Here is a 50392-nt window from a genome sequence, read left to right on the forward strand (position 1 = left end):
TCACTTTGTTCGGTCGAGATGGTAATGTGTAAATATAGTTTTAAGCTAAAGTTTGAATTTTTAGATTAGCTATCTTAAATATTTAAACTCAATAATTGAATTTAGAACTAGAAATTACAAGTGAAAAACAAATAAAAATATCCTTCAACAATAAGCCTCTCCCAATTTACCCATCTCGAGCAGATAAATATGCCTTGATTTGGCATATTTATCCCTAAAATTAGTGCGAGAGCACGGAAGAATTTACGTAGTAAATGAGTTTTCATAAGCACGGAGGAATTTGCATAGAAAATGAATTTTAGTAGTCGAGAGATCTCATAGGTTAATTAATGCGAATAATTCAAAAATTCATTGGAATTACTAAGGAAATCAAAAATTAAAATATAAACCAAACAAAAGAGATCTCTCCACTCACTTCGTTCGGTCGAGATGGGTAATATTTAGAAATAATTTTAAGCTAAAGTTTGAATTATTTGATTCATTATTATTTAATATTTAGTCTAAAAATAGAATAAAAAATAAAATTATAATTTGGCAAAAATTCAAAAATATTCTTCAGTAAAAAATTAAAGTCAATAATCAACCATCTCGAGTGAAATCGAGAGATCTCTTTTATTAGATACAGCTAATAATTAAATAAATTATTCGATTACAAATATATCAAAACCTCCTTTAGTAATAAAGCCAATCTCAAAACTACCCATCTCGAGCTTGTCGAGAGATCTCTTAATTAAATAAGGCTAAAATTTCAAAAATTATTTGAATTAAAAATTTAATTATTATTTAACCAATTAATAGCACATGTCACAAATAATCCTACACCTATTGGCATAGCGTCTTCTGAAAAATCTACTTTTGGATTGTGGTGGGAATAATTATTTCCTGGAATTTTTGAATTTAATAAGAAATAAACTGTAGGGACTTTTCTTGAAACAAAAGCCATATCCTCACTTGCCATTAGTCTTTCTCCAGAAATCATTTCAATATCAGAAGCCTCTTCCACATAAGCTACAAGCTCTTTTGTAAGAGATGGATCAGAATAAAGAGAAGGAACTGATGCAGAATATTCTAAATTAATTTCACATTCTGTAGCTTTAGAAACTCCTTCAACAATTTCATCCATTCTTTTTTTTAATTTTTCCCTAATTTCTGGATCGTAAGTTCTCATTGTTCCTTGTAAAGTAGCCGTGTCGGGAATAATATTTGAATTTGAACCTGATGCAAATTGTCCAAATGTTAAAGTTGTATGTTTTGAAGGATTTGCATCACGGCTTATTAATTGATTAAATTGTTGGTAAATCATAACCCCTGCATTAATAGGATCTTTTGTTGTGTGAGGATAACCACCATGTCCTCCTTGACCCTTAATTGTAACTTTAAAATTATCACAACTTGTTGCCATGTAACCCTCATAATAAGAAATAGATCCTGCCTCATGACTTAAGTTTGTGTGGAGAGCAAGTGCTACATCAACTCCTTCAAGAACTCCATTTTCAATCATCATCTTTGATCCCTTAAAAATTTCTTCAGCAGGTTGAAACATAAATCTTACCTAGCCCTTAAAATCTTTTTTGTGTTTTGCTAGTAATTTTGCACTAATAAGACCAATAGATGTGTGAAGGTCGTGTCCACAAGTGTGAGCTACCCCCTTATTTTTTGATGAAAAATCTAGGCCGCTTTCCTCATCCATTGGAAGAGCATCCATATCCGCCCTAATTAAAATTTTTTTACCAGGGCCCTTTTCTCCTTTGATAGTAGCTTGAACCCCACTTTCTCCAACTTCCTTTATTTCAGCCCCAATTTCTTTCAATTTTTTTATTACAAATTCCTTAGTTTGAGGTAATTGTAAACCCAATTCTGGATTTTCATGTATATGTCTACGATTTTTAACTAATTCATTTTTTAATTCTTCTGCTTCTTTAAAATAATTTGTCATAAATATCATCCTTTCTTTTAAAAAACAAAAAGCTTTATTAAAAAACTTTTTGCTAACAATAAAAAAGACATAATAATGAGATTTTTATTTCTTAATATTTATACCCTATTTTTATCTTTAAATAAAAAACTATTAGCTTAATTTTTCCGATTATTTTAATATGCTTTGCCTACATAATAGTTTGATAAAATACAAATTATCTAAATATTTATAAAAAAATAAACAAATTTCACGAATATTTACAAATTTTTATTTATAATATAAAATTATATTTAAAGAATTTTAGGAGGGAAAAATGAAAAATTTTTTAAAAAGAAAAGGAATAAGCCTTTCACCAAAAGTTTATTTTATTGATGCCTTAGGATCAATGGCCTTTGGACTTTTTGCAACACTTTTAGTAGGAACAATTTTAAATACAATTGGTAAATCTTTTGATATAAAATTTTTATCAGAAACAATTTGGCCCCTTGCCCAAGAAGCCACAGGCCCTGCAATCGCCGTTTCAATCGCCTACGCTCTTAATGCAGACAGATTAATTTTATTTTCATCAACAATAGTAGGGCTTGCCGCAAACAAATTGGGTGGACCCATGGGAGTTTTTATAGCAACACTTTTTTGTGTAGAAATTGCAAAAATAATTTCAAAAGAAACTAAAATCGATATAGTTTTGACCCCAGTTGTAACAGTTTTAGTCGGAGTAATGATTGCAAATTTAGTTGGACCTTTTATCCAAACACTAATGACAAAAATCGGAATTATAATAATGGATGCAACCAAACAAAAACCATTTATCATGGGAATAATTGTTTCAGTAATTGTAGGAATAGTTTTAACTCTTCCAATTTCATCAGCTGCACTTTGTATGACAATAAGTCTATCAGGACTTGCAGCAGGAGCTGCGACAATTGGATGTTGTTGTCAAATGATTGGCTTTGCAGTAATTTCATTTAAAGAAAACAAAACCCAAGGCCTAATCGCCCAAGGACTTGGAACAAGTATGTTACAAATGCCAAATATAATGAGAAATCCAAAAATTTTAATCCCACCAACCCTCGCATCAGCAATACTTGGACCATTTTCAACAATAATTTTCAAACTAGAAAATTCCCCAATAGGAGCTGGCATGGGAACATGCGGTTTGGTAGGACAAATTTCAACCTTTACAGCAATGAGCACCGTCCCATTTTTTAAATTATTATCAACAATAATAATCATGCACATAATCCTTCCAGCCATAGTTTCATTAATAATTTATTATTTCGTTAAAAAAATCGGCTGGATAAAAGATGGGGATATGAAGTTAGATTTTTCTAAATAAAAATTCAAATACTTTATCAAATTTAAAAATGGACTATGCATATAATACACATAGTCCATTTTTTTATTTGTCATTTTCTTATTTAGTTTAGTCTGAGGGGAAATATTAAAAACGTCCACACGGGGACGTTTTTAAGCTATTTATCTACTCCTGATCACTGTATTGTTTTAGTTTTCCTAGGGCTTGGTTTTCTATTTGTCTTATTCTTTCTCTTGATAGGGAATAAATTGTTCCTATTTCTTCTAGGGTTTTTGGTTTTTCGTTATCTAGGCCGTATCTGTAGATTATTATTTGTTTTTCTCTATCTGATAATTGATCTAGGGCTTTCATTAGGAAATCTTCCATATCTTTTTTTAGGATTTGATCGTCTACTGGGATTGAATCGTCTCCTACCATATCCATTAACTCATCGCCTGTTGAATCTTCTGAATCAAGATTTATGTTTAAGCTTGTTGAATTTACTTGATTTCTGTTTATCAAAAATAAATCGTCAGCTTGTTTTTTATCGATTCCTTCTTGTTTTAAAATCTTGTATAATTCTTCTTCGCTAGCTTCTGGATTTGCTTTTAATATTTGTTTTAATTTATTTAATTTCAAATATTTTCCTGCTGGTATTCTTATTGTGTGACCTTCTTTGTTGATCGCTTTTCTTATTGCTTTGTCAATCCACTTGTAGGCGTAGGTTGTAAATTTGTATCCCAAAGTTAGGTCAAATTTTTCTGCAGCTCTAATCATTCCAAGCATTCCTGATTGAACTAAGTCTTCAAGCTCAAGATCGTTTCCATGTGAGCGATAAAAATATGAGGCTCTGCTTCTTACTAGTCCTTGGTTTTTATCTACCAAGGCGCCAAGGGCATTTTGATTTCCCTCTTGAAATTGTTCTACAATTTGCTCGTTTGTTAAATCTGAAAGCCTGATTATATCAGACCTTTGCCTTGCAACTAGGGAATTTTTTATTTTTTTCCTATTTTCTTCCTCTTCATCTTCTTCCAGCTCTTCGTCTTCCAAAAACTGGTCAAATTCTTCTTTTTCTTCTTCTGTTAATCCCTTATAAATTTTTTGGGCTTCTTTTTGATCAATTTCATCTTCATCAAAGAAATCTTTAAATTTTTCAAAGATTTCTTCGTCATTAAAATTTATTTTATCCATATAACCACCATAAATTTGATCTGCCTAAGCAGCCAAGTTCTTATAAAAATGATTTGAATTTTTATAAATTGAATTTATCTACCTTTACCATTATTTATTTTTCCAAGTCTTTTTTTATATCATCAAGTTTTTTTATTACATCTTCTGATAAGGGAAATTGCTTGAAATTATTTGAAAAATCTTTTTTTTGACTTCTCTTAATTTTTACCCTTTTATTTAAAAGATCATTCCTAAGCTCAAGACCAGTCATCCTACTTGCTCCTCTCTCAAAGGCAAGTGATTGGACTTGCCCATCGTCGGTTACAACTTTTACATTGTGGCGACGGGCGTACTTGTTAGTCATTTTTTCGATGTAGGTGTCAGCTGTTTGAAATTTTTTGGTATAGACTATTTCTATGCCTAGTTTTTCAAATATATTTTCTTTTTCACCGTCTGAATTGTAGGCATCAAAGACTACGACAAGATTTTCGTTTGAAAGGGATGCGTATTCTGCCATCTCATCTATTAATTTTTCACGAGCAAGCTCTAAGGAATTTTCTTTTATATGAATTAATTCAGGCCAAGAATTTATTATGTTATAGCCATCAACATAGGTTATATTTTTTTTAGTTAAAGCCATTTTGTCTTAGACTTTCATAGATTGCGATTGCACTTGCTACCGATGCGTTTAATGAATTTATTTTGCCAAGCATGGGTATTTTTATTAGTCCATCGCAATTTTCTCTTACAAGTCTTGAAAGTCCCTTTCCTTCATTGCCAACAACTAGGGCAATTTTTCCTGTAAGATCTGTTTGAGTAATATCACCATCAGCTTCTCCAGCAAGTCCATAAACCCAAAAATTTTCTTTTTTTATTTCTTTTATGGCCCTATTTATATTTTTAACCATGGCTATGTCAATATTGTTGATTGCTCCTGCACTTGTTTTATAAACTGTTGAGTTTACTTTTGCAGATCTTCTTTCTGAAATAATTATTCCATCAAATCCAAAGGCTTCTGCACTTCTAATTATTGCACCAAGATTGTGGGGATCTTCTATTTGATCTAAAATCATTAGCCTTTTTTTATCTTTTAAATCATCAAGGTCCTTGTATTTGTAATCTTCTACTTCGATTTCAACACCTTGGTGGTTGCCAGAAATTTTTGAAAAATAATCCTTGTCCTCATAAAATATTGGCACATTTTCTTCTTCTAATTTATTTATAATTTTATCAATCAGTCTGTGATTTTTGCCCTTGTTGTCCAAAATATGAGCTTTTTTTATATTTTCACCTGCATCAATGGTTTCAAGTACAGATTTTCTTCCATATATACTTGCCATTACTTAAGCTCCCACTTGGTTCCTTCTCTGGTATCTTTGATTAAAATTCCCATTTCAGAAAGTTTGTCGCGAATTTCATCTGCTTTAGCAAAATCTTTTGCTTTTTTCGCTTCTTTTCTTTCTTCTATTAATTTATTTATTAAATCTTCATCAATTGAATCATCTGTTTTTTTTCTATTTTCTATACCAAGAACATCTTCAAGTTTTATAAATAAATCTCTAGTTTTTTCTACAAATTCTTTTGAAGAATTTTCATCAAGCTTGGTATTAGCAAATTTTGAAATTTCAAATAAAACTGTAAGAGCATCTGCTGTGTTTAGGTCATCATCCATAACTTTTCTAAAATTACTTTCAAAATTATCAAGCTCTTTTACCAAATCTTTTTCTTCATCTTTTAAATTTCCACTCGCTTTTTCTAAAAGATCATCCATCCTAAATTTGGCATTGTTTAATCTTTCTAGGGAATTTTTGGCTTGTTCTATTATTTCTCTTGTGAAATTTATTGGAAGTCTATAACCTGCAGACAATAGCCAAAATCTCACAACCATAAGGTCGTATTCTTTTTTAATATCGTGTAGGGTAAAGAAATTTCCCAAAGACTTGCTCATTTTGGTTCCATCAACTTGGATCATGCCGTTGTGCATCCAATAATTTGCAAATTTTTTGCCTGATCTTGTTTCTGATTGGGCGATTTCATTTTCGTGGTGAGGAAATTGTAAATCTTCTCCACCAGCATGAAGGTCGATTGTCTCTCCCAATAATTTTTTGCTCATGGTTGAACATTCTATATGCCAGCCCGGTCTACCCTTGCCCCAAGGAGAATCCCAAGAGATTTCTCCTTCTTTTTTTGTAGCTTTCCAAAGGGTAAAATCCATAGGATTTCTTTTTTTGCCCTTGTCCTTATCATCTAGTCTGTTTGATGCGCCTTCTCTTAAATCTTCAATATTTTTTCCTGAAAGATGTCCATAATCTTTTGCTTTTGAAATATCAAAATAAACATCTCCATCAGATTCGTAGGCACAATCCTTATCCACCAATTCTTTTACAAATTCTATAATATCATCCATAGTTTCTGTAGCTTTTGGGTGGATTGTGTCTTCTTCATCAAGATTTAAATCTTTTGCATCTTCCATATAAGCTTTTATATACTTATCTGTAACTTCCTTAGTTGATATATTATCTTTAATGGCCTTATTTATAATTTTATCGTCTACATCTGTAAAATTTACAACATATTTTACGTCGTTTCCAAGATATTTTAAATATCTTCTCATTGTATCAAAAATTACCAAAGGACGGGCGTTTCCTATGTGCATATAATCATAAACTGTTGGGCCGCATACATACATTCTTACCTTGTTTTCATCAATTGTCTTGAAATCTTCTTTTTGTCTTGTGAATGTATTATATATTTTCATATTAAAAATTTTCCTTAACGTAATTTAATCTATCGATCATTTTTTCCTTGCCCATAATTACAAAGGCATTTACAAGTTCTGGTCCGTGAACATTTCCTGTAAGTCCTGCCCTAACTGGGAACCATAAATTCTTTCCTTTTATTCCTGTTTCTTTTTGGATAGATTTCATTATGGTTTTTGCAAAGTCTAGGTCAACTTCATCAACTTCTCCAAGCTTTCCAATAAAGGCATCAAATAAAGTTTTAGCCTCATCAGTTTTTATGGCTTCAACCGCTTCATCGGTCCATTTCATATCTTTATCATCTACATAATAAACATAAGCTTCGTCTTTAATATCTATGAATTTATCAATTGCTGATTGCCAGGTTGCAGCAAGAAGATTTAATTTTTCTTCTGGATAATCTTCGCCGAAAAATCCTGCTTCAATACAATATGGTTTTATAGCTTTTGCTAAATCTTCAACGCTCATTTCTCTTACATAATGACCGTTAACCCAATCAAGTTTTCTTACATCAAAAACTGCTCCGGTTTTATTTACCCTATCAAAAGTAAATTGGTCAGCAAGTTCTTTCATTGTAAAAATTTCTTCTTCACTATCAGGAGACCAACCCAAAAGAGCTAAATAATTTATTAATCCTTCTGGTAAATATCCTCTTTCGATGAAATCTTCAACCATTCCATCTCCATTTCTCTTAGAATATTTTTTGTGATCTTTATTTAAAACTGTAGGAAGGTGGATATATTCTGGAGCTTCCCATCCAAAAGCTTGGTATAAAAATACGTGTTTTGGAGTTGAAGAAATCCATTCATCCCCTCTTACAACGTGAGTGATTCCCATTTCGTGATCGTCAACAATAACTGCAAAATGATAAGTTGGATATCCGTCTTCTTTTATCAAAACTTGGTCGTCCATATCATTTGTATTAAAGGTTATTTTTCCCTTAATCCTATCTTCAAAAGAAATATCTGTATCTTTTGGAAGTTTTAATCTTACAGTATATTTTTCACCGTTAGCAATTTTTTCTTTTGCCTCTTCCAAAGTAAGTGAACGACAAAGTCCATCATATTTTGGTGTAAGACCATCAGCTTTTTGTCTTGCTCTTAAATTGTCGAGTCTTTCCTTTGAGCAAAAGCAATAATAAGCCTTGCCTTCTTCGATTAATTTTTCAATATATTTATCATAAATTCCAGCTTTAACCCTATCAGATTGGATATAAGGACCAAAGTCTCCTTTTTCAGTAACTTGACCATTTTCGTCAAGCATAACGCCTTCATCAATTTCAATTCCTGACCATTTTAAAGTCTTCAATAAATTTTCCAAGGCTCCTTCAACAAATCTGGTTCTGTCTGTATCTTCAATTCTTAAAAGCATTTTTCCACCAGTATGTCTTGCATAAAGGTAATTAAAAAGTGCTGTTCTAAGTCCACCGATGTGGAGGTAACCTGTTGGTGATGGTGCAAATCTAACTCTTGTTTCTGTCATAAATCCTCCTTAAAAATATTACTTTTATTATATAATATCTTGACTAATTTATAAAATCATATTTTTTCAATTTTTTCGTAAATTTATAAAAAAATAACGAAAAGGAAAGGGAGTGCAAAACTCACTCCCTCCTAAATACTGCTTTTATTTTAGCATAAAATATGTTTTTTTTCAAGATATATTATCAATTACAAAGATTTATATTTTAAAATTATATTTTTGAATTTTATATCAATTTTTTCCTCTAATATATTTATGTTATAATATGAGAAAGTGTTTCTGCTTATTCAAAAATAATTATAAGGAAAATATTATGTTAAAATCGCTAATAAAATTCAACTTCAAAATAATTTTTAAAGACAAAATTTCTATATTTTGGTCAATAATTCTTCCCCTAGTTTTTTTGCTTATTAATTCTCACAAAAAAATTGATATCAATGAAGCTTTAATCTATTGTGCCTATATAATAGTAACTTCCTATATTTATGGAGTGGGATTAAGGGCCCTAAGACAAAGAGAAAGTGGTATGTGTAAATTTATTTTCGGTTTAAATTATCAAAAAACAAAATATTTTGAAGCTCTTCTCATATCACAAATAATTTATGCAAGTCTTTGCAGCCTAATATTTTGTATCGGCGCAAGCTTTGTTCTTAAAATAAGTTTTTTAAAACTTTTTTCCTACGATATGGTATTAGTTTTCCTTTTGATAAATATAGGATTTTTATCTTATAACCTAACTCTTTTAAAAGATGTACATGTAAATTCTATATCAACTATAACCGATATTTGCGTATTTGTCGGAGTTTTTCTTTTAAATAGCCCTTCAAAAATAAATCTTATAAATCCTTTTTATCAAATATTTTTATTGATAAATGCCCTAATAGATAAAAATTTTTCCTATATAGGAACTTATATTTTAATATTTCTCCTAACTAGTGTTTTATCCCTATATTCAATAAAAAATTTCAGTCCATTTTCAAAGGAGCGTAGATGATGTTTAGTGTTTTTAATATAGAAACTTTGATTTTCAAAATAAATAGAATAGATTTTTCAGATAAAATAAATTATATTTGTGACAAAAACGGTTCAGGAAAGACTCTTTTTTTGGATAGCCTTTATTTTGATAATAAGGTTAAGATAGAACCTCATATAGACAAAAAAGACATAATCTATCTAAGCCAACATTTTTCTTTCTATGAAAGAATAAAGGTAAAAGATTTTATAGAATTTTTTGACCAAATAAATAATGAAAATCTTCTAGAAAAAATAAGAAAAAATTCTTACATAAATAATTTTATAAATGAAAATTTCGATAAAACCCTCTACCACCTATCTGGTGGAGAATTTAAATTTTTATACTTAATTTTACTCTTATTTACTGATAAAAAATTATACCTATTAGATGAACCCTTTAACGAACTTGATAAAGAAAAAGCAAAATACATAGCGAATTTAATCAAAGATTTAAACAAAAATGGCAAAAAAATAATAATAACCAACCACTATGATTTGGGATTATTTGAAGAAAAAGATATAAAAAAAATAAGGCTATTAGACCATACAGTCTAAATAGCCCTGCCCTTATTTTTTGAATCTAGGATTTTTTCGTCTAGATTTTCTAGTGCTTCTTCTAATTTTTTTATCATTTTTTCTTTGTTTCTCATGTGAGATGTTACTTTTACGAGATTTACTATATGGCCTGATGAGTAGAGGACATTTCCTGGAACTTCTAGATTTTTTAATAATTCTATTTGTTCTTCTAGGTTTTCTCTGTTACTTGTTTCTTTAAAATCTCCTTCTTCTCTCATTTTATATAATTTTGATCCTCTTTGAACGTCTGTACTCATTATAAAAATTCCTATTGGTGGATAGAGGTTTAAAAATTTTGCTGTTTCTCTTGCATTTTCCTTTGAATTTCCATTTCCTGCAACTCCTTGCATTACTATGGCGTTGTAGGTCATGTTTGCATATTTCATTTTCTCTATCCCTTTTTTATAATCATCAAGATCAGCTCCCTTATCAAGCCAGTCTAGGACTTTTTGATTTCCTGTTTCTACTCCAAACCAAAGTTCATTGTAGCCTTTTTCTCTTAAGAGTTTTAAATCTTCTTTGGTTTTATTTTTTAAATTATAAAAACTTGCGTAGGAAGTTATGGTTTTTACTTCTGGGATATATTTGTGGATTAAATCGGCAATTTCTACTAATTTTTCTATTGATAGTACAAAGGGATCTCCGTTTAATAGATAAATTCTTTCAATTGGCCTCGGATAGGTCATGGAAATTTCCAAAATATCGCTTTCTACATCTTTTAAAGGAGAAATACCAAAATTTGTCATATGATACATGGTACAAAAGGCGCACTTATTGTGGGAACAGCCGTAAGTTACTTCCAAAAGTGGTGTGTAGGCTTCAAGTGGTGGTCTATAAACTTGTCCTGTGTAATGCATAATACTAAATCCTTTCTAAAAATTCTTCGATTTCTTTTTCTTTGCTCTTGTAGGTTGTTACAAATCTTGCTACGAATTTGTCTTCTCTTTTTTCTCCTACTTCAAAATAAGCAAATTCTTCCCATTTTTTTATATCTTCTTTTGAAATTTCTACAAAAACTTGGTTTGATTCAAATTCATAGGCAAGTTTGTAGGCTTTTTCTTCAAAGCCTTTTGCCAATTTTTCTGCCATTTTGTAGGCTTTTTTTGCTCCTTTTATATACAAATCATCTTGGAAGAGTCTTTCAAACATAATTCCTGTAACAAATCCTTTGGCAAGCATGGCTCCTTTTTGTTTTTGCAAATTTCTGAAATTTTTCTTTAAATCATCATTTACAATTACAAGAGCTTCGCCGAACATAAGTCCGTTTTTTGTTCCTCCAAAATAAAATATATCGCAAAGTTTGGTCAAATCTTTAAATTTTAAATCTGATTTTTCATTTGCCATGGCGTGTGCTAGTCTTGCCCCGTCCATAAATAAATATAAGTCGTGTTTTTTACAAAAATCGTAAATCTCTTCCAAATCTTTTTTACTGTAAAGAGTTCCAACTTCTGTTGTGTTTGATATATAAACTTTTCTTGGAACTGTGTGGTGTTCGTTGGTAAAAGATTTATATTTTTCTTCCAATAATTTTTTTGTAATCTTTCCGTTATTTGTTGGAATTGTTTCAATTTTTATTCCACAAGCCTCGATTGCTCCTGCTTCTTGGTCTTCTATATGTCCACTTGTTGCAGAAATTATTGATTCTTGTGGCAACATTCCCACACTTGCCCCAAGAATATTTGCTCCTGTTCCCCCGTGGATAAAATATATATCAACATTTTCATCTTCTAATTTTTCTTTAATCAATTTTTCAGCATTTTTGCTGTGATCATCAACCCCATATCCTGGATTTATTTGGTCAAGATTTTCTTTTATAGCATCTAAAATTTCTGGATAACAAATATCTGAATAGTCATTTCTAAAATTAATCATAAATTCTCCTTATAAAAAACGATTTTCTTATTCCTATCATACATTTTTCATAAGTTTTTTCCATTTTAAAATTTACAACCATCACTTTATTAGTCGAATTTAATTCCTAGGATTTCTTTACTTTTAATATTTTTAAAATTTTATTTACTAATTAATTAATTTTTCCCAAAGAAAAAACCAAAGCTTTAAACTTTGGTTTTAAAATTTGTATTTTTTCATATTATTGCTTGCTATTGCAACTGTAGATATATTGTGCAAGAGGGCTGATTGGGTATTTGTTATAAATGAACCCAAGCCTAGTCCGATTAATAGGGTATTGAAAGCTATTATTCTTTCATAATCCTTTCTAACTCTTCTATCTACACTTTTTGAAAGTTTTACAAGGTCAACTAATTCTTTTAATGAATCAGTTTTTATGGAAACATCAGAAATTTCTTTTGCAAGGTCTGCTCCTTTTGACATAGAAATTCCTACATCAGCTTGGGATAGGGCAATTGAATCATTAACTCCATCTCCTATCATAATTACTTTTCTTCCCATATCTTTCATTTTTTTGATATATTCTTCCTTATCTTCTGGAAGAACTTGAGATTTATAAAAATCTAGGTCAAGTTTTTTGCTTACTGCTTTTGCAGAATTTTCATTATCTCCTGTTAACATTGCAATATGAGTAAATCCTAATTTTCTAAGATTTGAAACAGTTTCTTTAGCATCTTTTCTAATTGGATCATCTATGCACAAAACTGCCAACAATTTATTATCGTATGCCATAAATAAAAGCGAATATTCTTCTTTTAAAGAATTGATCAAATCCCCTTGTTCTGAACTTATTTTAATTTTCTCATCTTCCAAAATAAAATGTTCGCTACCAATTAAAGCTGGCTTTCCATCAATTGTAGATTTTATTCCATGAGCCATTACATATTCTGGCTTTGAATGCATTTCTTCATGGTTAAGATTTTTTTCTTTTGCTTTTTTTACAACCGCTCTTGCTATAGAATGTGGGAAATGTTCTTCAAGGCAAGCTGCAATTCTTAGCGCCTCATCTTCATCAATATCAAAAGAAATTACTCTTTTAACTTCAGGTTCTGACTTTGTCAAAGTTCCTGTTTTGTCAAAAATAATTGTATCTGCTTTAGCTATACTTTCAAAATATTTTCCACCCTTTACAAGGATATTTTCATCCCCTGCTTGGCTAATTGCTTTCATATATGCTATTGGAATTGTAAGTTTTAATGCACAAGAATAATCAACCATCAAAAATGATTTTGCTTTAATGAAATTACGAGTTAATAAATATGTTAAACCTGCCCCAATAAAGGAATATTTTACTAAAGAATCTGCCATAGATTCCGCCTTTATTTGAGCCAAAGATTTATTTTTCTCGCTATCTTCAATCAATTTTATAATATGGTTTAACCTAGAATCATCATATTTTTTCTTAGATTTTACAAGAAGGTCTCCCTCTTCAAGGACAGTTCCTGCAAAAACTGAAGATTTTTCATTTTTTTCTACAGCCTTAGCTTCTCCAGTAAATGAAGATTCATTCACCATTCCAAAGCCTTCAACAACTTCTCCATCAACAGGAATTGTTGTTCCCATAGAAACATAAATCAAATCACCAACTTCAACTTCTTTAAGATGTTTAAAAACTTTTTTGTCCCCATCTTTTACTAAAACTTGGTCTACATTAAGAGCAAGGGAAGATTTCAAATTCAATCTTGATTTTTTCAAAGTATAATCTTCAAGCTCTTCTCCCAAGGATAATAAAGCCATAATACTTGCAGCATCTGCAAATTGACCAGTAACAATTGAAACTGAAATTGCACTTGCATCCAAAAGAGCTACATCCATTTTTCTATTTTTTAAAGATTTTAACCCTTCTTTTACAAAAGGATAAGCCCTTAAAATTGTAAAAAATGGCCTAAGTGGCATGGGCATAATTTTTCCAAAAATTATTCTCTTGTATGCCGCATTTCTTAGGATATGGAAAATTGATTTATCAACTTGTGGAATAAAATCTGCATCATCAATTTCAAAATTATCCAAAGATTTAAGATCAAAGTCAAGGATAAATCTTGCAATATTTCCTATATAATCTTCATCATAATTTACAATTATAGATTTTGAAATAGGAGAAATTTCGCAAGTTTTTACTCCTTTTAACTTTTCGATTTTGTACTTTAATTTGTTAACGTTAGATTCTTTAAGATAATCTTCAAATAAAAATCTAGACCTACCTAAGGTTCTAGCCTTTATAGACGCTCTCATCCTAATCCTCTTTAGCTTCTTCTTTTAAATCTTCCTTTATTTCTTCTTTTATTTTTTCTTCAGCTTCTTTTTTAGCTACATTTTCAATATCAAGATTTGCTTTTGCTTCAGCTTCAAGTCTTTCTTCGATTTCGTTTTTTACTTTAGCCTCTGCAACTATATCATCAGTTGTAACCTTGATATTTTCTACAGTTTTATCAACTGCACTTTTTGCTTTTAGTCCTTGTTGAACTGTAGCTACTGCAGCTTTTTTTGCAAATTTTGATGTAAGTACTTTCCCACCAATAGCACCTGCTATTACACCTACACCTGCACTAATAATTTTCTTGTTTACCTTAATCATCTCTTCCTCCTATGATTTTAAAATAATTATATCAGTTCTATTCTAGCAAATTTTTTTATATTTTAAAAGCTAAAATTTTGATAATTACAAGTAGCTAAAAATATAAAAAATCTTGAGAATTTTATATTCTAAAAGGAAGACTCTCGCAAATATAAATACTTTGCAAAAGTCCTCCTTTTAAAAAACAATCAGTCACAATATGGGCATGATTTCTTTTTTGTTTTTTCTTTTTTGCTATGGCAAGTATTTGATGAACAAGAATCTTTTTGTGCACAATCCTTGCATCCAAAATTTGATCCTTCTTTTATAAATCTTGTGTAGATTATATAAGAGCAAATACCCAATATTACTAGCAAAAATATCCATGATTGTAAGTTCATAAAATCATCCCTTTCTATTTTTTACTATTTTCTAGCTAAATTTAATTTATAAGTTCTCTTTTCTTCTTTATATTTAACAGGTCTAAATATTAAGTATAAGATTGCTGCTAAAACAATTAAAGAAAGTATTGTCATAATTGAAAATTCTTTATAAACAAAGAAGTTTGCTAAATGATAGAAAACAAAGGCAATAGCATAGGCAAATGTCATTTGATATCCTATTGCAATTAAAGTCCATCTATTGTTGTTCATTTCTGTTTTTATAGCTCCAACTGCTGCAAAACATGGCATACAAAGCATATTGAAAAGTAAGAATGAATATCCAGCAACTGGTGTTCCTATAGCTTGGTTGAAAGCTGTAATTAATTGTCTATTTGTTTCATCAAGATCTGCTCCTATTCCAAGAACAACACCCATTGTTGAAACTACGTTTTCTTTTGCAACAAATCCTGTAATTGTTGCTACTGCTGATTGCCATTGTCCAAATCCTAGAGGTTTAAATAAAACTGCTAAATATCCACCTAAAACTGCAAGCATTGAGCTTTCTGATTCAGCTTCTACCAATTTAAATGAGAAGTCAAAGTTTGATAAGAACCAAATAATTATTGATGATACTAAAATTATTGTTCCAGCTCTTTTTACAAAGCTCATTCCTTTATTAAATACATCTCTTAAAACTGAAGTAACTCTTGGTGCATGATATGGTGGAAGTTCCATAACAAATGGAGCTGGCTCTGATGCAAATTCTTTAAATTTCTTTAAAATAATTCCAGAAATTATTACAGAAAGTATTCCAATTATATAAAATGAAAATGTAACTAAAGCTTGGTTTTCTTTGAAAAATGCTCCAGCGATTAAAGCTATTACTGGAAGTTTTGCAGAACATGGCATGAAAGATGTAGTTATAATTGTAATTCTTCTATCTCTTTCATTTTCTATTGTTCTTGATGCTTGAATTCCAGGAACTGAACATCCTGTTCCTATCATAACTGGTATAAAAGATTTTCCAGAAAGTCCAAATTTTCTAAATACCCTATCCATTACAAAGGCAACTCTTGCCATGTATCCTATATCTTCAAGAATTGAAAGTAGGGCAAATAATACTAACATTTGTGGCAAGAATCCTAATACTGCCCCAACTCCTGCTATAATTCCGTCAGTTGCAAGGCCAACTAAAACATCGTTAATTCCCATGTTTGTTAGAAAATCTGCTACTGCTGGTGTCATTGTATCTTCAAAAAATCCATTTACAGCATCAGTTGCACCAGTTCCTAAAGTTGAAATTGCTATATAATAAATTACAAACATTACTAGGGCGAAAATTGGAAGTCCCAAAATTCTATTTGTAACTATCTTATCAATTTTATCAGTTGTTGAAAGTTTTGGTGGAGCTTTCTTTAAAACTTTTTCTCCAACTTCTCCAAGAGCTTCATATCTTTCTGTTGTTACAATACCTTCAGCTACATCATCTTCTATTTTTTCAAAATCTTCTCTGATTTTATTAATATTTTCTTTCTTATCAGATGATAAAGAAATATTTTCAAACATATCCTCATCATTTTCAAAGGCCTTGATTGATAAATATCTTTCAAGTTTAGAATCAACAGAACCAGAAATTTCACTAGAAATTTTTTCCAAAACTTCTTCTAATTCTCCGGAATATTTTAAAGGATTTGGCAAAGATTTTTTATTTTCTGATTTTACAATCTCATTGATTAAGTCTTTTGTTCCTTGTTTTTTGCTAGCAACAATTTCTACAACTGGGCATCCAAGAATTTTAGAAAGATTATCTTTATCAATAACATCGCCATTTGATTTAACAATATCCATCATATTTAATGCTATTATTGTTGGTATACCTAATTCAATTAATTGACTTGTAAGATATAAATTTCTTATAAGATTTGATCCATCAACAAGATTTACAATCAAATCAGGTCTTTGGTCAACCAAATATCCTCTTGAAACTACTTCCTCCATTGTATAAGGAGAAAGAGAATAAATTCCTGGTAAATCTTGGATAATAATATCCTTGTGTCCCTTTAATTTTCCCTCTTTTTTATCAACTGTAACCCCTGGCCAGTTTCCAACCCTTTGGCTTGAACCTGTTAGTTCATTAAAAAGAGTGGTTTTTCCTGAGTTAGGGTTACCAGCTAAAGCAACTGTATAAACCATCTATTCCTCCACTATAATATTTTTTGCATCTTCTTTTCTAATGGTTAATTCATAACCACGCAAGTTTACTTGAATAGGATCACCTAGTGGGGCAATTTTTCTAACATAAACTTCTGTTTTTTTTGTAATGCCCATATCCATAATTCTTCTTATGGTTGCACCATCACCCTTGATTTTTTTTATAACGGCAGTTTCGCCCACCGCTACATCTCTTAAACTTTTCATCATTATATCTCCCTTACGTATATTCTTTTTGCTAAGTCTTTATTAAGTGCATATTTGCTATTATCTACCATGATAATATAATTAACACCATCAAAGAAAAATAATTTAACTTTTTTCCCCTTTACAAAACCTAAATTTGAAAGGTGAGTTTTTATTTCATCATTTCCTGCTATTCTAATAACTTCTGCTTCTTGATCATTATTTAATAATGTAATTGGCATATCTTCCTTCTTTCTATATACTTGCTATTTATTTTCTATTATTTCAAAGTAATTTTAATTATAGCTTATAATTATATGTTTTACATAATAATAATAGTTAATATCAGCAATTCTTCAAAAAAGAAATTAACTTTAAGCTAGACTTGTGAAATATTTTTATAAATTATAAAAGAATAAAAATTATGTAAAATACTGATACAAATTATCATTATCTTCGAGATTATTATACAACTAAATCTTGATATTAAATATCATTATATTGGTTTTGTTTTATTTTTTGTAAATATATATAAATTTTTTTGTTTTGAGTATGTTTTTTGAAAAATTAAAAATTTTTTATTCCTATAAATTAAATTTTTAAAATAAAAACTCCTAAGAAATAAATTGAAAATATTTATTTTCTTAAGAGTTTAACTTTTGCTATTTGAATTTTAAAAATAATTGAAAATTTTGATTAATCAGCTGGAAAAACTGAACATAAAATAACCCCGTTTCCCAAATGAACACCTATAACTGGGGTGATATCAATCACATCAAATTTTTCTGCGTTTTCTATTTCTTCCTTTAGTCCTTCTTTTAAAATTTCTATTTCCTTATCACTGTCTCCTCCACCAATTATAAGATGGTAGGAAGGATATTTTTGGCACAATTCCTTTAAATATTCTATAAAAAGTTTATAGGATTTTTTCTTGCCCTTAACTTTTTTTAAAATCTTAATTTCTCCCTCTTCTATACATAAAATCGGGGAAAATGAAATAAGATTTGCAAGTTTTCCTATTGCTTTTGGAAGTCTTCCACCTCTTGAAAGGGCATCAAAGTTTTTTACAACACCACTTACATTACAATATTTTAAATTTTCCTTAGTTTTTTCTACTATAAAATCAAAATCATAGCCTTCTTTTGAAAGTTCAGCCGCCTTTATTATTGGATAAATTGCTGCAGTTGTAGCTGTATCAGTGTCAATAATTTCAATCTTAACATCATCTTTGTCAGCCGAAAAAATTTCTTTTCCCAAATTCATCATTTGGTTCATTCCAGAAAATTTCTTGGTCATAGAAAAACCTATAAAATTTTTATAACCCTTGTCATACTCCTCTTGCAAAATTTCCAAAAAATTACCAATCGAAGGCGTTGAGGTCCTTACCCTATCCTTGCTTTTCTTAAATTTTTTAAAAAATTCTTTCCTTGAAATATCTATTAGGTCTATGTAAGATTCGTCTTTAAAATGTATATTAAAAGGAAGGATTCTGATTCCATATTTATTTGCCAAATCTAGGTCTATGTTACAGCCTGAATCTGCTATTATTTTTACATTCTTCATATTAGCTCCAATTTATATATTATTTACCATTAATTAAATATATATATTTTTCAATTTATAATTACAACTTTTTATCACTATACTTTCATCATTTCTTAAAACAATTTTTATAATTAATTTTCCTGCTTGTTTGCATCTTTTTTATTTTTTTCAATATCAAACGCCTCTTTAACTTCAAAAAATACTCCAAGCATCAAAGAAATAATTGATCCGACAAGAGCCCCAAGCCCTGGGGAAAGTATCAACATGGAAATTCCTGTGATTAATACAGTAAAAACCGGCTTTAAACCGATAGATTTTCCCAAAAATATTGGTCTAAGTATTTGATTTACTAAAAATGTCAATACAAATAAAATCGCAAGAGAAATAGAAAGTTTAACATCTCCCATAAAAAATAAAATTACAGACCAGGGAATAAGAACAATCCCACTTCCCAAAAATGGCAAAAGATCAACTAGGGCTATCAAAAATGCTATTAGGATAAAATATTTAATTTTAAAAACGCCAAGACCTATTGCCAAAATAACAAAATTTATTAATGATGAAAGTAAAAGTGCCTTGATCAAATCTTTTAAAGCAAGACCAGTCGCTTTCAAATATCTTTTTAAAAATTCTTTTTTCATTTTTCCTTCCTTAATATACGATAGAAATTAGGGTATTTATATTATACTAAGAATAATTTTTAGGACAATTTTTAAAATATGAGAGGTGAAATATGAAAAAAACATTTAAAATAATATTTTCAATTATAGGAATTTTTCTTCTAGGATTTTTAATACTTTTGTCCTATCTTTGGATAAAAGAGTACAGGCCAGAAAAAATTGAAAATGTAAAAGTCCAAGGTCTGGGTGAAAAGATGCCGGAAATTGGAGAAAAATACAAAATAATGACTTGGAATATTGGCTACGCAGGACTTGATAAAGATACAGATTTTTTTATGGATGGAGGAAAAATGGTCTTTCCGATAAATAAAAAGCACGTAGAAAAATCACTAGATCACATAATAAAATCAAGCAAAAAAATGGATGCCGACATCAAATTCTTCCAAGAAGTCGATTTAAATTCAAAAAGAACATATCATATAAATCAAGTAGAAAAAATCAGAAATAATCTAGGTGGAAATACAAGCTTTGCCCTAAATTTTAAGGCAGATTTTATACCATATCCAATCCCACCAATGGGAAAAGTCGAATCGGGAATAATGAGCCAAACAAATTTTAAAATAAAAAAATCAAAAAGGTACCAACAAGAAATCCCCCACAAATTTCCAACAAGACTTGTAAATCTAAAAAGATCCTTCAACCCATCATATATTGACATAAAAAATTCCGACAAAATACTTGTCATAGTAAATGTCCATCTTGATGCCTACGAATCCGGAAATAAGGGAAGAGTTGCCCAAACAAAAGAAATTATAAATTTTGTAAACAAAGAATACAAAAAAGGAAATTATGTCATTGTTGGAGGAGATTTCAACCAAGAACTTACAGGAATTCATAAAAAATTGCCTGAAGGAATTTGGAATCCAAGTCCTTTTCCAAAAGAAATGCTAACAGATAATATAAAATTATATTGCGATAAAAGTGGAAAAACATCAGTAGTAAACGATAAGCCTTATACAGGAAAAAACGCCTATCTTTCAACTATAGATGGATTTTTGGCAACAGATAATATAGAAATCAAAAATATCAAAACTCAAACACAAGAAAATTTCCAATACTCCGACCACAACCCAGTTGTGATGGAATTTGTTTTAAAATAAATGAGTTAATATTATTCTTATCTAATATATAATAATCAAAATAGGGCTCTTGATTTTTAATCATTTCTAAAAAATCAAGAGTTCTCCTAAATTTTTGCAAGCTAATTTTTCTTAGACCTAAATATTTAATAAAGTAATTTCAAATATTTGTAAGACTCTTTAATTTTTTATTAATTTTCTAACATTTTCAGCATCTTTTTTGCACGAAAAATGTGTGTGCTGTTTATAAGCTCCGACTTCTCTTTTAAGTAGCCATTTTCTATTCGGTAGTTTTGGATAATATCTAATTGTTAATTTCATTTTTCATAACTATTGCAGCAGCTATAGATGAGATTACAACTATATCTATTGATAATAAAGCAAGTCTAAATACAGTCCACCAAGACCAATCAATAAAGTTTGTTAACTTTAGCCTATAAATAATACTTGTAATAGGCCGATAATTCTCATATATCTTCCTGTTTTGTACTAAAAAAGCACCTATAAAATTATCATCAGTGCTTACTATTGTTTATTATTAAATATTCCTTTTTATTAATGTATAATAGACTAAAAAAGGAGTTAAAGCTATGTACCTGTCCAAAAACTCTAAAAAGATTCTTAAAGAGTTAAAGAAAATGAATACCACTAATCCAATACATTCAGACAAACTGTTAAAAAACGAAGTAATTTCAACACTTGAAATTAATGAACTATTAATCAATCTTGAATACCTTGATGATTTAGGTTTAATCAAATACAAACCATATGTCTCTGGAGATTTTATGGTAAAAATCACTAAATATGGTTTAGACTATGAAAATATTAAACGTTACGAAAAATTTAAGTTTTTCAAACATTCAATCTTAACCCCGATTCTAGTTTCTTTTATAACAACGATTCTAACTACCCTTGTTATAAAATATATAACAGAAGGACATTGGTTATAAGGCTGGTAAAAAATGATACAACTGCTGGTATTACAATCTCTTTATCTATCTCTTCTATTTTCTTTTTCATTTTCTCTTCGTCCATATACATATAATATCTCCTATAATTAAAAAGCACATCTAACAAGTGTTAGTGTTCTTAGTCTAATATTTCTATTTTGATAATATCTGGTGTATTGATATCGTAATATCTTTCTGGTGTTTCTAAACTTATACTTTCTATTTCAGGATCATTATCACCTGCTGGTGTGTATATAGAATAAACTCCAGTAAATACATTTTGATTTTTAGTAGTAACTCTTATTTTTTTATTAGAATATTTTTTAAGATTTTCTAATCCTGTATATTTGTTCATCTTCTTAATTCCTTGAATTCTCTTAATGTTGGGACTATATGGTATCCATTTTTAGAATAATGTATGATTGCCCTATTTGTACTAACTACATCACCTTCTCTATTAATGTTATATCCATCAAGTCTAATATCTTCAATCAATTCAGTTAATTGAGATTTATCTCTCCTAATAAATTCTCCACTACCTCTGTTTTCTTTAAATACCGTCTCTATTTCTTCTATGGTGTTTTTAAATTGAGACTTATTTTTTATATTTTCCATATTGTTTAGGTGGTTCTTTTGTTTGCCGACTTTTAATTTATCAAAGTTTTTATTTTCTTTTATATATTTTCTAAGTGGTCTATCTTTTAAGTATATATCTAAATTCTTTTTATCAGACCCTAAATCGTAAAGAATGTTTGCTTTCTTTTGTGCTTTTCTATTCGCCCAAACTTCCTTACTTGTCTTACTCCTATTATACCCATAAACACTGATAGGATGAAGCTTTCCAGCCCTATTAAATTCTTTATAAGTCTGTCTTTGTCTTTGCAATCTTACCTGGGCTGTTAGCTTATTTTCTCTATCTCCAACCTTGTCATACATCATAACTCTATGCTTGTATTTTATGATAGTTTTTTCTATTTGTCTTTGCTTTTGAGTTGCTTCGTAGAAAGTATATTCTTTGCCCTCAAATTCAAAAGATTCAGAGTCAATGTTATTTAACATTTATTCAGTCCAAACTTTTTCTAATACTCCATAAAACTTATCCCATATCTTCTCCATTTTCCAAAAATAAATAGCTTATAATTTAAAAATTAAATATTGGGTAAATTTATAAAAACAATAATTATTTGAGGAGGTTTTATTGACTTTATTGAACTTGTTAAAAGTCGTTATTCTTGTAAAAATTTTAGCGAAAAAGAAGTTGAAAAAGAAAAACTCGATATTATTCTTGAAGCTGGAAGACTTGCCCCTACTGCTAAAAATATGCAAATTCAAAGAATTTATGTGGCAAAGTCAGACGAAGCCCTTAGAAAAATTGATGAGCTTACACCTTGTAGATACAAGGCCCCAGTAGTTTTGCTTGTGGCTTTTGATGAAAGTAAATCTTTTGTATATCCAGGAGAAAAATACAATTCAGGCATAGAAGATGCTACAATTGTAGCAAGTCACATGGTCTTAGCAGCAGCAAGCCAAGGAGTCGATTCATGCTGGGTAAATTTCTTTGATCCAGACAAGGCTCATGAGAAATTTTCTTTACCAAAAAACGAAAAAATTATCGCAATGATTGATTTAGGATATGCAAAAGAGGGAGTAAAAGCTTTAGAAAATCATTATAAACGCAAAAATATAGATGAAACTGTAAAATTCATCTAGTAAAAATTATAAAAAATTTTGTAATTTAAAATCCCCTTTTGCTAATTATAACAATAAGGGGATTTATTTTGATTTTTTTATTTATTCCAATAATCTTTGTGAAGCTTGAAAAATTCGTCTTCAAGTTCTGTGAAAGGACCTAGGGTTTCAAACTCTTTTTGTCCACTAGCCATAACAACTCTGCTTGGAAGGTTTAAAGTAGGATTTCTTATATCATCTCCCGTATATTTTTTAAGTTCTGATTCTCTTGCTATATATACATGTCTTCCTAAATTTCCCCAATACATAGCTCCTGTACACATAGCACAAGAATCTGCACAGTTATATAGGGTGAATTCTTTCATTTCTTTTTTTGTATAAATTTGTGATGCTTTTCTCATCAATAAAGCTTCTGCATGGGCTGTGCAATCTCCTTTTAATGAAACTTCCTCGTTACCTTGTTCCATTAAAATATTTCCCTCTTTATCAGCAAGTAGGCAACCAAAAGGATGATTTCCCTTTTCTTTTGCCTCCTTGCAAATTTCCAAAACTCTTTTTAATAATTTTACTTCAAAATCTTTCAAATCTGATAGCTTATAATTATCTTTTTGCTCATATTCAACTTTGAATTCTTTTTTCATAATTAACCTTTCATTGTTCTATGCCTAATTGTTGTTATTGGTATATAATCCGTATTAACATATTCTTTTGAAATGAAAATTAAATTTCCATCATTATCATACTCTTTACTTTTTATTAGAATTGATTTTTTTGGCAAATAAATCTCATCAATCCCCCAAATATTAGAAACTTCATCATAATCTGCAGCTTGAAACTCTATGCTTGAGTTAGAAACTTTGATCTTTAAAACTTTATAGAAATAATCAAAAATCGAATTATCATAAACTTTGATTTCTTCTAGTTTATCTTCATATTTTATGGGCAAAAAATCCAAGCAGAGGGCGGAAATATTATCATCTGCATAATAAATCCTAGTACTTATTATCAGCCTATCCTCATTGTACAAATTTATATTTTTAAAAGAATTTGGCGTTTTAATAATTTTTGTATCTATTGATTTGACCTTCAAATTATATCCCAAATCCTTTATTATTTCTCCATAAGTTTTCATTCTGAATAAATCAACTTTAATATCCTTGAAATTTGAGCTTATAAAGGTCCCCCTCCCGTGCTGCCTTGTGATTTTTCCTTCTCTTTCCAAATCAGATAGGGCACTTCTTATAGTTACTCTGCTAATATTAAATTTTTTAGCAAGATTTTTTTCTGAATCAAGTTTATTTTCATTATTTTCAATTAAAACATTAATTTCTTCAAGTAAAAGATTTCTTGCTAAATTTCTCAGATTATCTTTAGATTTTAAGGTTGCCATTTAGAAAAACCAATAACTGATAATACAATGCTTATGCACAATAAGACAGTACCCAAATTCATGCCAAATTTACTAGAAGAAAGACAACACATAAAAGATCCTATTCCCATCAAAATAATCCCAATGACAGAAATCATCATGTATTTTTTTATAATTTTTTCATCCATTTTATTCTCCTTTTTTAGTAAATATAGATATAGCTGTATAAATTATGAACCCAGCTAAAATTCCGTTTAAAGCTGGTAATCCAAAAATACCATTCAATGCACTTTTCCCACTTGCTATTCCATTTAAGATCTTAACAAGTACAAGAGCTAAAATCCAGCTAATCCAGGGAATTAAATCCCAATCTTTAATAGAATTACTATCCAAATCAGGATAAGATCTTTTGTTAACAACATAATAATTGGATAAAATTATTCCAGCTAATGGCGGAACAATTACTCCTAAAAGATTTAAAAATTTAAATAAAACAGCAATATCATAAGGTTTTGTTAAACACAAAAGTCCAGATGCAAGCAACACTATACTTATTATTTTCTTTCTATTTGTAGAAAAAGTATTGGCCAAATTCAATGAAGAAGAATATAAATTTGCCGCATTAGTTGTAAAAATATTTGTTGTCATCAAAATCAAAGAAGGTATAACCAAACCTAATTTTAGTAAAACAGCAGTTAAATCACTGTCATTCATTCCTATGCCGGCAATTGCACCACAAATAATTAAAAGACTATTTCCTCCCAATAATCCAACACAAGCACTAATCATTGCTTCCTTGGAATTTTTAGCAAATCTCATTGTATCAGCAATACAAGTAGCGGTCGATAAAATCCAAGTACCAATAACTATAGTTATTCCATTAATCAAAGACATTTTATCAGCAGCTTGCCAAGAAAATATCTTATCCCATCCAGAAATATTTCCGGATTTTAGAGCTGTTCCAAGAGAAAGGAAAATTATTGCAGGAATAGCGACATAACCTAAAATTGTAATCGCTTTAATACCAGCAAATGAAAAAATTCCCATTACAATTGCAGACAAAAATAATATTGCTAATTCTCCATAACCTTCTATCCCCAAAACGCTTGAAATAAATTTTCCATAAGTAGCAGCTTGGATTGTGTACCAACCAATATTAACTATTGGGACAAATAAAGTTGCAATTTTAGAACCCTTATTACCAAAAGTATGTCTAGTTATAAGAGCAAAACTTAAGCCAGTTTTACTTGCCATATTAGCGATTGCCACAGCAATAAAACAAAGAAAAATATTTCCAATACTTATAGCAGTTAATATTTCTTTAAAACTTAACCCGCTAGCAAGTCCTCCTCCGGTCATCATACTTGTAATAACAAAAACAAATCCCAGCCAAACAATAGTAATTGACCAAAAACTTTTTCTTGCATCTTTTGGAACTGCTGAATTTTCAAAATCCATATCAACATATTCCGTACTTCTAACATTAATTTTGTCGTTCATGCTTCCTCCTTAAAATAAAAGGTATTACCTATTTTGCTATAGTATATCATAATGCGAAAGTTTTGAAAAGGTTTTAATATAATTAATAAAATATTCTATGCTATAATATAAATGTAAATTTAAAAAATTTAGCATAAATAATGAGAAATATAAAGATGATATTTTTTGATGTGGTAAATGGCTTAAAAATTTGCCAGTGGCAAAATTTTAACATTTACCCCGCGGACTTAAATAAATAAAAAATTTTGCAAAATAGCTAATTAAGATATTTTTAAAAATAACAAGTGATAAAAGAGCGTGTTGAGTATGCACATATAAAAGAGTAAGGAGAAATAATGAAAAATGTAAAAATGATATTTTTTGATGTGGTAAATGGCTTAAAAATTTGCCAGTGGCAAAATTTTAACATTTACCCCGCGGAATTAAATGCATTAAAAATTTTGCAAAATAATTATTTATGATATTTTCAAAAAATAATAAGTGATTATAGAGCGTGTTGAGTTTGCATATAGAAAAGATTAGGAGAAATAATGAAAAATATAAAAATAGTGTTCTTTGACATCGACGGCACCCTTGTGCCTCTCGATAAAGATGATATTTCAGAAAAGTCGGTATTTGCTTTGAATAAGCTTAAGGAAAATGGAATTAAAATTTGTGTTGCAACCGGCAGAGCGCCAATCCAGCTTCCAAAATTTAGGGGAATTGACTTTGATGTTTATTTAAATTTTAATGGATCTTTGGTTTTCAATGAAAAAGAAGATATTTTCAAAAATCCCCTTTCAAAAAAGGATATTTTTACCCTACTTGAAAATGGAAATGCTATGGATAAGCCTTTGGCTGTTGCAAGTAAGGAAATTTATGCTTGTAATGGTACAAATCCTGATTTGGAAGAATATTTTTCCTTTGGAGGAAGTCAGCCAGAAATTTATGAAAAATTTGAAAAATTTATTGAAAATGAAGAAATTTACCAAGCAATTTTACCAATAAAAAACTATGAATATGAAAGAGCCATGGATAATGTTTTGACAACCAAAATTGCAGCTTGGTGGGACAGGGCAGTAGATTTGATTCCAAAAAACGGCGGAAAAGGAAGAGCAATCGAAAAAGTTTTGTCATATTATAATATAAAAAAGGACGAATGCATGGCTTTTGGTGATGGAAACAATGATTTGGAAATGTTTGAAGCTATAAAATATGGAATTTGCATGGAAAACGGATCAGATGATTTAAAAAATATTTCCTATGATGTGTGTAAAAGCGTAGATGATGATGGGATTTATTATTATTTAAAAGAAAAAGGATTAATTTAGTTGATTTTGTATCAGAATTATTTTTTATTATAGGAATTAAAAATTTAAAATTAATTACGATTTCAAATTTTGATATAATAAAATTTTCAATATTTTTACAACAAAAAGGTCTTGATGTGAATATTTAAATCAAGACCTTTTTTTATTTATTCTTATTGGGATTCTAGTTAATGAAAGTATTTTCTATCAAATTATTTATTAAATTTAAAAATTATTATATTGTCTTTTTAAATATATCAAACAAAATACTAATAAATTTTAGTCATTTTTGAAATAAACTCAAATTAAAAATTAGCAATAACTCCTTTATCCCGCACTAAAATTCAAAGAAGAAATCACTTCAATACAATAAATTTTACTAATAACTTATAAAAGTCATCGACTTTGATATCAAATTCCTTATTTCAATACATCTAATGTTATTAATCAACACTGGAGCAACATATTTAAAAGATTCTCCAAGCATATTTCAATACATCTAATGTTCTTAATCAACCGATAGCGTCTTTACGTGCTTTGTTAAAGCTGTAAATTTCAATACATCAAATGTTATTAATCAACAATTTTTACAGATAGAATAAAGGGAAAAAATGGTAAATTTCAATACATCTAATGTTATTAATCAACTTGTAACATAATTATTACCAAGTTCAACTATAGCATTTCAATACATCTAATGTTACTAATCAACATTTTATGAAATAAAACCTAGCTGGTACCCAGTATTATTTCAATACATCTAATGTTACTAATCAACTTGGATACAGGCACATTAGAATTTCTCAAAAGGTTTATTTCAATACATCTAATGTTACTAATCAACATGAGAACTTATTCTGATTCATTGGCAATAGAAACTTTATTTCAATACATCTAATGTTACTAATCAACCAGCTAAAGGAGAAATAGCATTGACAATACTTGTATTTCAATACATCAAATGTTATTAATCAACTTATAAAAATAATAAATTGGACTATTTAAAAGAAGTATTTCAATACATCAAATGTTAATAATCAACATACGTTGTTATAAATACATTTTTACAGTTAGCATTATTTCAATACATCAAATGTTAATAATCAACGTTAGACAATTATAAACGTCTTGATCAGATTACAGAATTTCAATACATCAAATGTTAATAATCAACAAGAAGTACGCCTATAGATTTTGTTGTAAATACCTAATTTCAATACATCAAATGTTAATAATCAACTATTATTGGGCAGTTACTTTTTTACCAACATATATATTTCAATACATCAAATGTTAATAATCAACGGGTAAACCAAATACAAAAAGACGTTACGATATTAAAATTTCAATACATCAAATGTTAATAATCAACAACTACTTTATTGTTAGATAGTCGGTATTGGTAGTACATTTCAATACATCAAATGTTAATAATCAACAGAAGTATTTGAAACGGTTTTGAAAGTTCTTGGAGAATTTCAATACATCAAATGTTAATAATCAACACATATATTTTTCTATTTTCTTCTTTTAGACAACCACATTTCAATACATCAAATGTTAATAATCAACTAGGGAATGATAACAGGATAGTTCTGGTAGTTGAATTTCAATACATCAAATGTTAATAATCAACAATAGGGAATGATAACAGGATAGTTCTGGTAGTTGAATTTCAATACATCAAATGTTAATAATCAACTTCCATCAGAAGAGTTTGCCCAAGCTGTATGAAAATAATTTCAATACATCAAATGTTAATAATCAACATTGTGCTTAACCGTTGTTGTTCCACTTGCTAGCTGTATTTCAATACATCAAATGTTAATAATCAACCAAATATGAAGGACAAGAAGTTACACAAGAAGAATTATTTCAATACATCAAATGTTAATAATCAACCAAAACATAGACGTCCTCTAGTTCATTTTTATTAATATTTCAATACATCAAATGTTAATAATCAACAACTGTTACACAAACTGTAAGTGAAAGTAAAGAAGTATTTCAATACATCAAATGTTAATAATCAACAGATAGTGGTTTGGAAATAAATTCAAAAGATTATCATTTCAATACATCAAATGTTAATAATCAACTTTACCTTGAATAGCATGTATTGCTTGATATACATCATTTCAATACATCAAATGTTAATAATCAACGTGTTTTATGTCTAACATTAGCGTTATTTGGTAGGAAATTTCAATACATCAAATGTTAATAATCAACTTATTAATCTTAACAATATTATTTATATTATCCCTTAATTTCAATACATCAAATGTTAATAATCAACTAGAATAGCTGGTGCAATTGTAGATTTAGCATACAAATTTCAATACATCAAATGTTAATAATCAACATAAGCATATCAAATTGGGAGAAACATCAAAATGTATTTCAATACATCAAATGTTAATAATCAACTTGTTTTACCAACTCCTACAAGTCCAGTTTCAAACTCATTTCAATACATCAAATGTTAATAATCAACTAAATTTATTTTAAATAAAAAAAGCATCTTTATTTTATTTCAATACATCAAATGTTAATAATCAACAATATCGGCTATCTTTTTTTATTTACTTTTATTTTATTTCAATACATCAAATGTTAATAATCAACACACATTGGGCGACAATATAGATTATAATTACCTTGATTTCAATACATCAAATGTTAATAATCAACTTGTTAATGGTCAAGAAAATCAATGCTTACTTATAATATTTCAATACATCAAATGTTAATAATCAACTTATATGAAGAAAAATAATAAGAAAAGTGTTAAAAAATTTCAATACATCAAATGTTAATAATCAACCCGCAAAAGCTGACACACAGCACTACTATCAAAAATTTCAATACATCAAATGTTAATAATCAACATTGTTCTTTATTTTTGGAGATTGTTATTTATGTTTATTTCAATACATCAAATGTTAATAATCAACGTATGTCGTTAAACTGCTATTTTTTATTGTAAATTTATTTCAATACATCAAATGTTAATAATCAACAGATTTTGATCCGGATTTATTGAAAGAACTAACAGAATTTCAATACATCAAATGTTAATAATCAACGCTTATAACAATATAACCAATATTGATGATTATTTATTTCAATACATCAAATGTTAATAATCAACGCATGCTGCTATAATTCGAAAATCTGAAAATAAATAATTTCAATACATCAAATGTTAATAATCAACGTATTATCTTTTGCGACATTCATGGGGAATTATATAATTTCAATACATCAAATGTTAATAATCAACGGCTATATAGGAAATATCAAAAATTTATTTAATTCTTATTTCAATACATCAAATGTTAATAATCAACCTAAAAATTGCTTTGAAAAAGCTGTTACACAAGCAGTATTTCAATACATCAAATGTTAATAATCAACAGGAGTATATATAGGCTGGCTTTTGGAACAAGACATATTTCAATACATCAAATGTTAATAATCAACTTCAAAAACCAAGCACCAATCCCCATTTCGACTAAGATTTCAATACATCAAATGTTAATAATCAACGATAAGGATACTAATTTAAAAGGCTACAAATATGAATTTCAATACATCAAATGTTAATAATCAACTCTTACCTATAAGGATAAATATCTACCCAAGTCTTAATTTCAATACATCAAATGTTAATAATCAACGAAGAAGAGAGTCCAACCTTGAAAACAGTAAGAGAAATTTCAATACATCAAATGTTAATAATCAACTGATAAAATTCTTCTATGCATTGTAAATACTATATTATTTCAATACATCAAATGTTAATAATCAACACCAATATAAAATACACATTTTAAATATACATCCCATCATTATATTACCTATTTTATTAGATTCTTTGATTTTTTACCAGCTATTTCTACTTTTTGCTTTTCTTTGTTTTTTCAAATTCTTTTGTTTTTGCTGGTATTTATATTATTAGATCTTCTTCAAGTGATTTGTATTTTCCTATTGTTTCTTCTTCGAAGGTTTCTTTGTTATACATTTTTATTATTGTTACAAAGTCCTCTTCTTTTTTTATTGTTTTTTCAATTTCTCTTTTCAAAGCTATAATTTTTGATGGGCTTATTTCTCCTCTAAATACTGAATTTTGGTGGTGAGTTAAATATTTTTTGCAAATTTTAAAGACTTTATTTACTCTTTTTTCTCCAACATCATAGAATAGAAATACATAATTGTAATTTTTTGCCACTAATATTTCCTTTCTAATAAATATGGTTCGAATTCTTTGTCTTCTAGTATATATTTTATTAATTTATAGCAATCTAGTTTTATTTGTGTTTGATAGCTCACATTTCTTTTTAATTTTTCATTTTTAAATTTTGTTTCTATTCTTTTTTCAAAAGCTGCTATAAATATTTTCTTACCTTCATCGTTTAGTATGCAATAATTTTGCTCTTTTATAAAGTGATCTTCTACTCTAATTTTTCTATTGTTTACTAAATCAAAAATTGTTTTAAATACTAATATAGGCTTGAATGCTTCACACATATCTAGGGAAAGAGAAAATCTTGATTCACTTGGTTCGTGCAAATAACTTATGGCTTGATTTAAGTGAGTTCTATAGATTGCCGTTATAGTTTTTGTGTATAAAAGTGAATTTCCGAATGATATCAAAGCATTTATTGGATTATCAGGGGGTCTTCTTACTCTTTTATTTAAAATAAAATCTTCATTTAGAAAATATTTAAAAGAATCATAGAATCCTTGCCAAATTTTTCCTTCTATATATAAAATTTGTTTAATATCATTTGCCTTATCAAGCTCTTTTGGAATTTCATTTTTTAGATAATCAAGGAAAGTTTTCACTTCTTTTTTATCATGTTTATAGTAATGATAAAGAACTTGGTAGATATTTTTCCCTATTGCTCCTACAATTTTTTTTGCTATTTCTATTCTTTTTTCATTATAGACTTCCACTTGTTTAACCAAAAGTTTTCCGCTTATATATTTTTCCCTTGGATAAAATGTTCCAGAATAGTTTCCATAATAATTAAAAAAATGTAGGACTATATGCTTACTTGCAAGAAAATCTAATAATTTTGTATTGATTGTAGTCTCGCTTAGTATGTAAAGCTCTCTTATGCTTTCTATTGGTAAATAAACATTTTTACCATTTACCCTATAGCACAAGGAATTGTCTTTTCTTTTTATTTGTCCATCTGTTAAAAGATATTTTGTTTTTCCCATACTTTCACCTAAATCTTGCAATATTCATAATAAGCACATTTGGTACATCCCTTAATTTTTTTGAATTTTGGGATTTTTTCTTTTGAAATAAATTCTTCTATTTCTTTAAGTAATTTTTCTAGTTCTTTTTCTTTTCCATCATCTAAGTCCAAATATTCTATTTTTTTGCCTTGATTGTTTTCAACAAATTCTAATTTTCCTTTTTTGACTATTCCTTTTTTCTTCAAAATATAAAGATAATAATAAAGTTGCCATCTAGCAGCTTCTTTGTCTGCATCTGACTTTTTAATTTCTACCAAATATTTATCTGTAATTTTATCAACCACTATATTGTCTATTTTTATCTCAGAATTTTTCTTGTTTTCGCTTTTATTTAAGTGGATTTCTTTTCCTATTTTTACAAGTTCACTGTTATCTTCGAAATTCAATTTGTTGGCAAACAAATAGCACTGTCTTTTACAATGAAAATAATAATTTATTATTGTTCCATTCATATTATGTCCTCAAATTCATCATTTTCATCTTTATAATTTAATCTTTCCCTGTAAATATATCTTTCCCCATCTTCTATATAAACAAGATTTCCTATTATATCATTTGCTTTTCCAATACATTTTACAAAATCTCTTTTTGAAATTCTATATAGAAAATCTGACATTTGAGCTTTCTTTTCTGAAAGTTTTACAATTTTTTCACTATAATCCATATCTTTATTCTCAATAAGATTTGTGTATTGAGTCCAAATCTCAGATCCATTTATTTCTTTTCCATTTATCCTTAAATTTCTATTTAAAAATAATTCAACCATTTGCCTATTATCATCAATTAATTCCATGTGTTTGGATATTTTTTCAAAATTTAATTTAACAAGGTCTTTTTCAAAATTTATATAAGCATATTCATCCCTATCATTTTTTGCTTTTTGTAATTTTAAGGCAAAATATCTAGAGAAATCTTTAGTTTCAAGATCTTTTCTCCTATCCTTATTTCTTAATGTTAAAATATCTTGAGCATTTTTATAAATTTTCTTTTCATCTGACATATCAAAAAAATATGCTACAGCATCATTTTTTAAATCCGATCTTCCAATTCTTCCCAAAAATTGTTCTTCATTTTCAAGCATAGATATATCTTTGTAACCAATATCCATGTCAATATCAACTCCAGCTTCTACAACTTGACTTGCAATTAATATAGTTTTTTTATCAATTTTTCCACTTATTTGTCCGATAACTTGAGCCTTTCTTCTCAAATTATCATCACCTGTTAAAATCAAAATATTGTATTGATAGAAAAATTCTTCCTCATTTAAGATTTTAAAAAAATTTTCCGCATCTTTTTTTCTTATAAATTCTACCAATATTTTTTTGTGATTTCCTATATTTTCTTTCATATGATTTAAAAGATGGTCATAGTCAATTCTTCCCAAATCCAACAAATCATAGTTTATTTTGACCCTATTTTTAAATAAAGGCTCATTAAACATTTCTCTTGGATTTTTAATTAATTTTCCTATATTTCTCTTTTTATCATCATCTAACAAAGCTGATAGATCTGGAAGAGTTGCTGACATAATAATTATTTTTAAATTAAAAATCTTGGCATAAATTTCTAACATTTCTATAATTTCATTCCACAAATCTTCCCTATAGGCTTGGATTTCATCCAAAACAATTACAGAATTTGTAATTTGATAAAGACCAAATATATTTTTTCTTTTATTTGAAAAAAGCGTATTAAACAGCCCTACATTAGATGTGATTATAAAGGGAGAATGAAGAAACTCCCTATCAAGAAGTGATTTTATATAATAATCCCAATCTTTCATAAAATCATCATTGTCACTTTTTTCAATAGGTGTAATTGAATTTATAATTGAAATTTTTTCTTCAATGCTTGTTTTTTTATAATATTTTAAAAGAGTATTTTTGTTTTGTTCCACCAAAGTATTAAAGGGATAGGCATATATTATTTTATTAATTTGATTATTTAATAATTTGTAAGATAAATTCATAGCAGTATTAGATTTGCCAGAACCTGTGGGAGCTTCTAGGAAAAATATATTCTTATCTTTTTCTTCTTCTAAATTTTTTTCTGCATTTAGAAAAATTTTCGTCCTAAGGTCATTTATATTTTCTTTTTTCTCATAAGATTTATCCTTTTCGCTTTTTCTAATACTTTTTATTAGTTTTGAATTATTGTATATCTTTATGAGGTCGTTTTTATTTATTTGAGGAAGATTTGTCTTATATCCATTCATATAATCAGTTGTAGCATAAAAATCAGATGCAACTAAAATAGAATATATAAGTCTTGTGTAAATATATATTTCTTTGGATTTTGACTTTTTGAAATCTGTATAAGAAAAATCCATATCAAAATCATAAACAAGATCCATAATGTCATTTGTAATTTCCTCGAAATTAGCAAAAAATTCTTCTTTTATGTTTTTATCTTTCTTTAAATATTTTAAGGTTTTGTAAAACTTGCTTCTTTCATCAATAAATAAATCAAAAAAATTATGTATTGAATATGAAAAGTCTGATAAATCACTGTGATGTCTTGAAATTACAAAAGCATTTAAAAAAATAAGATAATAAAATTTTTCTTTTAATTCATCATCAATTTCTAATTTTTTAATTTTTCCAACAAAGATATAAACGTAAATAAATGATGAAAGTATAGAATGTTCTCCTTCTATTCCCAAATCTATAAGGTCTAGTTCAAAATTTTTTAATTTATTTCTTTGAAACCTAGAATTAATTTTTCCCAAATCATGAAATAAAATTACTGAATCTATCAAATCTTTAAAATGTGAATATCCCTCTTTTTGATCAAAAATACCTAGGAAAAATCTTTCAAAGACTTTTCCCAAGTTTTTTTCCTCTATAATTTTTTCATAATATTTAAAAGTTTTATTTATATGATCTTGTAATTTTTCTTTACTATCTCCAACTCCATCAATATGAGCTAGATAATTGTCGGAATTTTTAACTATAAAATCAAGCTTCATATATTCCTTCTTCACTGTAAAAAGCAAGTTTTAAATTATTATCTAAATCTTTAAATATGACATTTTTATTTGATTTTTTCCTAACTTCTCCATTGCTTGCCAAGGTTTTTTTTCTTATATATCTTTCAGTATCTTCTTCTAGGAAAAATGGAAGATTTTCTTCATATTTATAAATCTTACTTTTTAACCTAAGTTTAAAATCTTCAGCTAAAAATAGAGAATCTATAATATTTTCATCACTTTTTTCTAAATCTACTATTTTGCAATCATTAATATTTGCCATGTGATCATTTGTTCCAAGATAAGGAGTAAAAATTGTTTTTTTATTTAAAATATATTCTTTTATCATTTCACTTTGGTCATTATCTAACAAAATATAAATTAACCATGAAGGATTTTCTAGCCAAACTTGTTTTACTATAAGATTTCCACCTTCTTCATTCGATGCAAAAGCTGTAGAATTATTAAAAAGTTGCAACTTCTTATCAAAAATCCCATCATTCCCCTCAGAAACTACAGATATTTTAAGATCTTTTAATTTTTTATAAAACTCAGGATATTTTTCCCTGCCTTTTTCGTTATAGCCCTTGTACCCAACAATTGCTCCCAAAAGTCCTAAAAGGGCAACTCTGTGAATTTGTCCATAAGTATAATATAGATAAGTATTTACATCTGGCTGTTTGAAAAAACCTGTTTTCCCACTTAATCTAAATCTCAAAGCTTTCATATTAAGCCTCGATTTTTTCTCTTGTGTATATATTATAAATTTCTATATTGTCTGGAAAATCGACCAAGTCTATTTTTTCATTATCGTAATAAATTTTAATTTTTTCTATATCATCTCTTTTTTCTAGAATAGATTTTCCTGTGAAAATTATTTTATCTTTTGAGTTTTCTTCAGAATTTTTTTCAAATTTAATATAATTTGCAAGACTTGGAAGATAAGTATCTAATTTTGTTTCAACAAACATAGAAAATTCATTGTTTGCTCCTTCTTTTGCATTTGTAGCATAGGAAGTTGCAGAATCAGTTGCAGCTAATTTAAATTTTTCATAATCTTTTTCGCTATAGCCTTCTGTAACTCCTAATTTTTTGTAATCATCATAAGCTTTTGGATTTATTACAAAAGAATAGAAATAATGAGCTTCATCAGATACAATTTTATTTCCCAAAGTAGAATTTTGAGCATCTTCTCCTGATTTACTTTTTTCTTTTGCATTAGGATCTCTAAAAGGAGATAAAATTTGTTGAACTTGAGCTTTACTGTCTTCATATTTGTTCATTCCTTGGGAAATTTGCACAGCTCCAGTTATTGAAATATTATTTCCTTTTTCTGCAAAAGTAGCCCCGAAATTTTTTACATCTGTTGCCATAAATAAGTTGGTCAGAATTTTTTCAGATTCACCAGATTTTATTTCTGTATCAAAAACTTGTTCATATCTTTCCTTTAAAGTTCTAGGCATCAAGTTTCCCTTATCTCCTATGGTGTAACTTTTTATATAAATTACCTTCTCGCCTTGTTCAGACCATTTTTTCTTCATAGTATATTTTAAAGCCTTATCTGATCCAAAAATTTCACCTGAAGACAAAGATTTTGGAAATCCGGAAAAATCTGCATTCCAATTTGCCATCTTTGATCCTATACCAATAATTCCATAAACTCTCTTATTAAGCTCTGTCATTTTCTTCTCCTTCACTTAGTTTTTTTCCATAAAGATATGATTCATCTAAAAAACCTGCTATTATCCACCTATCTTCTGCCTTTTTATTATCAAATTTATGAACAAGAATTTGGCTTACAGCCCTATTAAGCCTTACATCCTTAGCGCTAATATTGTGTGCATAAGTTACAAGCAAATGTTCTAAGTTTTCAATTATCCTAGAAGTTTTTTGTCCACCCAAGAAATTCCTAATAAAGGTTAAATTTTTATCGCCAATATTTGAATAATTAAGCAATTTTCTCAAAACTTGTCCAAGGGCAAACAAGATTTCCTTGTCACCTTCAAGAGAAATATCTCCAGCTGATTCCAACTTTCTTTTCATATTTTCTTGAAAATCCATATAATTTTCCTCCTTTTTTTCATAATATTCTTTCAAAGATAAATAATAATTAAATTGGGTTATAGCCTTGGTCTTATAATCATTTAAAAGAGAATATTTAATAGAATCTTCCAAAAGTCTATTTAAAATCCTAACTATTTCTTTATTTTTATTATTTATTATGGCAAATTCCAAGCTTTTCCCATAGTTTAAAATTATCATTTTAAAATTCAATTCTTTTATATTCAAATTCTCCAAATTATACTTATTTCTTTGGTAATAATTATAGAAAAAAACTGAATCTATTTTATTTAAAAGTGTATTTTTTTCAGTAATAAGTCCGTATTTTTCTTCTCTTTTAGAAAAATCTTCGGCTTTAGCATTTTCTGGCAAATATTCTTGAATGTATTGGTTAATTTGAATTTCTATATCATCAAAATCTTTTGAATAAATATTATAGTCTAAAATTGCTGCTTCATTTTTTTCAGGATACAAGAACAATTCAAAACCTATGAAATTTTTATTTTTTTCAAAACTTATTTCTTTGTTTCCTGTATTGAAATATATTCTATTATTTCCTCTTTTTACAGATGATGAAAGGTAAGAAAAAAATAAATTTTGTAATTTCGCCATATCTGCACTTATTAAATAAGGTTGTTTTACCTTTCTTGATAAATTTTCCAAATAAGGCTTTTTATCATTTATTCCTAAATTATAATCAGAAACTCCGTAAGTTTTGCCATTTACTTCTATATTATATTTATTCTTATTAAATAAATTGGTAAGTAAATACCTATCTTGCTCCCTTTGGTAAGCTTTTTTTGTTTTTTCTTCATCTTCATAGACAAAAAATATTTTGAAATAATCTTTTGAGCTTGTATCAATATCAAAGATATTTTTATTATCAATATTTTCAACAAGCCACTTTTCGATTTTTTCAGCCTCATCTACATTGACGCTACCCAATTTCCCTTCATTTTCTAAGTAAAGATTTTTTGCTTTCTTATCCTTATATTTTTTTAAGGGATTTTTTAAAATTGAAAAATATCTTTCTATTGCATCTTTATTAATCTTATCTTCATAAATATTTTCCTTGAAGAAAAAACTATAATAATTAGAACTATGAATAGCTTTTTTATTGTCTATGCTTTTGTTCATGTTTAAGAGATTGGAATTAAAATCCAAATCTCTAATAAAAGAATAATTTAATGGTTGATTTTCAATTTTCTTTTCTTTTTTGTCATATTTAATTTTAAAACTTGGACTTACTTCCCAAGGACCTTCTTCTTTCATAGTAACAAGATAATATTTACCGTCTTTGGGAATATATCCTCTCAAAACCATGTCAGGATCTTCGTCCAAATTTTTCTTAAAAATTTCCAAACACTCTTCTAGCACATAATCACCTCCTAAATTAAATATTTATATCCCAAAAATCCTGCCCCATAAGCTGAATTTTCACTAAATGTAACACCAAGAGCAAAATAAGCTAAGTCTTGGCTTCTTTTATCCATATTGATTTCCAGCTCAAGCTTATCGCCCAAAAGTCTTATATTTTTAAATTTAAAAGCGATTGGTCCTCCATTTAAAAATTTAAGGCTTGTATAAAATTTTCCCTCTTCTACATTTTCATCAATAAAAAATTTGTATTTTTTTATTAAATTATCTGTTATTCTCTTTTCAAATTCTTCTAAAGTCAAATTATCTTTCCAATATCCAAAATCATTTTTTATTATTATAGGATTTAAGCTAAATAATTTTGAAATCGGTGATTTTGGAATTATCCTAACATCAACAGTCAAATTTTTGAAAACCTTATCCTTATAATCGGAAAAACCATTTAACATATAATTTACAAAATCCCCATCAACTGACCTAATTCTATACTGATAGACCATATTTTTTTTGTAGAACTTTTTTATTGGATATAGATTATCATGGCAATAGGATTTATAATTTTTTGCATTATGCATATTTAAAAATTTTTCATTTTCTGACAAATAAGAAATTATAGCCTTAGAAATAAATCCCAAAGAATCTGACGAATCAATATCTTCTAGCAAGAAAGTTCTTATTTTCAGTTCATAAATCTTCATTTTCTGCCTCCTTTCTAGAAAATTCAATTATAATTATTAACTGATTATATATTTATAATATCATCATTTTAAAAAATGTCAAATTTTTTACATCTCATGTTAGTAATCAAATATTTATATATTTTAATTTTTAACATTTCAATACTTATCAAGTTAATAATTAAATATATAAATACTCTACCTCTTATGAAAATTTTAACCACAAGTTCATTATTGTTTTAAAAAATTTATATTATTTTCAAAAAAATTTCTCCCCCTCAAACATTGTTAATTTTATATTTATGATTTATAATACCCCTAGAGATAGTATTTAAGTTTTAAAACTATACTCTTTTACACCATTATATTTAAATTTTTAAAAAATGAGCTTATATATTTAGTGAGACTCAAAATATTTTGTAATTTTGCAAGGATTTTGTTTTTTTATATAAACTTTTTTTCCTTGCTTTTTTTTAAGGAGATTTTATGGAAATTGAAATGTTAGAAGGAAAAATTCATAGGGCTACTGTGACTCAAGCTGAACTTGACTATGTTGGATCCATTACTGTTGATGAAATTTTACTTGACGGTGCTGGAATTAGAGAGTATCAAAAGGTTCAAGTAGTCGATATTAATAATGGAAATAGACTTGAAACTTATACAATTGCCGGTGAGAAAAACAGTGGTGTCATTTGCTTAAATGGTGCTGCGGCAAGACTTTTTGCTCCTGGTGATAAGGTAATAATTATGGCTTATGCCTCTTATAATGAAAAAGATTTAGAAAATTATAGTCCGAAGGTTGTTTTTGTTGATGATGAAAATAAAATCAAAAAAATTTCATCTTACGAAAAACATGGAACTTTAGTGTAAATAAATTTTAGTGGTGTAATAGGCTATCTCTAAATATTTTTAGAGGAGAAGAAAATGAAAGTTATCAAAAAAATTGATGAATTGAGAGATGTTTTAAAGGATTTTAAAAAAGAAGGTAAAACTATTGGCCTCGTTCCTACCATGGGATTTTTACACAAGGGTCATGCAAGTTTAATTAAAAAAGCAGTTTCAGAAAATGACATCGTAGTTGTTTCTGATTTTGTAAATCCTATCCAATTTGGACCAAATGAGGATTTGGAGGCTTATCCTAGAGATATAAATGCTGACAGCAAATTGTGCGAAGATTTGGGAGCTGATTTTATTTTTAATCCTGAACCTTCAGAAATGTATCATGACAAAAAGGCTTTTGTTGATATTGATGGACTTTCTGATAATTTGTGTGGTGCAAGAAGAGAGGGACATTTTAGGGGCGTTTGTACTGTTTGTACAAAATTATTTAATATTGTTGGCCCTGACAGGGCATATTTTGGACAAAAAGACGCCCAACAGCTTTCAATTATTAAAAAATTAGTCCTAGATTTAAATATTCCAGTTGAAATTGTTGCCTGCCCAATTGTAAGGGAAGACGATGGACTTGCAATGTCTTCAAGAAATACTTATCTTTCAACTGACGAAAGAAAAGCTGCTCTTTGTCTTTCAGAGGCAATTTTTGAGGGAGAAAAAATGGCAAAGGAAGGATTTTCTGTAAAAGAAGTTTTGGAAAAAATGGAAGAAATAATTTCATCAGAAAAACTTGCAAAAATCGACTACATCAGTGCCGTTGACCTTGAAACAATAAAAGATGTAGATAATTTCAACAAAGATACCTTGGTTGCCATTGCCGTATATATTGGAAAAACCAGATTAATTGACAATTTTATTTATGAGGTGTAGACGTGGAAAAATTTTCAAGAATTTCAGATAAAATAACTCAAAATATCGGTTTAATTATTATTATATTTTCTGTAGTAGCCTATTTTGTCCCAGATTATTTTTCTTGGATGACAAATTACACCACAATTTTTCTTGCCCTTGCCATGTTTGGAATGGGAACTTCAATCGAAGCTGATGCTTTTAAGAAAATTTTAAAAAATCCTAGGGATATTTTTATTGGATCTTTGGCACAATTTACAATTATGCCATTACTTGCTTGGATTTTAGCTGTAAGTTTTGATGTAAATAGAGATATTGCTTTAGGAATTATCCTTGTTGGATCATGTCCTGGAGGAACTGCATCAAATGTAATAACCCACATAGCTGGAGGAAATGTTTCAATGTCAGTTTCTATGACAATTTTATCAACACTTCTTGCCCCAATTGTTACACCATTTTTGGTTTATCTTTTGGCAGGAAGATGGGTTGAAGTTTCAATTTTAGCCATGTTTAAATCAGTTGTTACAGTAGTTTTAATCCCAGTTTTGATGGGAATTTTTGCAAAAAAATTAAGCCCAGAAAAAATGGAAAAATCAAAATCAATTTTCCCATTAATATCATCCCTTGCAATTATTTTGATAATTTCAGGAATAATCGGAGCAAATGCAGAAAAAATTGCCAAATCTGGATTAATTGTTTTGTTAATAGTAATGATTCACAATGCACTAGGACTTTTATTGGGACTTGGCGTTTCCAAATTATTCAAAATGGATTATGACAAGCAAACAGCCCTATCAATCGAAGTGGGAATGCAAAATTCCGGCCTTGCCATCCAACTTGCAACAGCAAATTTTGCCCTAAACCCACTAGCAACCCTCCCAGGAGCAATTTTTTCAATCTGGCACAATATTTCAGGTTCAATTTTCGCATCAATTAGAAGAAAAGATGTAAAAGAAATTGCCTTTGCTAGGGAAAGATAAATTAAAAAGCCCTGTAGGAATTTATAATCCTACAGGACTTTTTTTAATTAATCAAAACAATAGATACATCATTAACATTTGTCCCACTAGGCCCTGTTTTTATTAATTGACCTATCTCATTTAAGGCATTATAAGAATCATTATTATCCAAAACCTTATAATAATTAATATTTTTTTCCTTTAATTTATCCATAGTATAGCCATCAACAAAAGCCCCAGCTGCATCGGTTGGACCATCAGTCCCATCAGAGGAAAAAGAAATAATTTGTACATTTTTAAGCCCTCTTATATGTTTGGCACTTGCCAAGGCCAACTCTTGATTTCTTCCTCCCTTTCCATTGCCTTTAATTTTAACAATAGTTTCTCCACCAAAAATATAAGCAAGCCTTTCCTTATAAGCACTTTTGCTTTTTGCAATAGATGATAAAATATATCCTGCCTCTTTTGCCTCACAATCCATAAAAGTTGTTAAAATATCTGTCTTATAGCCTTCATCTTCCAATATTTCTTTTACTTTTAGGCACAATTGATCCACACTGCCAGAAATTTTTGTAGTAATATTAGTTAAATTTTTTTCAGTTTCTTCATTCAAACACTTTCTAGCAGCCTCAGATAAAACAAGTCCATACTTATTAACAATATTTAAAGCATCCTCGCAAGTTGAAAAATCTTCATAGGTCGGACCTGATGCTATCATGTCAGGTCTATTTCCTATAACATCAGATAAAATAATATTATAAACTTTGGCAGGATAACAATGCCTTGCAAATTTTCCACCCTTAATTTTTGATAGTCTCTTTCTAATTGTATTAATTTCAACAATGTCTGCACCTTTTTTCAAAAGTTGCTTATTAATATCTTGTATTTCTTCAAAGCTAATAAGGGGTATTTCAAAAAGAGCAGACCCCCCTCCAGAAATAAGCATCACAAGCAAATCATCCTCGGTCAAATTTCCAACTAAGTCATAGGCATATTGGCTTGCCTTAATTGTATTTTCATCAGAAATTGGATGACCCGCTTCAAAACAAATAGCCTTATCCAAAGGAGCTTTCAAATGATTATATTTAGTTATAACTACAGCTTGATCAAATTTAATATCAGATTCTAAGGCTGTTTTTGCCATTTGATAGGCTGCCTTTCCTATAGCAATCAAAATTTTTCTGCCCTTAACTTTTGGTAGGCTTTTTAACTCTCTAGTGACAGCCTTATCAGGCAAACAAGATTCAATAGATTCTTCCACAATTTTTCTAATTAAATTATCCATCCTATCACCCCAAATAATTTTCTAAACAAGTCTTTATTTAATAATTTACCCAAATATAACAAATAAAGCCCCAAAAACTTGGGACTTTATTTACAAAATTTATTCAAGAATAGCACCCTTATTAGCTGAAGATACTGCTCTTGCATATCTTACTAGGTAACCTTCTTTAATTTTTGGTTCAGGTTTAACTAGTTTATCTAGCCTTTCTTTAATTTCATCATCAGTCAAATCTATATTTATAGACCTATTTTCTATATCAATTTCTATTACATCTCCATCTTCTATTATAGCAAATGGTCCACCATCCATAGCTTCAGGAGAAACGTGGCCTATAGCTGCTCCCCTAGTAGCCCCGGAAAATCTTCCATCTGTTACTAAGGCAACATCATTATCTAAATGCATACCTACAATAGCAGATGTAGGAGTAAGCATCTCTCTCATACCAGGACCACCCTTTGGACCCTCGTATTTAATAACAACTACATTGCCTTTTTTAACCTTACCATCAAAAATTCCTTCAGTCGCTGCTTCCATGCTGTTAAATACAACAGCTTCTCCCTTATGTTTCATCATTTCTGGCCTAACTGCTGCAGATTTCACAACACATCCACCTGGTGCAATATTTCCCTTTAATACTGCTATACCACCTTGGTCATTGAATGGATTTTCAATAGGTCTAATAACATCATGGTCTCTTGTCTCTTTACCCTCTATATTTTCCTTTATTGTTTTTCCATTTATATTTTTCAAGCTAGTATTTAATAGGGATTTTTTATCTAATTCATGCATTACAGCTGGAATTCCACCTGCCATATGAAGATCAAACATGAACTTATCTCCTGAAGGACTTATGTGACATAAGTTCGGAGTATTTTTAGAAATTTCATCGAATTTTTCAAGAGATAATTCTAAACCACATTCATGAGCTATAGCTGGTAAATGTAGGGTTGTATTTGTTGAACCTGCTATGGCCATATCAACAACTATGGCATTTTTAAAGGCCTCTTCTGTAACTATATCTCTTGGTTTAATATCTTCTTTAACCAAAGCCACTGATCTTTCTCCAGCAATTTTTGCAAGAGCTATACGGTCTCCGTAATATGATGGAATTGTTCCATTATATGGAAGTGCAAGTCCCAAAACTTCTGAAAGACAGTTCATACTATTAGCTGTAAACATTCCAGCACATGATCCACATGATGGGCAAGCTGCATGAGCGTATTCTTCCATTTCCTCTTCACTTTTTTCACCTAATTTATAGGCTGCAACCTGTTCTATACATGTAGAATAATCAGCCACTTCATCCTTATAATGACCTGTTGCCATAGGACCACCACTTACAATAATTGAAGGAATATTTAACCTTAATGCAGCCATGGTCATTCCAGGAACTATCTTATCGCAGTTAGGGATTAAAACCAATCCATCTAAACCATGAGCCTTAGCCATAGCCTCTATACTATCTGCTATTAGCTCTCTTGATGCTAGAGGATAATGCATTCCAGCATGGCTCATTGCTATACCATCACACATTGCTATTGAAGGAAATTCCACAGGAATTCCACCACCAGCAGCAACTCCTAATTTGGCTGCATCTGCTAAACTTCTTAGATGAAAATGTCCAGGAACAATTTCATTAAATGAGTTTACAACTCCTATTAAAGGTTTTCTTCCTATATCTTTTTCTAATTTTCCTGTTGCATATAACAAAGATCTAGCTTCTATTCTTTCTGGTCCTTGATATACTTTTTGACTGTTCATTTTTTTACTCATTGTTTCCTCCTAAAAATTTAATCCTATTAAACCATATACAATAGTAGAAACTATTGTCATAACCAATCCTACACAAAATTCAAATGGCAACAATCTTAATTTTTCTTTGATATTCATCCTTACACTACCAGCACTTGTATGGAAAAAACTTCCATGAGGCAGGCCGTCTAGGGTATTGCTTCCTGCGTGTATCATTACTGCAGCTTGAAGAGGTTTTACTCCAAAAGATAGGATTGTCTCTCCAAAAACTTGTGATCCAACTGTACTTCCTGCTGTAGCTGATGCTGTAGCAGCCCCCATGGTTAAGCCTGTAATTGGAGCTAATAAAAATCCTGACAAGCCTAAAATATCAACTATATGTATTAGAGATTCTTTAAGGCCAGAGTTTGCTATTATTCCTGATAAGGCACCTGTTCCTAAAAGTAACAAAATTACTCCTGACATCATATTTAATCCTTTTGTAGAGAAATTCACAAAATTTTTAACTTCTTTTGTCAAAATACAAGTAATAAATCCCCCTAAAGGCAATGCTATTAATGGATCTATCTCAATTCCCATTATAGGTCTTAGGGCTAAAAGTATTATAGAAATAAGAGGTCCTGTAATTGCTGCAAGCAGACTAGGTTTAGAAAAATTTACATTTCCTTTTTCTTCCACTAACAAAACTTCACTTCCTATGCCCATTTTATGTACTAATTTTGTTATATAAACTGTCGCTACAAAACCAAATATTGCAGGAATTATTCCCCCTATCATTACGCTTGTTAGAGGAATTTGAAAATAATCTGATAAGGCTATAGCTTGTGGATTGGGTGACATGACATTTCCAGCGTGAGTTCCTCCACACATAGCCATCATTATTACTGATTTTGAATAATTAGTTTTCTTAGCTATAACCATAGCAATTGGTGCAACTGTTAAACAGGCTACATCTGCAAAAACTCCTATAGCAGTCAAGATAAATATAGATGCTACTATAGCTATTAAAGAATTAGCTTCTCCTAATTTCTCAACTATATTTTCTGCAATAACATCTGCAGATCCAGAATTAATTAAAGCTCCAGCTAAAACCCCTGCAGCCATAATTCTAAGTAAGGTCGGAGACATTCCTCCAGCTCCATCGAACATTAATGTTACAACTTCTTTAGCATTAGCACCGCCAGCCATTCCACCTATTAAAGCACCAAGAATCATTCCATAGGCAGGTGGAGCTCCCATTACAATTACGGAAATCGCTATCACTAAAGCTATCAAAGCTCCTATTGTTGATACACTTGCCATAATTTCCTCCATTTTTTTATTATTAATCATTGTGTAAACGATTTACTTAAACTTTACCATGTTTGATTCTATTTTGCAACATATTAATTTAATATAAAAAAAATCGTTTCATTTTGAAACGATTCATATTTTGTATTTTTTCATTTTTCTCCATAGGGTAGACCTACTTATTCCCAAAATTTCACTGACCTTACTTTGATTGTATTCTTCCTTTTTTAAGTGGTAGAGGATAAGCTCTTTTTCAATTTCTTCTAAATTTTTAGAATCAAAGATCTCTTTTTTACTACCTTCTTCTATTTTTTTAGTAAAGACATCTTTTCCTACTATTAATTCATTTCTGCTAAATATATAATTTTTTAATTTTTTCAATAAATAGTCTAAATTCTTATTTAGTAAGGGATTTTCACCATCAAATGTATAATACTCAATCCCAAAGGCCATTGTTCCAAATTTTTCGTGATAATAGGCTATATAGTTATTAAATATCAGATTTAGGTCATCTTTTCTTTGTCTGGTGTTAGGTATTATTAGGGTCTGTTTTTCATCAATATAGTCTATAATTTTAGAATCTTTTTCAAGTAAAATTATAAATCTTTCTTCTATATTTTTTTTACTAATATTGCTAATTATTTCATAATCTTTAATATTTTTTATAAGTATGTTTTTTTTCTTGTATTTTAAAATTTCATCGTAACTTTCAATATTTACCTTGTCTAAGTCTATTAACAAAGTGCTATTTTTATTGATACCTATAGTAAAGTTTAAAAGTTCATTTAGGGTGTATTCATTATCTTTAATTATGAATATGGGGTTTTTTTCTTTTATAAGTCTTTTTGCCTTGGCAAATAATTTTTGCATAGACTCGGACTTAGTTACAGGCATAAAATTATTTTTTATATCTAAATCATATACACCTATAGGTTTTTCATAATCACTTTCTACTTTTTTAAAATTATATAGGTAAAATTTATCTGAAGATATTTCTATAGATGATATTTCAAGGTTAACTTCCCCAATCCTAGCTTGAATATAGGGGGTATTAAATTCCTTGTTTTCAAATTCGTATTTTAGGCTTATACATTTTTCGTAAGATATGGGCATTTTTTCAAAATTTATAAATTTTGAATATATTATTTTATTGTTTTGAATTATACAATAGTCTTTATTAAATTTAGTCAAAAATTTTGACCTAATTGCATCTATTTTCTTTATTTTTTGGGTTTGATTTAAAATCATAATTGCATATTCCAAAGAATTTTCTAAACTTTCATGGCTTGTTTGGAATAATACAGTATTAAAATTTAAGTCTTTTGCGACTTTTATAGCCAGGGAATCTCCAAGTATTTGCTGGTATCCTTCTTCTTTTAATTTTATAAGAAGATTTGTTAAGTCTAGGTCATTTTTTATATAGTGTATTTTAAAATCCAAATTTAATAGTCTGATTATCTCTATTGCTCCATCTGTGATATTTGAATAAGCAATTATAGATGTTTTTGCCTGGTTGTTTTTTGCTATTAATATACTTTTTAGCAAATCATTTCCTGATGGTTTTGCATCTATTACTGGAATATCAAGATGTTTTTTTATTAATCTTGCAGTTCCGCCTCTAGAAATTATTGCATCATAACCATTGTTTTTAGCATCTATAGCGAGTTTAAGGCCATCTTCTAGCATAGCTATGCCATAGTCTATTTGGCAATTTTTGTATTTGTTTTTTAAGTCTTCTATGGGCCTTACCATAGCTTCATATGTTCCAACAATAAAAATCTTCATTAATTCCACCTATTTATATTTTCCAATGCCTAGTCTATATACCCAAAAATATAAGAACAGACCTAAATTTAATAATCCCTAGAAAAATATTAAGAAATTTTAATCTAGGGATCAATTTATTTTTTATTTCTTCTTAGCCTTATCCCAAATATCAAGATAGGATTTGTAGAAAGAAAGATCTTGGACAGTTTCCAAAACTCCTAAATAATTTCTGTTCTTATCCCTAACTGCATAGTAGGTCACAGCGTGGTCATTGCCCTTTATGTTTTTTATGATTTGAAATTTATCCTTGCTTCCTTCCTTAAATTCACCGATAAGCTTTCTTACAATTGGCTCAACTTGTGGTGGGTGGCATGAATAAACTTCCCTTCCTAAGGATGTTTTTGCCCTTTTAAAAATTTTTTCACCCTTTATATTATTATAATAAGCATTTATATCATTTTTATCTACAAAAGTTATCTCAATTTCTAAAGTATCAAGAAGGGCCTCAAGCTCATCAACTTTCATCTTTCCCTTAGAAAAATTAATATATCCATCCATAGAATCTTTCTCATTATTTGTATTTTCTCCATCATCCCAAATTTCTTTTTTGATTATATCATCAGGATAATCTTTCAAATCCTCATAAAGTCCCAAAAAATCTTCATTTGAAATCACATCTTCCATCAAAGGATACAAGATATTTTCTTCCTTATAAGTCATCTCCCTTGCTCTTTCAAATACTTTTTTGACATCATCAAAATCAGATTTTTTGAAAGCTTTTTTGAAATTTTTAGAAATTTCAATATCAACTCCCCACATAATATCAGATGGACCTGGCTTATTGTAATTTTCCTTTAACAAAGGATAAATCAAGTCCCCCTTTTTCCTATAATGTGAAGTGATTTTATTAGAAATATCTTTAATTTTTTCCAAATCTTGACTGTTTTCTCCTAAATCGATAAGTTCTTTAATTTTTTCATTTTCCAAAAAGAAAAACCTAAGAGGATGACCAGAAATATTTATTAATTTCAAATCCTTTCCTCCTTCACTTTCAGTTTTTCCATGAAAAAGTGAAGAATGAACATCACAAAGTCTTTGAACATCAGCCCTATCAACTCCCCCTTCAAGAAGAGCTTCCTCAGCATCCATAATTTCAGAAGATGAAACATTTTCGAAATTTTTTACAAAATCTTTTCTAACACTTTGAAGATCTTCCCCTTCTGACAATCTTTTTACATAAGATTTAATGAGTTCTCTTCTATTTTTGACCTCTAAATCATCATAAGAGTTAACAATTTCATAACCCAAATCTTCTAATTTTTTCTCAACATTATCAATTCCAACCATCTTCGCCCCGCGTCTAATAGACATTTTTTTGCCCATAGTTTTAAGCATAAGAGGATTGGAAAGATTTTTAAAACCAAGACCTATAAGATCTTTTTTTAATTTATCATCACGATTAACTAAATCATAAATCGCCTTATTAATATCAATTTTTTTAGCCATAATATCCTCCAATATTATTATACTCTTCAATTGATAATGTCTATTATTTGTATAAAAAAAGCAAGAAGTATCTTGATCAGAGCGTAGCCAAAGTATGAATGTAGATAATAATTTATTTTAAAATAAAAATTAAGCTACGTACCATCTCGACTAAGTGAGTGAAACGAACGC

The 50392-nt window shown here is 28.8% G+C and carries 45 protein-coding genes, 1 pseudogene and 1 CRISPR repeat array; of the genes and pseudogenes, 11 read left to right on the top strand and 35 right to left on the bottom strand.

The features are described 5' to 3' along the window. Nucleotides 1-772: 772 nt before the first annotated feature. Nucleotides 773-1945, bottom strand: a pseudogene (locus L6653_RS08475) (M20 metallopeptidase family protein). Nucleotides 1946-2231: 286 nt separating this feature from the next. Between L6653_RS08475 and L6653_RS08480 the strand changes: the two are divergent. Further along, nucleotides 2232-3254, top strand: coding sequence for a PTS sugar transporter subunit IIC (locus L6653_RS08480; protein ID WP_236786780.1), 1023 nt, complete (start codon nucleotides 2232-2234; stop codon nucleotides 3252-3254). A gap of 144 nt (nucleotides 3255-3398) precedes the next feature. On the opposite strand, the gene L6653_RS08485 is transcribed toward L6653_RS08480, so the two are convergent. The 5 genes from L6653_RS08485 to gltX all read right to left on the bottom strand — a co-directional run bounded on the left by L6653_RS08485 (nucleotide 3399) and on the right by gltX (nucleotide 8623). Continuing rightward, a complete protein-coding gene (locus tag L6653_RS08485; RefSeq protein ID WP_236786782.1) occupies nucleotides 3399-4403 on the bottom strand; it encodes a sigma-70 family RNA polymerase sigma factor in 1005 nt (334 codons plus the stop codon). A gap of 94 nt (nucleotides 4404-4497) precedes the next feature. Further along, complete coding sequence (locus tag L6653_RS08490; RefSeq protein ID WP_236786784.1) at nucleotides 4498-5022, bottom strand: NYN domain-containing protein; 525 nt, start codon at nucleotides 5020-5022, stop codon at nucleotides 4498-4500. Beyond that, on the bottom strand, nucleotides 5009-5722 hold the full coding sequence (gene rlmB / locus L6653_RS08495; protein WP_236786786.1) for a 23S rRNA (guanosine(2251)-2'-O)-methyltransferase RlmB: 714 nt from the start codon (nucleotides 5720-5722) through the stop codon (nucleotides 5009-5011). The genes L6653_RS08490 and rlmB overlap by 14 nt, the downstream gene beginning before the upstream one ends. Then, the gene (cysS, locus tag L6653_RS08500; RefSeq protein ID WP_236786788.1) at nucleotides 5722-7140 is read right to left on the bottom strand and encodes a cysteine--tRNA ligase; all 1419 of its coding nucleotides are present in this window, start codon (nucleotides 7138-7140) and stop codon (nucleotides 5722-5724) included. Before cysS ends, rlmB begins: the two co-directional genes overlap by 1 nt. Nucleotide 7141: 1 nt before the next feature. Further along, nucleotides 7142-8623: a glutamate--tRNA ligase gene (gltX, locus tag L6653_RS08505; RefSeq protein WP_236786790.1), complete on the bottom strand. Its 1482-nt coding sequence runs from the start codon at nucleotides 8621-8623 to the stop codon at nucleotides 7142-7144. 313 nt (nucleotides 8624-8936) lie between these two features. Here gltX and L6653_RS08510 point away from each other — a divergent pair, with 313 nt between their 5' ends. Together L6653_RS08510 and L6653_RS08515 are read left to right on the top strand one after the other, a co-directional pair. Beyond that, nucleotides 8937-9617: a hypothetical protein gene (locus L6653_RS08510; RefSeq protein WP_236786791.1), complete on the top strand. Its 681-nt coding sequence runs from the start codon at nucleotides 8937-8939 to the stop codon at nucleotides 9615-9617. Continuing rightward, on the top strand, nucleotides 9614-10192 hold the full coding sequence (locus L6653_RS08515) for an AAA family ATPase (RefSeq protein WP_236786793.1): 579 nt from the start codon (nucleotides 9614-9616) through the stop codon (nucleotides 10190-10192). Before L6653_RS08510 ends, L6653_RS08515 begins: the two co-directional genes overlap by 4 nt. On the opposite strand, the gene L6653_RS08520 is transcribed toward L6653_RS08515, so the two are convergent. From L6653_RS08520 to L6653_RS08565, 10 genes are all read right to left on the bottom strand, one after another. Then, entirely contained in the window at nucleotides 10189-11070 is an 882-nt protein-coding gene (locus tag L6653_RS08520) for a radical SAM protein (RefSeq protein ID WP_236786795.1), read from the bottom strand. The two genes, L6653_RS08515 and L6653_RS08520, sit on opposite strands and share 4 nt — an antisense overlap. A gap of 4 nt (nucleotides 11071-11074) precedes the next feature. Beyond that, on the bottom strand, nucleotides 11075-12085 hold the full coding sequence (locus L6653_RS08525; RefSeq protein WP_236786797.1) for a threonine aldolase family protein: 1011 nt from the start codon (nucleotides 12083-12085) through the stop codon (nucleotides 11075-11077). A 198-nt stretch (nucleotides 12086-12283) separates the two neighbouring features. Further along, nucleotides 12284-14356 (bottom strand): heavy metal translocating P-type ATPase, encoded by a 2073-nt coding sequence (locus L6653_RS08530; protein ID WP_236786799.1) that lies wholly within the window; start codon nucleotides 14354-14356, stop codon nucleotides 12284-12286. A gap of 1 nt (nucleotide 14357) precedes the next feature. Beyond that, nucleotides 14358-14699, bottom strand: coding sequence for a DUF6110 family protein (locus L6653_RS08535; protein WP_236786801.1), 342 nt, complete (start codon nucleotides 14697-14699; stop codon nucleotides 14358-14360). A gap of 188 nt (nucleotides 14700-14887) precedes the next feature. Beyond that, complete coding sequence (locus L6653_RS08540; protein ID WP_236786803.1) at nucleotides 14888-15079, bottom strand: hypothetical protein; 192 nt, start codon at nucleotides 15077-15079, stop codon at nucleotides 14888-14890. A 24-nt stretch (nucleotides 15080-15103) separates the two neighbouring features. Further along, nucleotides 15104-17254, bottom strand: a complete 2151-nt coding sequence (gene feoB / locus L6653_RS08545) for a ferrous iron transport protein B (protein ID WP_236786805.1) — start codon at nucleotides 17252-17254, stop codon at nucleotides 15104-15106. Then, nucleotides 17255-17479 (bottom strand): FeoA family protein, encoded by a 225-nt coding sequence (locus L6653_RS08550; RefSeq protein ID WP_019117034.1) that lies wholly within the window; start codon nucleotides 17477-17479, stop codon nucleotides 17255-17257. 2 nt (nucleotides 17480-17481) lie between these two features. After that, nucleotides 17482-17700 (bottom strand): FeoA family protein, encoded by a 219-nt coding sequence (locus L6653_RS08555; protein WP_049689996.1) that lies wholly within the window; start codon nucleotides 17698-17700, stop codon nucleotides 17482-17484. 454 nt (nucleotides 17701-18154) lie between these two features. Beyond that, on the bottom strand, nucleotides 18155-19021 hold the full coding sequence (locus tag L6653_RS08560) for a DegV family protein (RefSeq protein WP_236786807.1): 867 nt from the start codon (nucleotides 19019-19021) through the stop codon (nucleotides 18155-18157). Between the two features lie 113 nt (nucleotides 19022-19134). Beyond that, complete coding sequence (locus L6653_RS08565; RefSeq protein ID WP_236786810.1) at nucleotides 19135-19644, bottom strand: AI-2E family transporter; 510 nt, start codon at nucleotides 19642-19644, stop codon at nucleotides 19135-19137. A gap of 92 nt (nucleotides 19645-19736) precedes the next feature. Between L6653_RS08565 and L6653_RS08570 the strand changes: the two genes are divergently transcribed. Beyond that, the gene (locus L6653_RS08570) at nucleotides 19737-20783 is read left to right on the top strand and encodes an endonuclease/exonuclease/phosphatase family protein (RefSeq protein ID WP_236786812.1); all 1047 of its coding nucleotides are present in this window, start codon (nucleotides 19737-19739) and stop codon (nucleotides 20781-20783) included. 569 nt (nucleotides 20784-21352) lie between these two features. Further along, nucleotides 21353-21712, top strand: coding sequence for a hypothetical protein (locus L6653_RS08575; RefSeq protein WP_236786814.1), 360 nt, complete (start codon nucleotides 21353-21355; stop codon nucleotides 21710-21712). 139 nt (nucleotides 21713-21851) lie between these two features. On the opposite strand, the gene L6653_RS08580 is transcribed toward L6653_RS08575, so the two are convergent. Both L6653_RS08580 and L6653_RS08585 read right to left on the bottom strand, forming a co-directional pair. Then, a complete protein-coding gene (locus L6653_RS08580) occupies nucleotides 21852-22067 on the bottom strand; it encodes an LSm family protein (protein WP_236786816.1) in 216 nt (71 codons plus the stop codon). Continuing rightward, nucleotides 22064-22771 carry a phage minor capsid protein gene (locus L6653_RS08585; RefSeq protein ID WP_236786817.1) on the bottom strand — a complete coding sequence of 236 codons (708 nt, stop codon included), beginning with the start codon at nucleotides 22769-22771 and terminating at the stop codon, nucleotides 22064-22066. The genes L6653_RS08580 and L6653_RS08585 overlap by 4 nt, the downstream gene beginning before the upstream one ends. A gap of 138 nt (nucleotides 22772-22909) precedes the next feature. Here L6653_RS08585 and L6653_RS08590 point away from each other — a divergent pair, with 138 nt between their 5' ends. Further along, nucleotides 22910-23422, top strand: a complete 513-nt coding sequence (locus L6653_RS08590; protein ID WP_236786870.1) for a nitroreductase family protein — start codon at nucleotides 22910-22912, stop codon at nucleotides 23420-23422. Nucleotides 23423-23499: 77 nt separating this feature from the next. Here L6653_RS08590 and L6653_RS08595 read toward each other — a convergent pair whose 3' ends face one another. From L6653_RS08595 to L6653_RS08610, 4 genes are read right to left on the bottom strand one after another with little or no spacing between them, the layout of a single operon-like run. Further along, on the bottom strand, nucleotides 23500-24042 hold the full coding sequence (locus L6653_RS08595; protein ID WP_236786819.1) for a nucleoside deaminase: 543 nt from the start codon (nucleotides 24040-24042) through the stop codon (nucleotides 23500-23502). 2 nt (nucleotides 24043-24044) lie between these two features. Next, nucleotides 24045-24791 (bottom strand): GntR family transcriptional regulator, encoded by a 747-nt coding sequence (locus tag L6653_RS08600; protein WP_236786821.1) that lies wholly within the window; start codon nucleotides 24789-24791, stop codon nucleotides 24045-24047. Then, the gene (locus L6653_RS08605; RefSeq protein ID WP_236786822.1) at nucleotides 24779-24958 is read right to left on the bottom strand and encodes a hypothetical protein; all 180 of its coding nucleotides are present in this window, start codon (nucleotides 24956-24958) and stop codon (nucleotides 24779-24781) included. Before L6653_RS08605 ends, L6653_RS08600 begins: the two co-directional genes overlap by 13 nt. A gap of 1 nt (nucleotide 24959) precedes the next feature. Next, nucleotides 24960-26270 carry a cytosine permease gene (locus L6653_RS08610; RefSeq protein ID WP_236786824.1) on the bottom strand — a complete coding sequence of 437 codons (1311 nt, stop codon included), beginning with the start codon at nucleotides 26268-26270 and terminating at the stop codon, nucleotides 24960-24962. Between the two features lie 335 nt (nucleotides 26271-26605). On the opposite strand from L6653_RS08610, the gene L6653_RS08770 reads away from it, so the two are divergent. Continuing rightward, a complete protein-coding gene (locus tag L6653_RS08770) occupies nucleotides 26606-26731 on the top strand; it encodes a hypothetical protein (RefSeq protein ID WP_256444852.1) in 126 nt (41 codons plus the stop codon). 69 nt (nucleotides 26732-26800) lie between these two features. Then, complete coding sequence (locus tag L6653_RS08615; RefSeq protein ID WP_236786826.1) at nucleotides 26801-27580, top strand: Cof-type HAD-IIB family hydrolase; 780 nt, start codon at nucleotides 26801-26803, stop codon at nucleotides 27578-27580. Between the two features lie 401 nt (nucleotides 27581-27981). Then, nucleotides 27982-31374: a CRISPR direct-repeat array (repeat unit 30 nt; unit sequence ATTTCAATACATCAAATGTTAATAATCAAC). 137 nt (nucleotides 31375-31511) lie between these two features. On the opposite strand, the gene cas2 is transcribed toward L6653_RS08615, so the two are convergent. The 8 genes from cas2 to L6653_RS08655 are packed head-to-tail and all read right to left on the bottom strand — an operon-like array spanning nucleotide 31512 to nucleotide 39940. Next, nucleotides 31512-31793: a CRISPR-associated endonuclease Cas2 gene (cas2, locus tag L6653_RS08620; protein WP_236786828.1), complete on the bottom strand. Its 282-nt coding sequence runs from the start codon at nucleotides 31791-31793 to the stop codon at nucleotides 31512-31514. Further along, nucleotides 31793-32791, bottom strand: coding sequence for a type I-B CRISPR-associated endonuclease Cas1b (gene cas1b, locus L6653_RS08625; RefSeq protein WP_236786830.1), 999 nt, complete (start codon nucleotides 32789-32791; stop codon nucleotides 31793-31795). The genes cas2 and cas1b overlap by 1 nt, the downstream gene beginning before the upstream one ends. An 8-nt stretch (nucleotides 32792-32799) precedes the next feature. Further along, nucleotides 32800-33285 carry a CRISPR-associated protein Cas4 gene (gene cas4, locus L6653_RS08630; protein WP_236786833.1) on the bottom strand — a complete coding sequence of 162 codons (486 nt, stop codon included), beginning with the start codon at nucleotides 33283-33285 and terminating at the stop codon, nucleotides 32800-32802. After that, nucleotides 33282-35804 (bottom strand): CRISPR-associated helicase Cas3', encoded by a 2523-nt coding sequence (gene cas3, locus L6653_RS08635; RefSeq protein ID WP_236786835.1) that lies wholly within the window; start codon nucleotides 35802-35804, stop codon nucleotides 33282-33284. The genes cas4 and cas3 overlap by 4 nt, the downstream gene beginning before the upstream one ends. Then, on the bottom strand, nucleotides 35794-36531 hold the full coding sequence (cas5b, locus tag L6653_RS08640) for a type I-B CRISPR-associated protein Cas5b (protein ID WP_236786838.1): 738 nt from the start codon (nucleotides 36529-36531) through the stop codon (nucleotides 35794-35796). The genes cas3 and cas5b overlap by 11 nt, the downstream gene beginning before the upstream one ends. A gap of 1 nt (nucleotide 36532) precedes the next feature. Then, a complete protein-coding gene (locus L6653_RS08645; protein ID WP_236786841.1) occupies nucleotides 36533-37486 on the bottom strand; it encodes a type I CRISPR-associated protein Cas7 in 954 nt (317 codons plus the stop codon). Continuing rightward, on the bottom strand, nucleotides 37473-39242 hold the full coding sequence (locus tag L6653_RS08650) for a hypothetical protein (RefSeq protein WP_236786844.1): 1770 nt from the start codon (nucleotides 39240-39242) through the stop codon (nucleotides 37473-37475). The genes L6653_RS08645 and L6653_RS08650 overlap by 14 nt, the downstream gene beginning before the upstream one ends. Nucleotides 39243-39253: 11 nt before the next feature. Beyond that, nucleotides 39254-39940, bottom strand: a complete 687-nt coding sequence (locus L6653_RS08655; protein WP_236786847.1) for a CRISPR-associated protein Cas6 — start codon at nucleotides 39938-39940, stop codon at nucleotides 39254-39256. A gap of 465 nt (nucleotides 39941-40405) precedes the next feature. Between L6653_RS08655 and panD the strand changes: the two genes are divergently transcribed. The 3 genes from panD to L6653_RS08670 are packed head-to-tail and all read left to right on the top strand — an operon-like array spanning nucleotide 40406 to nucleotide 42642. Beyond that, nucleotides 40406-40789: an aspartate 1-decarboxylase gene (gene panD / locus L6653_RS08660; RefSeq protein ID WP_236786849.1), complete on the top strand. Its 384-nt coding sequence runs from the start codon at nucleotides 40406-40408 to the stop codon at nucleotides 40787-40789. Between the two features lie 54 nt (nucleotides 40790-40843). Next, entirely contained in the window at nucleotides 40844-41683 is an 840-nt protein-coding gene (panC, locus tag L6653_RS08665; protein WP_236786852.1) for a pantoate--beta-alanine ligase, read from the top strand. Between the two features lie 2 nt (nucleotides 41684-41685). Then, complete coding sequence (locus L6653_RS08670; RefSeq protein WP_236786855.1) at nucleotides 41686-42642, top strand: bile acid:sodium symporter family protein; 957 nt, start codon at nucleotides 41686-41688, stop codon at nucleotides 42640-42642. Nucleotides 42643-42685: 43 nt separating this feature from the next. Here L6653_RS08670 and L6653_RS08675 read toward each other — a convergent pair whose 3' ends face one another. The 5 genes from L6653_RS08675 to L6653_RS08695 form a co-directional block, all read right to left on the bottom strand. Continuing rightward, the gene (locus L6653_RS08675; protein ID WP_236786858.1) at nucleotides 42686-43906 is read right to left on the bottom strand and encodes a glycerate kinase type-2 family protein; all 1221 of its coding nucleotides are present in this window, start codon (nucleotides 43904-43906) and stop codon (nucleotides 42686-42688) included. Nucleotides 43907-44005: 99 nt separating this feature from the next. Then, nucleotides 44006-45679: a dihydroxy-acid dehydratase gene (gene ilvD, locus L6653_RS08680; RefSeq protein WP_209320236.1), complete on the bottom strand. Its 1674-nt coding sequence runs from the start codon at nucleotides 45677-45679 to the stop codon at nucleotides 44006-44008. 9 nt (nucleotides 45680-45688) lie between these two features. Continuing rightward, the gene (locus L6653_RS08685) at nucleotides 45689-46960 is read right to left on the bottom strand and encodes a GntP family permease (RefSeq protein ID WP_236786861.1); all 1272 of its coding nucleotides are present in this window, start codon (nucleotides 46958-46960) and stop codon (nucleotides 45689-45691) included. Between the two features lie 123 nt (nucleotides 46961-47083). After that, nucleotides 47084-48733, bottom strand: a complete 1650-nt coding sequence (locus L6653_RS08690) for a sigma-54-dependent Fis family transcriptional regulator (RefSeq protein ID WP_236786863.1) — start codon at nucleotides 48731-48733, stop codon at nucleotides 47084-47086. Between the two features lie 123 nt (nucleotides 48734-48856). Continuing rightward, a complete protein-coding gene (locus tag L6653_RS08695) occupies nucleotides 48857-50221 on the bottom strand; it encodes a DUF438 domain-containing protein (RefSeq protein WP_236786866.1) in 1365 nt (454 codons plus the stop codon). Nucleotides 50222-50392 lie beyond the last annotated feature (171 nt).

Origin of the sequence: Anaerococcus ihuae (genome assembly GCF_928368155.1) — a bacterium.
GTDB lineage: Bacteria > Bacillota > Clostridia > Tissierellales > Peptoniphilaceae > Anaerococcus > Anaerococcus ihuae.

Excerpts from the sequence above, each read along its gene's own strand:
- L6653_RS08480 (WP_236786780.1), top strand. The coding sequence starts at position 2,232 with ATGAAAAATTTTTTAAAAAGAAAAGGAATAAGCCTTTCACCAAAAGTT.
- L6653_RS08485 (WP_236786782.1), bottom strand. The coding sequence starts at position 4,403 with ATGGATAAAATAAATTTTAATGACGAAGAAATCTTTGAAAAATTTAAA.
- L6653_RS08490 (WP_236786784.1), bottom strand. The coding sequence starts at position 5,022 with ATGGCTTTAACTAAAAAAAATATAACCTATGTTGATGGCTATAACATA.
- rlmB (WP_236786786.1), bottom strand. The coding sequence starts at position 5,722 with ATGGCAAGTATATATGGAAGAAAATCTGTACTTGAAACCATTGATGCA.
- cysS (WP_236786788.1), bottom strand. The coding sequence starts at position 7,140 with ATGAAAATATATAATACATTCACAAGACAAAAAGAAGATTTCAAGACA.
- gltX (WP_236786790.1), bottom strand. The coding sequence starts at position 8,623 with ATGACAGAAACAAGAGTTAGATTTGCACCATCACCAACAGGTTACCTC.
- L6653_RS08510 (WP_236786791.1), top strand. The coding sequence starts at position 8,937 with ATGTTAAAATCGCTAATAAAATTCAACTTCAAAATAATTTTTAAAGAC.
- L6653_RS08515 (WP_236786793.1), top strand. The coding sequence starts at position 9,614 with ATGATGTTTAGTGTTTTTAATATAGAAACTTTGATTTTCAAAATAAAT.
- L6653_RS08520 (WP_236786795.1), bottom strand. The coding sequence starts at position 11,070 with ATGCATTACACAGGACAAGTTTATAGACCACCACTTGAAGCCTACACA.
- L6653_RS08525 (WP_236786797.1), bottom strand. The coding sequence starts at position 12,085 with ATGATTAATTTTAGAAATGACTATTCAGATATTTGTTATCCAGAAATT.
- L6653_RS08530 (WP_236786799.1), bottom strand. The coding sequence starts at position 14,356 with ATGAGAGCGTCTATAAAGGCTAGAACCTTAGGTAGGTCTAGATTTTTA.
- L6653_RS08535 (WP_236786801.1), bottom strand. The coding sequence starts at position 14,699 with ATGATTAAGGTAAACAAGAAAATTATTAGTGCAGGTGTAGGTGTAATA.
- L6653_RS08540 (WP_236786803.1), bottom strand. The coding sequence starts at position 15,079 with ATGAACTTACAATCATGGATATTTTTGCTAGTAATATTGGGTATTTGC.
- feoB (WP_236786805.1), bottom strand. The coding sequence starts at position 17,254 with ATGGTTTATACAGTTGCTTTAGCTGGTAACCCTAACTCAGGAAAAACC.
- L6653_RS08550 (WP_019117034.1), bottom strand. The coding sequence starts at position 17,479 with ATGAAAAGTTTAAGAGATGTAGCGGTGGGCGAAACTGCCGTTATAAAA.
- L6653_RS08555 (WP_049689996.1), bottom strand. The coding sequence starts at position 17,700 with ATGCCAATTACATTATTAAATAATGATCAAGAAGCAGAAGTTATTAGA.
- L6653_RS08560 (WP_236786807.1), bottom strand. The coding sequence starts at position 19,021 with ATGAAGAATGTAAAAATAATAGCAGATTCAGGCTGTAACATAGACCTA.
- L6653_RS08565 (WP_236786810.1), bottom strand. The coding sequence starts at position 19,644 with ATGAAAAAAGAATTTTTAAAAAGATATTTGAAAGCGACTGGTCTTGCT.
- L6653_RS08570 (WP_236786812.1), top strand. The coding sequence starts at position 19,737 with ATGAAAAAAACATTTAAAATAATATTTTCAATTATAGGAATTTTTCTT.
- L6653_RS08575 (WP_236786814.1), top strand. The coding sequence starts at position 21,353 with ATGTACCTGTCCAAAAACTCTAAAAAGATTCTTAAAGAGTTAAAGAAA.
- L6653_RS08580 (WP_236786816.1), bottom strand. The coding sequence starts at position 22,067 with ATGAACAAATATACAGGATTAGAAAATCTTAAAAAATATTCTAATAAA.
- L6653_RS08585 (WP_236786817.1), bottom strand. The coding sequence starts at position 22,771 with ATGTTAAATAACATTGACTCTGAATCTTTTGAATTTGAGGGCAAAGAA.
- L6653_RS08595 (WP_236786819.1), bottom strand. The coding sequence starts at position 24,042 with ATGAAAAAAGAATTCAAAGTTGAATATGAGCAAAAAGATAATTATAAG.
- L6653_RS08600 (WP_236786821.1), bottom strand. The coding sequence starts at position 24,791 with ATGGCAACCTTAAAATCTAAAGATAATCTGAGAAATTTAGCAAGAAAT.
- L6653_RS08605 (WP_236786822.1), bottom strand. The coding sequence starts at position 24,958 with ATGGATGAAAAAATTATAAAAAAATACATGATGATTTCTGTCATTGGG.
- L6653_RS08610 (WP_236786824.1), bottom strand. The coding sequence starts at position 26,270 with ATGAACGACAAAATTAATGTTAGAAGTACGGAATATGTTGATATGGAT.
- L6653_RS08770 (WP_256444852.1), top strand. The coding sequence starts at position 26,606 with ATGAAAAATGTAAAAATGATATTTTTTGATGTGGTAAATGGCTTAAAA.
- L6653_RS08615 (WP_236786826.1), top strand. The coding sequence starts at position 26,801 with ATGAAAAATATAAAAATAGTGTTCTTTGACATCGACGGCACCCTTGTG.
- cas1b (WP_236786830.1), bottom strand. The coding sequence starts at position 32,791 with ATGGGAAAAACAAAATATCTTTTAACAGATGGACAAATAAAAAGAAAA.
- cas4 (WP_236786833.1), bottom strand. The coding sequence starts at position 33,285 with ATGAATGGAACAATAATAAATTATTATTTTCATTGTAAAAGACAGTGC.
- cas3 (WP_236786835.1), bottom strand. The coding sequence starts at position 35,804 with ATGAAGCTTGATTTTATAGTTAAAAATTCCGACAATTATCTAGCTCAT.
- cas5b (WP_236786838.1), bottom strand. The coding sequence starts at position 36,531 with ATGAAAGCTTTGAGATTTAGATTAAGTGGGAAAACAGGTTTTTTCAAA.
- L6653_RS08645 (WP_236786841.1), bottom strand. The coding sequence starts at position 37,486 with ATGACAGAGCTTAATAAGAGAGTTTATGGAATTATTGGTATAGGATCA.
- L6653_RS08655 (WP_236786847.1), bottom strand. The coding sequence starts at position 39,940 with ATGAAGATTTATGAACTGAAAATAAGAACTTTCTTGCTAGAAGATATT.
- panD (WP_236786849.1), top strand. The coding sequence starts at position 40,406 with ATGGAAATTGAAATGTTAGAAGGAAAAATTCATAGGGCTACTGTGACT.
- panC (WP_236786852.1), top strand. The coding sequence starts at position 40,844 with ATGAAAGTTATCAAAAAAATTGATGAATTGAGAGATGTTTTAAAGGAT.
- L6653_RS08675 (WP_236786858.1), bottom strand. The coding sequence starts at position 43,906 with ATGGATAATTTAATTAGAAAAATTGTGGAAGAATCTATTGAATCTTGT.
- ilvD (WP_209320236.1), bottom strand. The coding sequence starts at position 45,679 with ATGAGTAAAAAAATGAACAGTCAAAAAGTATATCAAGGACCAGAAAGA.
- L6653_RS08685 (WP_236786861.1), bottom strand. The coding sequence starts at position 46,960 with ATGGCAAGTGTATCAACAATAGGAGCTTTGATAGCTTTAGTGATAGCG.
- L6653_RS08690 (WP_236786863.1), bottom strand. The coding sequence starts at position 48,733 with ATGAAGATTTTTATTGTTGGAACATATGAAGCTATGGTAAGGCCCATA.
- L6653_RS08695 (WP_236786866.1), bottom strand. The coding sequence starts at position 50,221 with ATGGCTAAAAAAATTGATATTAATAAGGCGATTTATGATTTAGTTAAT.